This is a genomic window from Caulobacter sp. DWP3-1-3b2 (assembly GCF_049896325.1).
Taxonomy (GTDB): domain Bacteria; phylum Pseudomonadota; class Alphaproteobacteria; order Caulobacterales; family Caulobacteraceae; genus Caulobacter.
Genome location: NZ_JAFCUB010000007.1, coordinates 1 through 51889 on the forward strand (window position 1 = coordinate 1; position 51889 = coordinate 51889).

Annotated in this window: 61 protein-coding genes and 1 pseudogene (1 of these 62 cut by a window edge); 36 read left to right on the forward strand and 26 right to left on the reverse strand. The window is 67.4% G+C overall.

What is annotated here, in order from left to right; translation table 11 throughout:
- Positions 1 to 322: 322 nt before the first annotated feature.
- Both ACP7AG_RS06985 and ACP7AG_RS06990 read right to left on the reverse strand, forming a co-directional pair.
- Entirely contained in the window at positions 323 to 1222 is a 900-nt protein-coding gene (locus ACP7AG_RS06985) for a hydroxymethylglutaryl-CoA lyase (RefSeq protein WP_426030293.1), read from the reverse strand.
- Positions 1219 to 2931: a phospholipid carrier-dependent glycosyltransferase gene (locus ACP7AG_RS06990; protein ID WP_426030294.1), complete on the reverse strand. Its 1713-nt coding sequence runs from the start codon at positions 2929 to 2931 to the stop codon at positions 1219 to 1221. Before ACP7AG_RS06990 ends, ACP7AG_RS06985 begins: the two co-directional genes overlap by 4 nt.
- Positions 2932 to 2986: 55 nt before the next feature.
- Here ACP7AG_RS06990 and ACP7AG_RS06995 point away from each other — a divergent pair, with 55 nt between their 5' ends.
- The 3 genes from ACP7AG_RS06995 to ACP7AG_RS07005 all read left to right on the forward strand — a co-directional run bounded on the left by ACP7AG_RS06995 (position 2987) and on the right by ACP7AG_RS07005 (position 4918).
- A complete protein-coding gene (locus tag ACP7AG_RS06995; protein ID WP_426030295.1) occupies positions 2987 to 3727 on the forward strand; it encodes a glycosyltransferase family 2 protein in 741 nt (246 codons plus the stop codon).
- 203 nt (positions 3728 to 3930) lie between these two features.
- The gene (locus tag ACP7AG_RS07000) at positions 3931 to 4356 is read left to right on the forward strand and encodes a hypothetical protein (RefSeq protein WP_426011171.1); all 426 of its coding nucleotides are present in this window, start codon (positions 3931 to 3933) and stop codon (positions 4354 to 4356) included.
- 241 nt (positions 4357 to 4597) lie between these two features.
- Positions 4598 to 4918: a DNA-binding protein gene (locus ACP7AG_RS07005; RefSeq protein ID WP_426030296.1), complete on the forward strand. Its 321-nt coding sequence runs from the start codon at positions 4598 to 4600 to the stop codon at positions 4916 to 4918.
- Here ACP7AG_RS07005 and ACP7AG_RS07010 read toward each other — a convergent pair.
- From ACP7AG_RS07010 to ACP7AG_RS07025, 4 genes and pseudogenes are all read right to left on the reverse strand, one after another.
- A complete protein-coding gene (locus ACP7AG_RS07010) occupies positions 4915 to 5256 on the reverse strand; it encodes a hypothetical protein (RefSeq protein WP_426030297.1) in 342 nt (113 codons plus the stop codon). The genes ACP7AG_RS07005 and ACP7AG_RS07010 overlap by 4 nt on opposite strands.
- Before the next feature lie 35 nt (positions 5257 to 5291).
- Positions 5292 to 5432, reverse strand: a pseudogene (locus tag ACP7AG_RS07015) (hypothetical protein); the annotation flags it as partial.
- A gap of 4 nt (positions 5433 to 5436) precedes the next feature.
- A complete protein-coding gene (gene phaR / locus ACP7AG_RS07020) occupies positions 5437 to 6120 on the reverse strand; it encodes a polyhydroxyalkanoate synthesis repressor PhaR (RefSeq protein WP_426011174.1) in 684 nt (227 codons plus the stop codon).
- An 8-nt stretch (positions 6121 to 6128) separates the two neighbouring features.
- A complete protein-coding gene (locus ACP7AG_RS07025; protein WP_426030298.1) occupies positions 6129 to 6341 on the reverse strand; it encodes a hypothetical protein in 213 nt (70 codons plus the stop codon).
- On the opposite strand from ACP7AG_RS07025, the gene ACP7AG_RS07030 reads away from it, so the two are divergent.
- The 3 genes from ACP7AG_RS07030 (at position 6340) to ACP7AG_RS07040 (ending at position 9478) form a co-directional block, all read left to right on the forward strand.
- Positions 6340 to 7515, forward strand: coding sequence for an acetyl-CoA C-acetyltransferase (locus ACP7AG_RS07030; protein ID WP_426011176.1), 1176 nt, complete (start codon positions 6340 to 6342; stop codon positions 7513 to 7515). The genes ACP7AG_RS07025 and ACP7AG_RS07030 overlap by 2 nt on opposite strands.
- 114 nt (positions 7516 to 7629) lie before the next feature.
- Positions 7630 to 8355 (forward strand): beta-ketoacyl-ACP reductase, encoded by a 726-nt coding sequence (locus tag ACP7AG_RS07035; RefSeq protein WP_426011177.1) that lies wholly within the window; start codon positions 7630 to 7632, stop codon positions 8353 to 8355.
- A gap of 394 nt (positions 8356 to 8749) precedes the next feature.
- Positions 8750 to 9478 carry a DUF4908 domain-containing protein gene (locus ACP7AG_RS07040; protein ID WP_426011178.1) on the forward strand — a complete coding sequence of 243 codons (729 nt, stop codon included), beginning with the start codon at positions 8750 to 8752 and terminating at the stop codon, positions 9476 to 9478.
- Between the two features lie 125 nt (positions 9479 to 9603).
- On the opposite strand, the gene ACP7AG_RS07045 is transcribed toward ACP7AG_RS07040, so the two are convergent.
- The 5 genes from ACP7AG_RS07045 to ACP7AG_RS07065 all read right to left on the reverse strand — a co-directional run bounded on the left by ACP7AG_RS07045 (position 9604) and on the right by ACP7AG_RS07065 (position 13482).
- Entirely contained in the window at positions 9604 to 10197 is a 594-nt protein-coding gene (locus ACP7AG_RS07045; RefSeq protein WP_426030299.1) for a cation transporter, read from the reverse strand.
- Positions 10198 to 10225: 28 nt separating this feature from the next.
- A complete protein-coding gene (gene tldD / locus ACP7AG_RS07050; RefSeq protein ID WP_426030301.1) occupies positions 10226 to 11656 on the reverse strand; it encodes a metalloprotease TldD in 1431 nt (476 codons plus the stop codon).
- A 119-nt stretch (positions 11657 to 11775) separates the two neighbouring features.
- Complete coding sequence (locus ACP7AG_RS07055; protein WP_426030302.1) at positions 11776 to 12582, reverse strand: GIN domain-containing protein; 807 nt, start codon at positions 12580 to 12582, stop codon at positions 11776 to 11778.
- Positions 12583 to 12592: 10 nt separating this feature from the next.
- The gene (locus ACP7AG_RS07060) at positions 12593 to 13159 is read right to left on the reverse strand and encodes a DUF1700 domain-containing protein (protein WP_426011182.1); all 567 of its coding nucleotides are present in this window, start codon (positions 13157 to 13159) and stop codon (positions 12593 to 12595) included.
- Positions 13156 to 13482, reverse strand: a complete 327-nt coding sequence (locus ACP7AG_RS07065) for a PadR family transcriptional regulator (RefSeq protein ID WP_426011183.1) — start codon at positions 13480 to 13482, stop codon at positions 13156 to 13158. Before ACP7AG_RS07065 ends, ACP7AG_RS07060 begins: the two co-directional genes overlap by 4 nt.
- Before the next feature lie 351 nt (positions 13483 to 13833).
- Here ACP7AG_RS07065 and coxB point away from each other — a divergent pair, with 351 nt between their 5' ends.
- From coxB to ACP7AG_RS07115, 10 genes are all read left to right on the forward strand, one after another.
- The gene (gene coxB, locus ACP7AG_RS07070; RefSeq protein WP_426030303.1) at positions 13834 to 14772 is read left to right on the forward strand and encodes a cytochrome c oxidase subunit II; all 939 of its coding nucleotides are present in this window, start codon (positions 13834 to 13836) and stop codon (positions 14770 to 14772) included.
- 24 nt (positions 14773 to 14796) lie between these two features.
- Positions 14797 to 16470, forward strand: a complete 1674-nt coding sequence (gene ctaD / locus ACP7AG_RS07075; RefSeq protein ID WP_426030305.1) for a cytochrome c oxidase subunit I — start codon at positions 14797 to 14799, stop codon at positions 16468 to 16470.
- Positions 16471 to 16585: 115 nt separating this feature from the next.
- Complete coding sequence (gene cyoE, locus ACP7AG_RS07080) at positions 16586 to 17623, forward strand: heme o synthase (protein WP_426030306.1); 1038 nt, start codon at positions 16586 to 16588, stop codon at positions 17621 to 17623.
- Positions 17620 to 17763, forward strand: a complete 144-nt coding sequence (locus ACP7AG_RS07085) for a hypothetical protein (RefSeq protein WP_426011187.1) — start codon at positions 17620 to 17622, stop codon at positions 17761 to 17763. The genes cyoE and ACP7AG_RS07085 overlap by 4 nt, the downstream gene beginning before the upstream one ends.
- Before the next feature lie 31 nt (positions 17764 to 17794).
- A complete protein-coding gene (locus ACP7AG_RS07090; protein WP_426011305.1) occupies positions 17795 to 18433 on the forward strand; it encodes a cytochrome c oxidase assembly protein in 639 nt (212 codons plus the stop codon).
- Between the two features lie 74 nt (positions 18434 to 18507).
- Entirely contained in the window at positions 18508 to 19380 is an 873-nt protein-coding gene (locus ACP7AG_RS07095) for a cytochrome c oxidase subunit 3 (protein WP_426030307.1), read from the forward strand.
- A gap of 121 nt (positions 19381 to 19501) precedes the next feature.
- A complete protein-coding gene (locus tag ACP7AG_RS07100) occupies positions 19502 to 19879 on the forward strand; it encodes a DUF983 domain-containing protein (protein WP_426011189.1) in 378 nt (125 codons plus the stop codon).
- A complete protein-coding gene (locus ACP7AG_RS07105) occupies positions 19872 to 20567 on the forward strand; it encodes an SURF1 family protein (RefSeq protein ID WP_426030308.1) in 696 nt (231 codons plus the stop codon). The genes ACP7AG_RS07100 and ACP7AG_RS07105 overlap by 8 nt, the downstream gene beginning before the upstream one ends.
- The gene (gene thrC / locus ACP7AG_RS07110; protein ID WP_426030309.1) at positions 20567 to 21964 is read left to right on the forward strand and encodes a threonine synthase; all 1398 of its coding nucleotides are present in this window, start codon (positions 20567 to 20569) and stop codon (positions 21962 to 21964) included. The genes ACP7AG_RS07105 and thrC overlap by 1 nt, the downstream gene beginning before the upstream one ends.
- A 73-nt stretch (positions 21965 to 22037) precedes the next feature.
- A complete protein-coding gene (locus tag ACP7AG_RS07115) occupies positions 22038 to 23306 on the forward strand; it encodes a M16 family metallopeptidase (protein ID WP_426030310.1) in 1269 nt (422 codons plus the stop codon).
- A gap of 181 nt (positions 23307 to 23487) precedes the next feature.
- Here ACP7AG_RS07115 and ACP7AG_RS07120 read toward each other — a convergent pair whose 3' ends face one another.
- Positions 23488 to 23817, reverse strand: a complete 330-nt coding sequence (locus tag ACP7AG_RS07120; protein ID WP_426030311.1) for a hypothetical protein — start codon at positions 23815 to 23817, stop codon at positions 23488 to 23490.
- A 314-nt stretch (positions 23818 to 24131) separates the two neighbouring features.
- On the opposite strand from ACP7AG_RS07120, the gene ACP7AG_RS07125 reads away from it, so the two are divergent.
- Positions 24132 to 24719, forward strand: coding sequence for a GNAT family N-acetyltransferase (locus ACP7AG_RS07125; protein ID WP_426030312.1), 588 nt, complete (start codon positions 24132 to 24134; stop codon positions 24717 to 24719).
- Between the two features lie 56 nt (positions 24720 to 24775).
- Positions 24776 to 26443, forward strand: coding sequence for a putative bifunctional diguanylate cyclase/phosphodiesterase (locus ACP7AG_RS07130; RefSeq protein WP_426011195.1), 1668 nt, complete (start codon positions 24776 to 24778; stop codon positions 26441 to 26443).
- A gap of 144 nt (positions 26444 to 26587) precedes the next feature.
- Here ACP7AG_RS07130 and ACP7AG_RS07135 read toward each other — a convergent pair whose 3' ends face one another.
- Positions 26588 to 27184, reverse strand: a complete 597-nt coding sequence (locus ACP7AG_RS07135) for a YqgE/AlgH family protein (RefSeq protein WP_426030313.1) — start codon at positions 27182 to 27184, stop codon at positions 26588 to 26590.
- A gap of 111 nt (positions 27185 to 27295) precedes the next feature.
- Between ACP7AG_RS07135 and ACP7AG_RS07140 the strand changes: the two genes are divergently transcribed.
- Entirely contained in the window at positions 27296 to 27778 is a 483-nt protein-coding gene (locus tag ACP7AG_RS07140) for a peroxiredoxin (protein WP_426011197.1), read from the forward strand.
- Positions 27779 to 27904: 126 nt separating this feature from the next.
- On the opposite strand, the gene ACP7AG_RS07145 is transcribed toward ACP7AG_RS07140, so the two are convergent.
- Entirely contained in the window at positions 27905 to 29644 is a 1740-nt protein-coding gene (locus tag ACP7AG_RS07145) for an acyl-CoA dehydrogenase (RefSeq protein WP_426030314.1), read from the reverse strand.
- Between the two features lie 170 nt (positions 29645 to 29814).
- Between ACP7AG_RS07145 and ACP7AG_RS07150 the strand changes: the two genes are divergently transcribed.
- From ACP7AG_RS07150 to ACP7AG_RS07165, 4 genes are read left to right on the forward strand one after another with little or no spacing between them, the layout of a single operon-like run.
- Positions 29815 to 30432 carry a YceI family protein gene (locus ACP7AG_RS07150; RefSeq protein WP_426011199.1) on the forward strand — a complete coding sequence of 206 codons (618 nt, stop codon included), beginning with the start codon at positions 29815 to 29817 and terminating at the stop codon, positions 30430 to 30432.
- Between the two features lie 39 nt (positions 30433 to 30471).
- Positions 30472 to 31827 carry a YceI family protein gene (locus ACP7AG_RS07155; protein ID WP_426030315.1) on the forward strand — a complete coding sequence of 452 codons (1356 nt, stop codon included), beginning with the start codon at positions 30472 to 30474 and terminating at the stop codon, positions 31825 to 31827.
- Positions 31758 to 32747, forward strand: a complete 990-nt coding sequence (locus ACP7AG_RS07160; protein ID WP_426030316.1) for an L-threonylcarbamoyladenylate synthase — start codon at positions 31758 to 31760, stop codon at positions 32745 to 32747. Before ACP7AG_RS07155 ends, ACP7AG_RS07160 begins: the two co-directional genes overlap by 70 nt.
- A gap of 5 nt (positions 32748 to 32752) precedes the next feature.
- Entirely contained in the window at positions 32753 to 33073 is a 321-nt protein-coding gene (locus ACP7AG_RS07165; RefSeq protein ID WP_426011202.1) for a 1-deoxy-D-xylulose-5-phosphate synthase, read from the forward strand.
- On the opposite strand, the gene ACP7AG_RS07170 is transcribed toward ACP7AG_RS07165, so the two are convergent.
- Complete coding sequence (locus ACP7AG_RS07170) at positions 33070 to 33465, reverse strand: type II toxin-antitoxin system VapC family toxin (protein ID WP_426030317.1); 396 nt, start codon at positions 33463 to 33465, stop codon at positions 33070 to 33072. The two genes, ACP7AG_RS07165 and ACP7AG_RS07170, sit on opposite strands and share 4 nt — an antisense overlap.
- Entirely contained in the window at positions 33462 to 33746 is a 285-nt protein-coding gene (locus tag ACP7AG_RS07175) for a type II toxin-antitoxin system VapB family antitoxin (protein WP_426011204.1), read from the reverse strand. The genes ACP7AG_RS07170 and ACP7AG_RS07175 overlap by 4 nt, the downstream gene beginning before the upstream one ends.
- A gap of 67 nt (positions 33747 to 33813) precedes the next feature.
- Between ACP7AG_RS07175 and ACP7AG_RS07180 the strand changes: the two genes are divergently transcribed.
- Positions 33814 to 35238, forward strand: a complete 1425-nt coding sequence (locus tag ACP7AG_RS07180) for an FAD-binding oxidoreductase (protein ID WP_426030318.1) — start codon at positions 33814 to 33816, stop codon at positions 35236 to 35238.
- On the opposite strand, the gene ACP7AG_RS07185 is transcribed toward ACP7AG_RS07180, so the two are convergent.
- Positions 35235 to 35552: a hypothetical protein gene (locus ACP7AG_RS07185; protein WP_426011206.1), complete on the reverse strand. Its 318-nt coding sequence runs from the start codon at positions 35550 to 35552 to the stop codon at positions 35235 to 35237. The genes ACP7AG_RS07180 and ACP7AG_RS07185 overlap by 4 nt on opposite strands.
- Before the next feature lie 14 nt (positions 35553 to 35566).
- Positions 35567 to 36370, reverse strand: a complete 804-nt coding sequence (locus ACP7AG_RS07190; protein WP_426030319.1) for a hypothetical protein — start codon at positions 36368 to 36370, stop codon at positions 35567 to 35569.
- A 94-nt stretch (positions 36371 to 36464) separates the two neighbouring features.
- Between ACP7AG_RS07190 and yaaA the strand changes: the two genes are divergently transcribed.
- From yaaA to ACP7AG_RS07210, 4 genes are all read left to right on the forward strand, one after another.
- Positions 36465 to 37232: a peroxide stress protein YaaA gene (gene yaaA / locus ACP7AG_RS07195; RefSeq protein ID WP_426011208.1), complete on the forward strand. Its 768-nt coding sequence runs from the start codon at positions 36465 to 36467 to the stop codon at positions 37230 to 37232.
- 93 nt (positions 37233 to 37325) lie between these two features.
- On the forward strand, positions 37326 to 38123 hold the full coding sequence (locus ACP7AG_RS07200) for a 3-hydroxybutyrate dehydrogenase (RefSeq protein ID WP_426011209.1): 798 nt from the start codon (positions 37326 to 37328) through the stop codon (positions 38121 to 38123).
- Between the two features lie 87 nt (positions 38124 to 38210).
- Positions 38211 to 39284, forward strand: a complete 1074-nt coding sequence (locus ACP7AG_RS07205; RefSeq protein ID WP_426011210.1) for a patatin-like phospholipase family protein — start codon at positions 38211 to 38213, stop codon at positions 39282 to 39284.
- Between the two features lie 65 nt (positions 39285 to 39349).
- Complete coding sequence (locus tag ACP7AG_RS07210; RefSeq protein ID WP_426030320.1) at positions 39350 to 39775, forward strand: NUDIX hydrolase; 426 nt, start codon at positions 39350 to 39352, stop codon at positions 39773 to 39775.
- Between the two features lie 129 nt (positions 39776 to 39904).
- Here ACP7AG_RS07210 and ACP7AG_RS07215 read toward each other — a convergent pair whose 3' ends face one another.
- Both ACP7AG_RS07215 and ACP7AG_RS07220 read right to left on the reverse strand, forming a co-directional pair.
- On the reverse strand, positions 39905 to 40138 hold the full coding sequence (locus ACP7AG_RS07215) for a hypothetical protein (RefSeq protein ID WP_426030321.1): 234 nt from the start codon (positions 40136 to 40138) through the stop codon (positions 39905 to 39907).
- A gap of 90 nt (positions 40139 to 40228) precedes the next feature.
- A complete protein-coding gene (locus ACP7AG_RS07220; RefSeq protein WP_426030322.1) occupies positions 40229 to 41689 on the reverse strand; it encodes a catalase in 1461 nt (486 codons plus the stop codon).
- Between the two features lie 125 nt (positions 41690 to 41814).
- Between ACP7AG_RS07220 and ubiA the strand changes: the two genes are divergently transcribed.
- Positions 41815 to 42759: a 4-hydroxybenzoate octaprenyltransferase gene (gene ubiA, locus ACP7AG_RS07225; protein ID WP_426011214.1), complete on the forward strand. Its 945-nt coding sequence runs from the start codon at positions 41815 to 41817 to the stop codon at positions 42757 to 42759.
- Positions 42760 to 42887: 128 nt separating this feature from the next.
- Here the strand turns inward: ubiA and ACP7AG_RS07230 are convergent, their stop codons facing one another.
- A complete protein-coding gene (locus tag ACP7AG_RS07230; RefSeq protein WP_426011215.1) occupies positions 42888 to 43241 on the reverse strand; it encodes a lysozyme inhibitor LprI family protein in 354 nt (117 codons plus the stop codon).
- A 67-nt stretch (positions 43242 to 43308) separates the two neighbouring features.
- On the opposite strand from ACP7AG_RS07230, the gene ACP7AG_RS07235 reads away from it, so the two are divergent.
- The gene (locus tag ACP7AG_RS07235) at positions 43309 to 44259 is read left to right on the forward strand and encodes a fatty acid desaturase family protein (RefSeq protein WP_426030323.1); all 951 of its coding nucleotides are present in this window, start codon (positions 43309 to 43311) and stop codon (positions 44257 to 44259) included.
- 49 nt (positions 44260 to 44308) lie between these two features.
- Here the strand turns inward: ACP7AG_RS07235 and ACP7AG_RS07240 are convergent, their stop codons facing one another.
- Positions 44309 to 44644 (reverse strand): hypothetical protein, encoded by a 336-nt coding sequence (locus ACP7AG_RS07240; RefSeq protein ID WP_426011217.1) that lies wholly within the window; start codon positions 44642 to 44644, stop codon positions 44309 to 44311.
- 121 nt (positions 44645 to 44765) lie between these two features.
- Between ACP7AG_RS07240 and ACP7AG_RS07245 the strand changes: the two genes are divergently transcribed.
- From ACP7AG_RS07245 to ACP7AG_RS07260, 4 genes are all read left to right on the forward strand, one after another.
- A complete protein-coding gene (locus ACP7AG_RS07245; RefSeq protein WP_426030324.1) occupies positions 44766 to 45437 on the forward strand; it encodes a class I SAM-dependent methyltransferase in 672 nt (223 codons plus the stop codon).
- A 41-nt stretch (positions 45438 to 45478) separates the two neighbouring features.
- The gene (locus tag ACP7AG_RS07250; protein ID WP_426011219.1) at positions 45479 to 45823 is read left to right on the forward strand and encodes a VOC family protein; all 345 of its coding nucleotides are present in this window, start codon (positions 45479 to 45481) and stop codon (positions 45821 to 45823) included.
- 205 nt (positions 45824 to 46028) lie between these two features.
- On the forward strand, positions 46029 to 46487 hold the full coding sequence (locus ACP7AG_RS07255; protein ID WP_426030325.1) for a YkgJ family cysteine cluster protein: 459 nt from the start codon (positions 46029 to 46031) through the stop codon (positions 46485 to 46487).
- Positions 46484 to 47011: a YkgJ family cysteine cluster protein gene (locus ACP7AG_RS07260; protein ID WP_426030326.1), complete on the forward strand. Its 528-nt coding sequence runs from the start codon at positions 46484 to 46486 to the stop codon at positions 47009 to 47011. The genes ACP7AG_RS07255 and ACP7AG_RS07260 overlap by 4 nt, the downstream gene beginning before the upstream one ends.
- Before the next feature lie 85 nt (positions 47012 to 47096).
- Here the strand turns inward: ACP7AG_RS07260 and ACP7AG_RS07265 are convergent, their stop codons facing one another.
- The 4 genes from ACP7AG_RS07265 to ppk2 form a co-directional block, all read right to left on the reverse strand.
- Entirely contained in the window at positions 47097 to 47984 is an 888-nt protein-coding gene (locus ACP7AG_RS07265; RefSeq protein ID WP_426030327.1) for an SDR family oxidoreductase, read from the reverse strand.
- 27 nt (positions 47985 to 48011) lie between these two features.
- Entirely contained in the window at positions 48012 to 48242 is a 231-nt protein-coding gene (locus ACP7AG_RS07270; protein WP_426030328.1) for a hypothetical protein, read from the reverse strand.
- Positions 48243 to 48250: 8 nt separating this feature from the next.
- Complete coding sequence (locus tag ACP7AG_RS07275) at positions 48251 to 49090, reverse strand: alpha/beta hydrolase family protein (protein ID WP_426030329.1); 840 nt, start codon at positions 49088 to 49090, stop codon at positions 48251 to 48253.
- 62 nt (positions 49091 to 49152) lie between these two features.
- Positions 49153 to 49914 carry a polyphosphate kinase 2 gene (ppk2, locus tag ACP7AG_RS07280; RefSeq protein WP_426030330.1) on the reverse strand — a complete coding sequence of 254 codons (762 nt, stop codon included), beginning with the start codon at positions 49912 to 49914 and terminating at the stop codon, positions 49153 to 49155.
- Between the two features lie 111 nt (positions 49915 to 50025).
- On the opposite strand from ppk2, the gene ACP7AG_RS07285 reads away from it, so the two are divergent.
- Both ACP7AG_RS07285 and ACP7AG_RS07290 read left to right on the forward strand, forming a co-directional pair.
- Positions 50026 to 50742 carry a 16S rRNA (uracil(1498)-N(3))-methyltransferase gene (locus ACP7AG_RS07285; RefSeq protein WP_426011226.1) on the forward strand — a complete coding sequence of 239 codons (717 nt, stop codon included), beginning with the start codon at positions 50026 to 50028 and terminating at the stop codon, positions 50740 to 50742.
- 137 nt (positions 50743 to 50879) lie between these two features.
- Positions 50880 to 51889, forward strand: partial view of a glutamate--cysteine ligase gene (locus ACP7AG_RS07290; protein WP_426030331.1) — the 5' portion only. Its footprint extends 349 nt past the window's final position; 1010 of the gene's 1359 nt are visible here — the first part of the coding sequence; the start codon lies at positions 50880 to 50882; the stop codon falls past the right edge of the window.

Below are 51889 nucleotides of genomic sequence, written 5' to 3' on the forward strand. Positions count from 1 at the left end.
GCGCCCGACTGGGCGGCTGGACCGGCTACTACGGCAAGCCCGGCCCCATCGTCATGCTACGCGGTTGGCGCAGCCTCCAGGACCGCAAATGCGGCTGGACCCTGGCTAACTTACAGGCCACCCTCAGACATGTGTGAATCTGCTAGCCCTGTGGGAGAGGGTGGCCCCAAGGAGTGGGGTCGGGTGAGGGGTCGAAAGACCTGTCCGCCGCGATCAGCCGGAAGGCCGGTCGCGCTGGTCATCGTTTGGCTGGTCATCGTTTGAGAGACCCCTCATCCGACGCCCTTCGGCCGCCACCTTCTCCCGCAAGGGGAGAAGGATCTTAGCTCGGAAATCCGCCCGCCCGCGCAAGCGAAGACGCCGGGGCCTTGCCCAGGCGCTCGCTGATGTCGCGGCCAATCCCGATCAGGGCCGAGAGGTCGTACCCGGTCTCGAATCCGGCCCGCTCGAGCATGTAGACCAGATCCTCCGTCCCGATATTGCCGGTGGCGTTGGGCGCGAAGGGGCAGCCGCCCAAGCCGCCGACCGAGGCGTCAAGCACGTCGACCCCGGCTTCGACGCTGGCGAAGGCGTTGGCCAGGCCGGTGTTGCGGGTGTCGTGGAAGTGCATCCGCAGGCGCACGTCGGGCGCGGCGGCGCGCACGGCCTCGATGCGGGCGCGGACGGTCCAGGGGTCGGCGACGCCGATGGTGTCGGCGATGGCGATCTCGGCCACGCCCAGGGACGCGGCCTCGCGGGCGATGGCCACGACCTGGTCCTCAGGCACCTCGCCGTCGAACGGGCAGCCGAAGGCCACCGAGATGGTCGCGGTGATCGGCGGGCCGCCCTCGACCGCCTGGCGCTCGACGATGGCGGCCAGGGCGTCCATCTGCTGGGCGCAGGTGGCGCCTTGGTTGGCGACGCCGAAGCCGTCGGTGGCGCAGACCACCACATTGGCCTCGTCGCACTGGGCGGCCACGCAGCGCTCCCAGCCGCGCATGTTCAGCACCAGGCCGATGCGTGAATGGACGAGGTCGGCCGGTAGGGCGGCCATGATCTCCTCCGCGCCGGCCATCTGCGGCACGCGGTTGGGATTGACGAAGGACACCGTCTCGATCCGCTTGGCGCCCGCCGCCTCAAGCCGACGGATCATCGCCAGCTTGTCATCGACGGTCAGCGACAGTTTCTCGTTCTGTAGCCCGTCGCGCGGACCGACCTCGACGATCTGAATGAAGCGGCTCATGGGGCGCTCTCCGGTTCGGGAAGCGGGACGCCGCCGTCGATCTCGGTCTCGGGCTGGGGCGCGCCGCGATAGAGGGTCAAGCGCTCCTTGTCGCCGTCGGAATAGTCGAAGCCCTCGACCACGCCCGCTGGTCGCGCGACCTCTCCCAGCGCCATCAGGGCTGCGCGGAAAGCGGCCTCCTGCCGGCCCTCGACCACGGCCGGACGGCCCTGGGCCACGGCCTTGGCGGCGCCGGCCGGGTCGGTCAGTTCGGTGGTGGTGCCCAGCAGAAAGATCATGCTGGGCTCGGCATAGCCGGTGACAGCCACCGGGCCGGGCGCGCCGGCGCGCGGGGCCATGTCGGCCTTCTCCAGCGCCGCCTCCAGGCGCGGGGCCAGCAGCAGCGGCTCCAGGCGCGGCACGAGCCCGGCGACCAGGGCGGCATGGGCCAGAATGCCCAAGGCCCCGGCCGTGAACAGGGCGATGGCGGCGGTCTTGCGCATCAGCAACACGCCCCCGACGATCCCGGCGGCGGCGAACAGCAGGGCGGTGACCGCCGTCCAGGCGATGTCGGACCGGTCGCCATATTCGGCCTGCAGATAGATCGCCACCGCCGCGAAGACCAGGCCAGCGAGCGCGCTCAGCACCGCGCCGATCAGCCGCGAAATGCCCCCCGAGGGCGCGCGCAAGGTCGCCGCCATCAGCATGGCCAGGGCCGGTACGGCGGGCAGGGTGTAGTGGGCGAGCTTGGTGGGCAGCAGTTCGAACACCAGCCAGGTCGGGATCAGCCAGCACAAAGCGAAGCGCACCCCGGCCTCCTTGCGCCCCGTCCAGCCCAGGGCCACGCCCGAGGGCAGCAGCAGGGTGGCGGGGAACATCAGCAGGAAGGCGGCCAGGGCGTAGCTGCCGAACGGCGCGCCGTGGCTCTCCTGACCGCCCGCCAGCTTGGGCGCCAGGTCGCTGGCCACCGCGGTGGACCAGAACGCCCCGTCGGTGGCGATGGTGATCATGGTCGCCCAGGGCAGAACGATGGCGGCCAGCAGGATCAGTCCCCAGCCCCAGCCGAGGTCCTTCAGCCACGGGGCCTTGCGGTCCCAGGCCCACAGTGCCGCGATGCTCAGCATCACCACCATTAACCCGACCGGACCCTTGATCAGAACGCCCATCGCCAAGCCGATCCAGAAGGCCAGCTTGGTCCAGCGGTTGACGCGCTCACCGTTCAGATGGGCGGCGTAGATCTGCGCCACGGCGGCCATGGCCAGGGTGGTGAAGCCGCACAGGGCCGCGTCGGTCTTGGCGATGAAGGCCTCGGTCGACAGCAGGATCGTCGCGCCGAGGATCGCGCCCGACAGCAGGCCGGTCTTGGGGCCCAGCAGCGCCGCCGCTCCCCAGGCGCAGGCCGCCGCCGCCAGCATGGCCCCCAGCAGCGAGGGAAGGCGATAGGCCCAGACGCCCCGGTCCTCGGGCGCGGAAAAGGCGGCGACGCTGGCGGCCTGCAGCCAGTGGATGCCCACCGGCTTCTTGAAGCGCGGCTGGTCCTGGAACCTGATGACCACCAGGTCGTCGGTTTCCAGCATCTGGGCGGTGGCCTGGGCGAAGCGTGATTCGTCTCGGTCGAGCGGCGGCATGGCGAAGACGCCAGGCAGGCCGGCGATCAGCGCCACCAGGGCCGCCAGCAGCGGTCCCCGCCACCCGCGGCTCCAGTCATCCAGGCGAGATTCGAGTGTCATGGTTCTGGAATAGCACGATCCTTTATCCTGGCGACTTTTGCGGTATTAGAGGGCGATGACCGCCTCGACCGCCGCCGCAGCGCCCGACTATTCCATCGTTGTCCCCGTCTTCGACGAGGGCGGCGCGGCGCCGGCCCTGGCCCGCGAGATCGCGGCGGCCTTCGCGGGAGAAAGCCACGAGATCATCTTCATTGACGACGCCAGCCGCGACGACACCCGCGCGCTGCTGGTCGCCCTGAAGACCGAGATCCCGCAGCTGCGGGTGCTGAGCCACCGCAAGAATTCCGGCCAAAGCCGCGCCGTGCGCAGCGGCGTGCTGGCGGCCCGCGCGCCGATCATCGTCACCCTGGACGGCGACGGCCAGAACGATCCCGCCGACGCGCCTCGTCTCGCGAAAGCCTTGAAGGCGGCGCCGGACGACCTGGCCCTGGTCGGCGGCGAGCGGGTCAAGCGCCAGGACAGCTCGGCCAAGCGCTTCGCCTCGAAGTTTGGCAACGGGGTGCGCAAGCGCCTGCTGAAGGACACCGCCAACGACACCGGCTGCGGGCTCAAGGCGTTCCGCCGCGAGGCCTTCCTGCGGCTCCCCTATTTCGACCACATCCACCGCTACATCCCGGCCCTGATGCTGCGCGAGGGCTACCGCGTCGATTTCCAGCCCGTGAACCATCGCCATCGCGAGAGCGGGGTGTCGAAATACACCAATTTCGGCCGGCTCAAGGCCTCGGTGTCCGACCTGCTGGGCGTGATGTGGCTGCAGACGCGGCTGCGCAACCCGCAGGGCGTGGACGAAGCCTAGAGAAAGCCGCGCGATATAGGAATCGCACGGCTTGCTCTAGACTTTTGTTTTCGCATCGCTTTTGCGGAAAACCGGTGGCCACTTTTCCGCGCGATGCTCTAGGCGCTTCGCGCCTAGCGCTCGCCTTCCAAGCGGTCGCAGCTTCACCGCGCGCCCGAAACCGGTTAACCTTGAAGTCGCGCCATCCTGGGGGAGAGCCAAACATGTTCGCCGCGTTTCCGCTGCTGGCCTTGCCGGTGTTGATCTACAACCTGATCGTCCTGACCTTCGCGGGCGGCTTCGGCTCGAACGCCGCTCAATACCGCCTGGCCGAGCAGCTGTTCACCATCCACATGACCTCCAAGGCCGACTGGGTGGTCAGCCTGGGCGACCTGTTGCTGGCGGCATCCTTGGTGGTGCTGTTCGTCGAGCTGCTGAAGTCGACGACCAGCCGCAAGATCGCGATCATCAACCACTCGCTGTCGATGGTGCTGTTCATCCTCTGCCTGGTCGAGTTCCTGCTGGCGCCCGCCTTCGGAACCTCGGTCTTCTTCCTGCTGACAGTGATGGTGCTGCTGGACGTGCTGGCCGGCTTCATCGTCACCATCGTCTCGGCCCGCCGCGACGTGGACTTCAGCGACGCGCATTAGTTTCACGGTCGGGGACATGCCCTTGCGGCATGTACCCATGTTCAAGCGACACACCCGCCGGTAGGGACACGCCGCAAGGGCATGTCCCCAGCTCTAGGTCAGCGCCGTGAAGATCAGCGTCACGACGGCGATGTCGAAGAAGCGGGTGGCCAGGGTGAGCAGCATGGGAAACTCGCGAGACGGTTACCCACGAGTTAAGCAAGACTGGCGCCAACCCGTTCCGGCGCGCTAGCTTCCGCCCATGGCGCTCTTCTTCGATCAGGCCTGGTACGATGAACGGCTGGCCGAGCGCGGCCTCGCCCGCGCGGTGCTGGCCGCCGTGGCCGGCATGAGCGGCGAGGAGCTGGCCCTGGCCTACAAGGACCAGCGCGAGCTGACCGCCGCCCAGATCGCCGCCTTCGCCGAGGTTCTGGGTGTTTCGCTGGCCGAGGCGGCGCGCCGGGCGGGCGTAGGCGCGCATGCGGCCTCGCCGCCGGCGGGGCTGTCGCTGGACCAGAAGGTGGCGTCGCTGGAGCAACGGGTCGCGGCTTTGGAAGCCGAACTGGCTCGGCTAAAGTCCTAGATCTCGGTCTTCTTGATCAGGCCGGCCCGGGGGCGACGGTCGGCCGGGCCGGAATATTCCGTGCCGAGATAGGTCGAACGCGCCGCGTCGAGCACTTCCTGCCCACCGCGCAGCCCGCGCTTCTGGCCGCTCTGGCCCATCACGTGGGCGGCGAAGGTGGCGAAGGCGCCTCGGCCCCTATTGGTATTTTTGGGAGGGGGCGGGTGGGGAGCGGGCGCCTCGTCACGCACGAACGTCACGTCCTCACCGTCCGCTTCGGGGCGGTCGGTGTCGCGAGGCGCGGGCAACGCCCGGCGCGCGGCTTGGACGCGGCGGATAGGGTCGATCGGACCGTTCATGGTGAAGAGATAACGCCGCGAGCGTTAAGAACGGATCAGTCGGCGTGGTTAAGGGATCGTGGCAAGGCTGCGTCCTTCGAGGCCCGCTTCGCGGGCGCCTCAGGATGAGGATCTTTTGCTCTGAATTCCTCATCCTGAGGTGCGAGGCGAAGCCGAGCCTCGAAGGACGCAACACGCCCCCTAGGGCTTGGTCGCCAGCTTCTCGATCTGCTGCTGCATGGCCTCAAGCTGGCGCTTGAGGTCGGCCAGCGAGTCCTCGCTGGGCGCCGAGGCCGGCGTGGCGGGCGGCGGCGGTTCGGCCGGCGTGGCGGCGGGCGCATCCTCGGGGCGGGCATAGGCGAAGGGCGAGAACATCTTCATGGCCCGGTCGAACAGCGCCATGTTCTGACGAATCTGGTCTTCGTAGACGCCGATCGTGGGCATGCCGACGGCGGGGATGCCCTTGACGGGCGTCAGGCCGGCGAATTGGGTGCGCATCCGCTCCTGCTGCTTGGTGAAGCTCTCCAGCGACATTTCCAGATAGCTGGGCACGAAGGCCTGCATGGAATTGCCGTAGAAACCGATCAACTGGCGGAGGAACTGGATCGGCAGCAGGTTCTGGCCGCCGCCGCGATTTTCCTCTTCGAAGATGATCTGGGTCAGCACCGAGCGGGTGATGTCGTCATTGGTCTTGGCGTCATAGACCACGAAATCCACGCCCTCCTTCACCATGTCCGACAGGTGTTCCAGCGTGACGTAAGAGGAAGACGCTGTATTGTAGAGGCGACGGTTGGCGTATTTCTTGATGACGACCTTGGGGCCGGCGGCTTTTTCGCCGGGCGCGCGGGCCGATGGCGTTTCGCCGTTTTCGTTGTTCTCGGACATTTCGTTCCCTAGGACAGCGTTGTCTCCGCCTTTTCGCACCGCACTATCGCGAATGCAAAGGCATGACGCCAGTGCCGCTGACGCTTGGCGCGCGCAACATCCCGTGAAAATGTGACGGTGACGAACCGTGCCGGTTTAGGCATGGTGGCGCCGCACTGCAAAATCATGGGCGCCGCAACTGCGAGAAGCGCCCGGAAATACGTTGGGAGCTTCTTCGCCATGAGCGACATCGTCATCGTTTCCGCCGCCCGCACGCCGGTCGGCTCGTTCCTCGGCGCCCTGTCCAGCCTGCCGGCCCACGAACTGGGCAAGATCGCCATCCAGGCCGCCGTTGAGCGCGCGGGCATCAGCGCCGCCGATGTCGACGAAGTGATCCTGGGCCAGGTGCTGCAGGCCGCCGCCGGCCAGGGTCCGGCCCGCCAGGCCTCGGTCAATGCCGGTATCCCGGTCGAAAGCCCGGCCTGGAGCCTCAACCAGCTATGCGGCTCGGGCCTGCGCGCCGTGGCTCTGGGCGCCCAGCAGATTGCCGCCGGCGACGCCAATATCGTGGTCGTGGGCGGCCAGGAGAGCATGAGCCAGGCGCCGCACGCGCAAGGCTTACGAAACGGCCAGAAGATGGGCGACCTCAGCTTCGTCGACACCATGATCAAGGACGGCCTGTGGGACGCCTTCCACGGCTACCACATGGGCCAGACCGCCGAGAACATCGCCTCGCGCTGGCAGATCACCCGCGAAGCCCAGGACCGCTTCGCCGTCGCCAGCCAGAACAAGGCCGAGGCCGCCCAGAAGGCCGGCAAGTTCGACTGCGAGATCGTCCCGGTGACCATCAAGGGTCGCAAGGGCGACACGGTGGTCAAGGACGACGAGTTCATCCGCCACGGCGCGACCTATGAAGGCATTTCCGGGCTCAAGCCGGCCTTCACCAAGGACGGCTCGGTCACCGCCGCCAACGCCTCGGGCCTCAATGACGGCGCCGCCGCCCTGGTGCTGATGAGCGCCGACGAGGCCAAGAAGCGCGGCCTGACCCCCTTGGCGCGGATCGCCTCGTGGGCCAATGCCGGCGTCGAGCCCGAGATCATGGGCACCGGCCCGATCCCGGCGTCCAAGAAGGCTCTGGAAAAGGCCGGCTGGACCGTCGCCGATCTCGACCTGATCGAGAGCAACGAGGCCTTCGCCGCCCAGTCGCTGTGCGTGGTGCAGGAGCTGGGCCTCGATCCGGCCAAGGTCAATGTTAACGGCGGGGCCATCGCCATCGGCCACCCGATCGGCGCCTCGGGCGCGCGCATCCTCACCACCCTGGTCCACGAGATGAAGCGTTCCGGAGCCAAGAAGGGCCTGGCCACGTTGTGCATTGGCGGCGGCATGGGCGTGGCCATGTGCGTCGAGGCGGTCTGACGATCCCGAACCGACAAACGTCGCTGCGATGAATTTCCATGACGGCCGGCGGCAAGGGCTTGTCCCGCGCCGCCGGCCGCGTGCAACCATAAGAAACTTCAGGGAGAGAATTTGATGGCGAGAGTGGCTTTCGTGACCGGCGGCACCCGGGGCATTGGTCGGGCGATCTGCGAGCGGCTGGTGGCCGACGGAATGAAGGTGGCGGCCGGTTATTCCGGCAATGAGGAGGCCGCCGCAGCCTGCGCCAAGGACCTGGGCGTGATGGTGGTGAAGGGCAATGTCGGCTCGTTCGACGACTGCGCCGCCGCCGTCAAAAAGGTCGAGGCCGAACTGGGCCCGATCGACGTGCTGGTCAACAACGCCGGCATCACCCGCGATGGCATGCTGCACAAGATGACCTATGAGCAGTGGTCCGAAGTCATCCGCGTCAACATGGACAGCGCCTTTAACATGACCCGTCCGGTCATTGAAGGGATGCGCGAACGCAACTGGGGCCGGATCGTCAATATCAGCTCGATCAACGGCCAGAAGGGCCAGATGGGCCAGACCAACTATTCGGCCGCCAAGGCCGGGCTGATCGGCTTCACCAAGGCCCTGGCCCTGGAGAACGCCAAGAAGGGCGTGACCGTCAACGTCATCTGCCCGGGCTATATCGACACCGAGATGGTCGCCGCCGTGCCGGAAGCCGTGCTGGCCTCGATCATCGCCGGCATCCCCGTTGGCCGCCTGGGCAAGGGCGAGGAGATCGCCGACATGGTTTCGTTCCTGGCCGGCGAGCGCGCCGGTTTCGTCACCGGCGCGACGCTGACCCTGAACGGCGGGCAGTACATGGCGGCTTAAGCCAGCGATTCTAGAGCTGAAAAAGGCGTGTCATCCCGGAGAAGGCCCGCAGGGCCGCAGATCCGGGACCGCCGGAAGCGCGGCGTTCACGCTTCGGTCCCGGATCGGCGTGCTACGCGCTTGTCCGGGATGGCAGCGTTTGTTTTGGCGATGAGGCCAAGGCGACACCACCCTTGACGAGCGTCCTCCCGCCCGCTCGACTGACCGACCGACGGAGGTGTTGCTCGCAAGCGACACTGGGGGCTCCGGGGTAAGGCGTGGCGGGAACAAGGTCTTTGGCGTCCAAGATTCGCCCCAGTCGACGATCATGACCATGGGCATGAAGAGTCTATCGGCGGCGACGACGAGGCCAGGGGGGAGGCCAGGGGGGAGGCCAGGGGGGAGGGCGATCCTGTTGGCGCTCGCCCTGGTGGCCAGCGCCGGCGCCGCGCACGCACAGAACGGGCACAGCCTTCGCGACGCGCTGTTTGGCAGTCGCGGGGCGTCGGACACCCGTAGGGCGGCCCCGCCCGCCGTCGCCCGCTACGTCTCCGAAACCGGCAGCGCCTTTATTCTGGATCGCGGCGCGTCCCAGCCGCTGATGAAGTTCGAAAACAGCTCCGAGGTCTGGGTGCTGTCCGCCCAGCCCGCGCCGCGCGGCGACACCATCTACAAGAACGAGATGGGCGAGCCCGTCCTGCGAGCCAGCAAGCTGGGCGGGATGACGCTGTTCACCGCCGAGCGGCCGGCCGGCGACGCCGCCGCCCTGACCGGCAAGGCCACCTCGATCCAACCGCCGACCGTGATCTCCGTCAACCTGCTGTTCCAGCGCCTGCTGCAGGCCAGCGCCCGCGCCAGCCGCGCCGCCCAGCACCGCATCGCCTTCGAAACCGTCGATGACGCCACTCCCGCCACCTCGGTGCTGGTGGCCGACACCGCCACGGTCACCGCCGAGGCCTTCGAGAAGATGGCCCGCAACGGCGACCGCAACCTGCTGGCCCGCGTCGTCCGCGTGCTACTGGCCGAAGGTCGCAAGCCCGGCGTCAACCTGAAGGGCAGCGACCTGATCGTCACCTACGCGCCGGACAAGGGGCTGTCGGGCCGGCCGTCGTCCAAGCGGATCATCAAGATCGTCAACCGGTAGCGGCCGCCGTCGTGGACCCCGCCGCCGCGCGCCGGATGGACGGATCGGGCTTCAGCGGCGAGCGGTGCTTCCCGGTTGCGCCCGGTCATCGGTGTCGGCCCGGCCCCGATGGGACTGAGCGAGGATCAGGGCACGGGTCGCGCCGCCTGATGTTCGGCGCGCGCGGCGATCCACACGGCCTTGGCCGCGTCGATGTTCATGCAGGCGATGACGAGGCCCACGACCACATCCGGCCAGAACGAGCGCGTGAACAGGGTGATGACTGCGGCGAGGATGATCGCCACATTAGCCAGCGCATCGTTGCGCGCGGACAGGAAGGCCGCCTTGGTCAGGCTGCCGGCGTGACGGCGAAAACGCGCCAGGGTGAAGGCGCAGAACAGGTTGACCACCAGGGCTCCGGCCCCGGTGATGGCCAAGGGCAGCGCCTCGGGCGGAACCGGGTCCGCGTACTTTCGCCACACGGCCCAGAAGAAGGCCGCCGCAGGGATCAACAAAACGCCCGCCAGGGCTGATCCGACCCATGCGCGTCGCTGGAGGCTCCAGCCAAGCGCCACGAAGATCAGAAAATTGACGGCGGCGTCCTCGAGGAAATCGACGCTGTCGGCCAGTAGCGACACCGAACCGATGTGCAGCGCGACGGCGAGCTCAACGCCGAAATAGGCAAGGTTCAGCGCCGCGACGAGCAGGACGGCGCGGCGAAGGCCGCTTTCGAGGGCCATTTACGCCATTCCTATTCGGACGCCGCGCCTAAACTGCGGTGCCCCCAACCGTCAGTCCCGTGATCTTCAGCGACGGCTGGCCGACGCCGACCGGCACGCCCTGGCCGGACTTGCCGCAGACGCCGATGCCGGGGTCGAAGTCGAAGTCGTGGCCGATCATCGTCACCTTGGTCAGGGCGTTGGGGCCATCACCGATCAGGGTGGCGCCCTTGACGGGCGCGGTGATCTTGCCGTCCTCGACCAGATAGGCCTCGGTGCACTGGAAAACGAACTTTCCGTTGGTGATGTCGACCTGGCCGCCGCCGAAATTGGCGCAGTAGAGCCCGCGCTTCATCGAGGCGATCATCTCGGCCGGGTCGTCGTTACCGGCCAGCATGCCGGTATTGGTCATGCGCGGCATGGGCATGTGGGCGTAGGACTGGCGACGTCCGTTGCCGGTCGGGGCCATGCCCATCAGCCGGGCGCTCATCCGGTCGTGCATGTAGCCCACGAGGATGCCGTCCTCGATCAGCACGGTGCGCTCGGTGGGGGTGCCCTCGTCGTCGATGGTCAGCGAGCCGCGACGGCCGGGCAGGGAGCCGTCGTCGAACACCGTGACGCCCTTGGCGGCGACGCGCTCGCCGATCCGGCCCGAGAAGGCGCTGATGCCCTTGCGGTTGAAATCGCCTTCCAGGCCATGGCCGACGGCCTCGTGCAGCAGCACGCCGTTCCAGCCTGGGCCGAGCACCACGTCCATCTCGCCGGCCGGGCAGGCCACGGCGTCGAGATTGACCAAGGCCTGGCGCAGGGCCTCGTCGACCTGCTCCTGCCACTTGTCGGGGCTGATCCAGGCGGCGAAGCCGGCGCGGCCACCGGCCCCCGAGGAGCCGGCCTCGCGCTTGCCGTCCTTCTCGACCGTGACCTGCACATTGACGCGGACCAGGGGCCGCACGTCGCGCAGCAGGCGGCCGTCGGCGCGCAGGATCTCGACGACGCGGCGCTCGCCGGCCATCGAGGCCATCACCTGGACCACGCGCGGATCGCGGGCCCGGGCGAAGGCGTCGATCTCCTGCAGCAGGGCGACCTTGTCGGAAAAGGCTGGCGCCGAGACGGGGTCGTCGTCGCCATAGAGTTTTTCATTGGTGGCGCGCGGGGCGTCGGCGTGGATCCCGGCATAGCCGCGGCGGGCCAGCTTGGCCGAATCGGCGGCGCGGCCGAGCGAGGCTTCGGAAATCTCGGTGGAGTGGGCGTAGCCAGCGGTCTCGCCCGCCACCACGCGCAGGCCGAAACCTTCGCCCGAATCATAGGAGGCGCTCTTTAGCCGCCCGTCGTCGAACACGAAGGACTCGCTTTCGGAGCGTTCGACGAACAGTTCCCCGTCATCGGCGCCGGCCAGGGCTTCGCCGAGAATCTGGCGGGCCCGTTCGGGATCGACGCCGGCGGCGGCCAGCAGGGACGGGGCGGTCATGAGAGCTGTCATGCCCCTAGAGGTAGGGGTTTCTTCCGCCCACGTCATCACCCGGGCGACGATTCGACGCCGGGGGCTCGTGGCGGATGCGATCGGGGACATGCCCAGGGGCATGTCCCCGTCCGTGAGTCCTACCAGTTCTGGTGCACTTCGCCGGAGCCGGCGACGTTGGAGACCAGGCTGGTCGGCTTGGTGATCACCTCGACCTCGCCGCTGCCGGCCACCTCGACCTCCGTCGCGCCGTGCGGGGCGATCTTGGCCTCGCCGCTGCCGGCCACGGCGACCTTGGTGTCGCCGGCGTCCAGGCCCCCGAGGTCGGCTTCGCCCGAGCCGGAGACCTGCAGGTCGAGCTTGGCGGTCTTGCCGTGGGCGCTGATGGCGCCGCTGCCGTTGATCTCCAGGTCCAGGGTGGGCTGGTCATAGGCCCGTACGTCCAGGTCGCCGCTGCCGTTCAGGGTGAAGCTGCGGACGGCCGGGGCGGTCACCTCGATGACCAGCGCGTCGCGGCCGCGCGAGATATGGATGCCGTGGCCGGTGACATTGATGTCGCCGGAGTCGTCGTCGCCCTTCAGGCGGATGCGGCCGTTCTCGACCTCCACCCGATCGACCAGGAACCTGGGCCCGGAGACCTTGATCGACGCGCCGGCGCCCGGGGCCGCCTGGGTGTAGGTGACGTCGGCGGGCAGGTCGATCTGCAGGGCCTCGGCGCCGGCCCAGGCGATCTGGCGCGTGGTTTCCTCGCGGTCGCCGGCGTTCACGCCGCCCGGCGTGATCGAGACATGGTCGTCGTCGTCGCTGACGTCGATGTGCCAGTCGTTCATCGGAATGGTCCAGCCGCGGGTCAGCAGCTCGCGGCCGCCCAGTGCCGCCGCGCCGCCGAAGCAGCCGAGGGCGAGGACGAAGCTGGCGACGGCGACGATGGTCAGGTTACGGATCATGGCGGTCCCCTCAGACCTGGGTTTCGATGGCCGGCTTCAGCAGCCGGTAGTGAAGACGCCCGTACCAGACCAGGCCGTTGACGAGCCAGATGGTCAGCAGGGTGGTGACGGCGGCCAGGGCGGTGGCGACGGCCATCAGTCCGATGCCCATCAGGAAGGCGACGGCGGGGCCGCCGGGCGGTCCGGCGAACGGCCCGACCGTGGCGACGAAGCCGCCGCCCACGAACACGCCGATCGCCGCCATGAAGAAGGCGAACAACGTCCCCAACACGCCCATCAGCAAGGGCAGCAGGAACAGAATGTCGATCGCGCCCAGACCCAACACCGCGAAGACGGCGCCGGCGGCGGCCGAGGGGTTCTTGACCTCTTCCCAGCGCTTGACGCCCTGCTCGGCGCGCTGTTCGCGAGCCAGCCGTTCTGGGTCGCCCAGGGCGGCGGCCACCTCGGCCTCGCTGCGTCCGGCCGCCTGGGCGTCGGCGAAGTGCGCCTCGTAATCGGCGACGATGTCGGCGATCGCGGAGGCGGGCATGCCGGCCAGGCCGCGCTTGAGGCGGGTGAGGAATTCGGCGCGCGTCATGCGGCGGCTCCCAAGATGTCTTCGACGGCCGTGGTGAACGCCGCCCATTCGGCCTTCTGGGCCGTGAAGCTGTTTCGCCCGGCATCGGTCAGGCGATAATATTTGCGCGGCGGGCCGCTCTGGCTCTCGACCAAATAGGTCTCGACCAGGCCGTCCGACTGCATGCGGCGCATGAGCGGGTAGATTGTCCCTTCCCCCATATCGATGTCCTTGGCGAGCTTGCTGGCGATTTCGTAGGCGTAGCTGTCGGCGCGTGACAGCAGGGCCAGCACGCACAGCGCCAGCACGCCCTTTTTCAGTTGAATTTCGATGGCTTCCGTCACGGCGTTGGTTTCCCGTTGCTGCATCCTTGTGACGCAAGGTAGTGCCTAATGCAAGGTAGCTGTCATTACATGTTAGTAATGACACGTAGGTCACCGATTGGCCGCTGTTGATAGCGGTTCTCAGCTAACGCGCCCGCCTTTACAGCACGGTGTTCGGCGAACACCTCTGGCGCTTGGCAAGGGGGATTTGAGCGCGTATGCACGCCGACGACCGGCTAGAGACGCCGGGGCAGGGCCGTCGATTCCACAAAGTCGATTGCCATTGTTCCATGTCACTGGTCGTATTGTGCATGTCGGCGCGGCGTGGGTTCGATGGACGCCAAATCGCCGCCGAAACGGGCCGTGAGGGATATGAAGGCAATTTTGGGGATGCGGCGGATGTTGGCGGGCGTAGCAGCCGTCGCCGCCACGACGATGGCGCTTTCGGGCGTATTCGCGGGGCAGGCGCTGGCCAAGAGCACCGAACTGCTGGGACAGCCGACGCCTGGCGCGATCGATCTGCAGCGCGCCGCGTCGCCGCTGAAGTTCGAGGCGATCTGGTTCCACAATGTCATCTTGATGCCGATCATCACGGCCATCACCTTGCTGGTGCTGGGCCTGATCATCTGGGTCTGCATCCGCTACAACAAGAAGGCGAACCCGGTTCCGGCCAAGTTCAGCCACAACACCACGGTCGAGATCATCTGGACGATCGTCCCGGTGGTCATCCTGATGGTGATCGCGATCTTCTCGTTCCGGCTGCTGTTCGCCTATAACGACATGCCCAAGCCGTACATGACGGTGAAGGCCACTGGCTACCAGTGGTACTGGGGCTACGAATATCCCGACCAGAAGATCAGCGAGATCACCTCGGTGCCGCTGAAGAAGGAAGAGGCCGCCGCCAAGGGCGTGCCTTACCTGCTGGCCGCCGACAAGCCGCTGGTCGTTCCGGTAAACCAGGTCATCCGCGTTCAGGTCACCGGCGCCGACGTGATCCACGCCTTCGCCCTGCCGGCCTTCGGCCTGAAGACCGACGCCATCCCCGGCCGCCTGAACGAAACCTGGTTCAAGGCAGACACCATCGGCGTCTATTACGGTCAGTGCTCGGAACTCTGCGGCGTCGAACACTCGAACATGCCGATCGAGATTCATGTCGTCAGCCAGGCCGACTTCGACGCCTGGGTGAAGTCCAAGACCGCGCCGCCCGCCGCACCCGCCACCGCAGCCGCTCCGGCGACCGCCACGGTGACCCCGGTCGCGACCGCCCCCGCATCCGCTCCGGCCGCGGCTCCCGCCGCGCCGGCGGTCTAAGATACGATTGCAGGATTAAGTCCGATGGCTCACGCCGCTGACATCGATCATCACGACGCGCACGATGCGCACGACGACGCTGATCACAAGCCGCCCTTCATCGCCCGCTGGTTCGGGTCGACGAACCACAAGGACATCGGCACGCTTTACATCATTTTCGCCATCATGGCGGGCCTGGTGGGCGGTCTGCTGTCGGGCCTGATCCGCTGGGAGCTGGCCGAGCCGGGCATCCAGATCTTCGGGCCCAACTCGTCGATCAGCCTGATGGGTCTCGTCGAGCAGTCCAAGCACGGCTACAACGCGGTCGTCACCGCCCACGCCCTGATCATGATCTTCTTCATGGTCATGCCGGCGATGATCGGCGGTTTCGGCAACTGGTTCGTGCCGATCATGATCGGCGCGCCGGACATGGCCTTCCCGCGGATGAACAACGTGTCGTTCTGGCTGCTGGTCGCCGCCTGGTGCCTGCTGCTGACCTCGATGTTCGTCGACGGCGGCCCGGGCAAGGGCTTTGGCGGCGGCTGGACGATCTATCCGCCACTGTCGACCACCGGCCACACCGGCCCGTCGATGGACCTGGCGATCCTGGCGCTCCACCTGGCCGGCGCCTCGTCGATCCTCGGCGCGATCAACTTCATCACCACGATCTTCAACATGCGGGCCCCGGGCATGACCCTGCACCGCATGCCGCTGTTCGCCTGGTCGGTGCTGATTACCGCCTTCCTGCTGCTGCTGTCGCTGCCCGTGCTGGCTGGCGCCATCACCATGCTGCTGACCGACCGCAACTTCGGCACCCACTTCTTCGACCCGGCCGCCGGCGGCGACCCCGTCATGTTCCAGCACCTGTTCTGGTTCTTCGGTCACCCGGAAGTGTACATTCTGATCCTGCCAGGCTTCGGCATCATCAGCCACATCGTCTCGACCTTCTCCAAGAAGCCGATCTTCGGCTATCTGGCGATGGCCTACGCCATGGTCGCCATCGGCTTCGTCGGCTTCATCGTGTGGGCTCACCACATGTACACCGTCGGCATGAGCATCAACCTGCGGGCCTATTTCGTCGCCGCCACCATGGTCATCGCGGTGCCCACCGGCGTGAAGATTTTCTCGTGGATCGCCACGATGTGGGGCGGCTCGATCAGCTTCAAGACCCCCATGCTGTGGGCGATCGGCTTTATCTTCTTGTTCACCGTCGGCGGCGTGACCGGCGTCGTGCTGTCCAACGCCGGCATCGACTACAGCCTGCACGACACCTATTACGTGGTCGCCCACTTCCACTACGTGCTGTCGCTGGGCGCGGTGTTCGCCATCTTCGCCGGCTTCTTCTACTGGTTCGAGAAGATGTGGGGCGTGAAGTACAACGAGTTCTTGGGCTGCCTTCAGTTCTGGATCATGTTCGTCGGCGTCAACGTGATCTTCTTCCCACAACACTTCCTGGGCCTGCAGGGCATGCCGCGCCGCTATGTGGACTATCCGGTCGCCTTCGCGCACTGGAACTACGTCTCGTCGGTGGGCTACGCGATCACCGCGGTGGGCGTGCTGGTGTTCCTGGTCATCCTGATCGAGGCCGCCATCCGTCGTCGCCCGGCCGAGGCCAATCCGTGGGGCGAAGGCGCCACCACCCTGGAATGGACCCTGTCGTCGCCGCCGCCCTTCCACCAGTTCAGCGACCCACCGGTGATCAAGGCCGACAGCCACTGAACCTGATAGACTAGAGACGCAAACGCGGGGGCGCGGGCCGGATGAAAATCCAGCCCGCGCCCTTCGCCCATCCAGAACCCGCGACCCTTAAGTAGACAAGCGACCCTTTCGTAAAATGGCCCAGCCCACTGTCCTGATCCCCGACGACGAGGCGACCGATACGGTCCGCCACGCCCGTTGGCAGGACTATTTCCAGCTGATGAAGCCGCGGGTGATGTCGCTGGTGGTGTTTACCGCCCTGACCGGGTTGCTGGCCGCCCGAACGCCGATCCACCCGTTATTGGGCGCCGTGGCGGTGCTGTGCATCGCCATCGGGGCGGGCGCCTCGGGCGCGCTGAACATGTGGTACGACGCCGACATCGACGCCAAGATGCGCCGCACGCGCGGCCGGCCGGTGCCCATGGGCCTGGTCAAGGGCGAGGAAGCCGCCACGCTTGGCGTGGTGCTCAGCCTGCTCTCGGTGATGCTGATGGGCATGGCGATCAACTGGCTGGCCGCCGGCCTGTTGGCCTTCACCATCGTCTTCTACGCCGTGGTCTACACCATGTGGCTCAAGCGCTGGACGGCCCAGAACATCGTCATCGGCGGTCTGGCCGGGGCCCTGCCGCCGGTGATCGGCTGGGCGGCGGCGACCGGTCACGCGCCGCTGAACGCCTGGCTGATGGTGCTGATCATCTTCCTGTGGACCCCGCCGCACTTCTGGGCCCTGTCGCTCTATATCAGCACCGACTACGCCAAGGCCGGCGTGCCGATGCTGCCCGTCGTCAAGGGCGCACGCGAAACCCGCAAGCAGATCCTGCTCTATACGCTGGTGCTGATCCCGGTGTGCCTGGCCCCGGTGTTCACGGGCCTGGGCGGGTGGCTGTACCTGGCGGTCTCGGGCCTGGGCGGCCTGGTGTTCCTGACCCTGGCCCTGCGCGTCTTCCGCAGCACGGCCGGCGACGCCGCTGATCCGCGTCCCGCCGACCGCGACCTCTATGAGGTCGGCGAGGCCGAGGCCAAGCGCGGCAAACCTGGCCAACGCGTGGTGGTCGGCGACGCCAAGCACGCCCGGAACCTGTTCGCCTTCTCGATCCTCTATCTGTTCGCCCTGTTCGCCGCCCTGCTGGCCGAGGCCGTGCTGGGCCTCAAAGCTCTGGAGCTGCTGTCATGACACGCAAGCCCGTCGATCCCGCCACCAAGGCGCGCAGCGGCCGTAACATCGCCCTGGGCCTGGGCCTGGTTGCCTTCGTGATCCTGGTCTTCGTCGTCACCCTCGTGAAGCTGGGAGGCAATGTTGGGCCCCACTTCTGACGACGGCCTCAAGCCCGAAGACCGACGCAAGATCGAGCAGGACAACAAGGTCGGCACGGCCGAGCGTCCGGCCAAGCGCAACCACCTCAAGGTCGCCGCGATCTGCGGCGTGGCCTTCTTCGGCATGGTCGGCGCGGCCTATGCCGCCGTGCCGCTGTACAAGCTGTTCTGCCAGGCCACGGGCTTTGACGGCACGGTGCGCAAGGCGGTGGCCAAGCCGACCAAGGTGCTCGACCGCAAGATCGAGATTCGCTTCGACGCCAATGTCCGCAATCTGCCTTGGGACTTCACCGCCCTGCAGACCAGCCAGACCGTCCGGATCGGCGATACGGGCCTGGCCTTCTTCAAGGTGACCAACCGCGGCGACAAGCCCATGACCGGTCGGGCGATCTACAATGTCGTGCCAGAGCAGGCCGGCCCCTATTTCCAGAAGCTGGAATGCTTCTGCTTTTCGAATCAAACCATCGCGCCCGGCCAGACGGTCGAGTTCCCGGTGGTCTATTTCGTCGATCCCGGTTTCGTCGATGACGTCGACACCAAGGGAAAGTCGGAAATCACGCTCTCCTATACCTTCTTCCCGGCCGTGCCTGACGCGGCGGGGGCGAAACAGGCGGCGGCGACGCCGCGCATCGTCGAACCCCTTGGCGGCAGGCCGCCGACAGGGCTATAGCGTTTCACACATGGCGTTTCGGCAGGGGGAAAACCGGCCGGCGCGCTTATAGGGATTATAGGGTTAGCACGCACATGGCCCAAGGCGCCGTCAAACACGACTATCACATCCTGCCCCCCAGCGCCTGGCCGTTCGTCGGTTCGCTGTCGGCCACCATGATGGCTATCGGCCTGATCGCCTGGATCAAGGGCGGGGTCTTCGGCATTGACAAGGGCCAGTGGTGGCTGTTCGCCCTAGGCATTTCGGGCGTGCTCTACACCTTCTTCGGCTGGTGGAGCGACGTCATCAAGGAAGCCAACGCCGGCGACCACACCCCCGTCGTCTCGATTGGCCTGCGCTACGGCATGGTGTTGTTCATCGCCTCGGAAGTGATGTTCTTCGTCGCCTGGTTCTGGATCTTCTTCGAGATGGCGCTCTTCCATCACCACCGCACCCTGTCGGGCATCGAGGAAGTCCGCGCCGCCTGGGCCACCTGGCCGCCGACGGGCGTCGAGGCCGTCTCGCCCTGGCAGCTGCCGCTGGTCAACACGCTCACCTTGCTTCTGTCAGGCACCACCATCACCTGGTCGCACCACGCCCTGCAGCAAGGCGACCGCAACGGCGCCAAGTGGGGCCTGATCCTGACCATCCTGCTGGGCGCGCTGTTCACCACCATCCAGATCTATGAATACAGCCATATCAATGGCGAGCACCTGTTCTACTCGGAAGCCGCCGCCAATGCCGGCCTTTACGGCTCGACCTTCTTCCTGGCCACCGGCTTCCACGGCTTCCACGTGTTCGTCGGCACCCTGTTCCTGATCGTCTGCCTGATCCGTCTGATGAACGGCGCCTTCACGCCCAAGCAGCACTTCGGTTTCGAAGCCGCCGCCTGGTACTGGCACTTCGTGGACGTGGTCTGGCTGTTCCTGTTCGCCTTCGTCTATGTGATCTTCGGCGCCCAGCACTAGCGCTCGCGCCTCCAAAGGGCCCGGACCGTCGCAAGGCGTTCCGGGCCTTTTTGGTTTCTGGGGTCTGATTGGGGACAAGCCCATGTGCCTGTCCGCGCGTTGCGGTGTAAGGAGTAGTCCCATGACCGCCCCCCACCCCAACCGCGTGAACCCCTACCTCGCCGGCGCGACCGGCCGCTGTCCGCACTGCGGCGAGGGGATGCTGTTCGACGGGTTCCTGAAGGTGGCCAAGACCTGCGACGCCTGCGGCTTCGACCTTGGGGCCCACGAGCCGGGGGACGGAGCCTCGACCTTCGTGATCCTGATCGCCGGCTTCCTGTGCGCGTTCGGGGCGCTGTTTTCGATGTTCGCCTGGCACTGGCCGACCTGGCTGCTGCTGGTGTTCTGGCTGCCGGTCACGGTGATCGCCAGCCTGGCCCTGATGCGCCCCGCCAAGGGCCTGATCGTCGCCGCCCAGATCGCCAACAAGGCCTCGGAGGCCGGCCGCCACGATGTCTGAGACCGCTCCCGCCGTTGCGCCCGACCGCCGCTTCCCGATCGGCCTGACGATCGCCACCCTGATCGCCTTCGCCATCCTCTGCGCCCTGGGCGGCTGGCAGATCAAGCGCCTGGCCTGGAAGGAAGACCTGCTGGCCCGGATTGAGGTGCTGAAGACCGCGCCCGCCCAGCCCCTGGCGACGGTGCTGGCTCGGGCCGATAGAGGCGAGGACGTCGCCTGGACCCGCGTCTCGGTCGATTGCGCCGCCGGCCGCTCTGAGACCCTGCCCCCCGTCTATGGCGTCCGCGACGGCGACATCGTCTGGCGCGCCACCGTCCCGTGCCCGACCACGACCCGTTCCTACGGCCTTATCCTGCTGGACCTGGGGGTGATCAAGGCCATGACCGGCCAGACGGCGCCGGGCCCCGTCACCCTGGCCGCTCCGGCCCACGCCGTCGGGGTGCTGATGGCCCCCAAGACCCTGGGCGGTGACCGCCAAGCAACTTTGCAGCGCTTCGCCGCCGACAAGCCCGCACCTTTCATCCTGATGGTCGAGACCGCCACGCCCGCGCCGCCCGGAATCACCCCCGCGCCCTTGCCGGCAGAAATTTCCAATCGGCACCTGGAATACGCCCTGACGTGGTTCGGTCTTGCCGTGACCCTGCTGTTTATCTATGCCGCCATGCTCTGGCGGAAGATGAGATCCTGATGCGTTACGTCTCCACACGGGGCCAGGCCCCGTCGATCGGCTTCCTCGAAGCGGTGCTGGCCGGCCTGGCCCCGGACGGCGGCCTCTATGTGCCAGAGCGCTGGCCCACCTTTACGCCTGACGAGATCGCCGCCTTCGCCGGCCAGCCCTACGCCCAGGTCGCCGCCACGGTGATCGGCAAGTTCGTCGGCGACGACCTGCCGGCCCAGGACCTGCGCGATCTGTGCGACGAGGCCTATGCCAGCTTCGCCCACACCGCCGTCGCGCCGCTGAAACAGCTGACCCCCGGCCGCCACCTGCTGGAGCTGTTCCATGGCCCGACCCTGGCCTTCAAGGACGTGGCGATGCAGCTGCTGGGGCGGCTCTATGACCATGTGCTGTCGCGCCAGTCGCGGACCATGACCATCATCTGCGCCACCTCCGGGGATACCGGCGGCGCGGCGGTCGAGGCCTTCCGCGGCCGCAGCCATGCCCGCATCGTGGCCCTGTTCCCCGAGGGCCGGATCAGCGAGGTCCAGCGCCGGTTCATGACCACGGCGACCGACAGCAATGTGGCCTGCGTCTCGATCCTCGGCTCGTTCGATGACTGCCAGGCCATCGTCAAGCAGGCCTTCCAGGACGACCAGTTCCGCCACGCAGTGGACCTGTCGGGCGTCAACTCGATCAACTGGGCGCGGATCGCCGCCCAGACCGTCTATTTCTTCACCGCCGCCGTCGCCCTGGGGGCCCCTGCCCGCAAGGTGGCCTTCGTGGTGCCGACGGGGAATTTCGGCGACGCCTACGCAGCCTATGTCGCCAGCCGCATGGGCCTGCCGATCGCCCGGATCATCGCCGCCACCAACTCCAATGACATTCTCGCAAGAGCCTTCGAGGAAGGCCGCTACGCCAGCGGCGGCGTCCACGCCACCCAGAGCCCGGCCATGGACATCCAGGTGGCCAGCAATTTCGAGCGGCTGTATTTCGAGGCCGTGGGCCGCGACGGGGTCGAGACCGGCCGCGCCTTCCGCGCCTTCGCCGGCGCGGGCGCGCTCGATATCCCGCCCAGCGCCCATGCCAAGATGCGCGACTTGTTCCAGGGCGCGTCGGTCAGCGAGGCCGACACCGCCAAGACCATCCTCTCCACCCTCAACGAGACCGGCGAGCTTCTGGACCCCCACACCGCCGTCGCCGTGGCCGCCGCCAATGTCCTGCGCCTGGCCGACCCGGCGACCCCGGTGGTGATCCTCGCCACCGCCCACCCGGCCAAGTTCCCGCAAGCCGTGCTGGCCGCCGCCGGCGTCAGCCCGGTGACCCCGCGCGCCACGCCGGACCACTCGAAGAAGCCGGAAAAGTTTGAGCGGCTGCCGGCTGATGCGGAGACGGTGAAGGCGTTCGTGCGGGTGTTCGCGAACGCCTGATCCTTCCTTCTCCCCTTGCGGCAGAAGGGATCATCCTGGCGTCCTGGCCGCTGGGTCGCTATGCGAGGGGGACATGACAACCTCCGCCACCCTGCACACCCTCGAAAACGGCGTCCGCGTCGTCTGTGATCCCATGCCCGGTCTCGAGACCGTGGCCCTGTCGGTCGTCGCCGGGCGCGGCGCGGCCTATGAGGACCCGGCACGGTCGGGCTGGTCGCACCTGCTTGAGCACATGGTGTTCAAGGGCGCGGGCGGTCGCAGCGCGCGCGACATCGTCGAGGTGATCGAGGCCCAGGGCGGGTCGATCAACGCCGCCACCGGCTATGAGCGCACCAGTTTCCAGGTCCGCGCCCTGAAGGGCGGGCTGGACCTGGGCATGAGCGTGCTCAGCGACCTCGTCCTGCGCCCCACGCTCGACGAGGCCGACCTGACCCGCGAGAAGCAGGTGGTGGCCCAGGAGATCGCCGAGGCCGCCGACGCGCCCGACGACTATGTGTTCGACCTGGTCCAGGCCGCCGCCTGGGGCGACCATCCCCTGGCCCGGCCGATCCTGGGCACGGTCGACAGCGTCAACGCGGCCACGGTCGAGGGCCTGTCGGACTGGCGCGGACGGCTTTACGCCGCCGACCGGCTGATCGTCAGCGCCACCGGCGCGGTCGAGGTTGACGAGGTGCTGGACCTGGCCCGCCGCCAGTTCGGCGCCCTGCCGTCGGCCAAGGGCGCCGCCGACTTCGCCGCCGCCCCCTTCATCGGCGGCCGCAAGAGCCAGGCCCGCAAGCTGGAGCAGGCCCACCTGGTGTTCATGCTGCCCGCCGTCAGCGCCCGCCAGGACGACTATTTCGCCCTGCGGATCTTCGCCGAGGCCCTGGGCGGCGGCATGTCGTCGCGGCTGTTCCAGGAGGCCCGCGAGAAGCGCGGCCTGGCCTATAATATCGACGCCTATGCCGACACCTATGCCGACTGCGGGGCGCTGGGCGTTTACGCCGGCTGCTCGGCCGGCGACGCGGCCGAGACCGCCAAGGTCTGCGCCGAACAGATCGTGGCCCTGGCCGACAAGATCGAGGACGCCGAACTGGCCCGCGCCAAGGCCCAGCTTAAGGCCCACATGTTCATGGCCCGCGAACAGCCTTTGTCACGGGCGGAGCAGGCGGCCGGCCAGGCGCTGATGTTCGACCGGTTGTATGCGCCGGCCGAACTGGCGCAGGCGGTAGACGCGGTGACGGTGGCGGACCTGACGCGGCTGGCGGGGATGATCCTCGGGCCGCGCAAGACGGCCAGCGCGATCCTGGGGGCGAAGGGGGCGCTGAAGGCGGGGGACGTGTTCGAGCGGGCGCTGGGGTAGGGGGCTGGCCGCTTTAGGTGGATGTCCGCTAGTCGGGACGAATCTGTCTGTTTTCCACCCTTCTCGGCCCTGCGGAATGGCGGATTCCGGCGCAAGCTCGCCATCAAGGTTTTAAGGCGCGGCCTCGCCGTGGCGGGCTTTCTCCTCCCCCGCGACGCGGGGGAGGAGAAAGGGTTTAGGCTTACAACCGCCCGCGCCGTCCACCCTTGAGCTTGTCCAGCGCCCGGCGGGCGATCTCGGCCTGGGCCGCGACCGGGGCGAGGGCGGTTTGCGCCTCTTCCCAGACGGGTCCCAGGCTCGCCGCGACCGGCTTGGCGCGGGGTATCGGCACGATCAGCGCCACCTTGCGGGCCAGGGTGGCCAGGTCGCTCAGGGCCTTGGCTCTTTCGCGGACCCGGCGGATTTCCGCCGGGTCGTCGCTGGAGTCGAGGATCGCCCAGGCCGCGTCGAGGGCGGCCATGAGCTTGAATTGCAGGGCGTCGCGCCAGGCGGAGAGGGTGGTTTGGGTCATGCCCCAGGATGCGACCGCCCCGGAGGGGTGAGCATCGGAAACCTGCATTTTTCCGCAAGGCGTTGTATTTCCATAACTCCACTTCGCCAACTACGGGGATAGAGCTCAAATTCTCCCCCGCTGGGGGAGGTGGCCCGGAGGGCCGGAGGGGTTAGCGCGGCGCTGGCCGGAAGACCCCCTCAGTCGCTTTGCGACAGCGCCCCCGGAGGGGGAGCATCTGGCGCCGCCCTGTGGATAACTTTCGCGCCACAGCGCCCCTCTTGCCTCCAGCGCGTTGAGCCTCGAAACTGCGCTGCTCAACGAGAACCGACCGCTTGTCCGCCTTTCTTCGCCTTTTCCAGACCGATCCCGGCCCGCGCCTTGAGGGCGGCAAGGTGGTGCTGCGCCTGCCGCGCCTGTCGGACTATAAGGCCTGGTCGGCGCTGCGGACCCAGTCGGCGGCCTTCCTCGAGCCGTGGGAGCCGACCTGGCCGAAGGACGACCTGACCCGCGCCGCCTTTCGCAACCGGCTAGGGGCCTATGCCCGCGAACTAGAGACCGGCGAGGCCTTTCCGTTCTTCCTGTTCCGCCGCGACGATGCGACGCTGATCGGCGGGGTGCGGCTGTTCCATATCCGTCGCGGCGTCGCCCAGAGCGCCGTGCTGGGCTATTGGATCGGCCAGCCCTACGCCCGACGTGGCTACATGCTGGACGGCGTCAGGGCCGCCGTGGACTTCGCGTTCGGCGAGATGGGCCTTCACCGCCTGGAAGCGGCCTGCATGCCGGAGAACGCCGCCTCGGCCTCGGTGCTGCTGAAATCCGGTTTCCTGGAAGAGGGATATGCGCCTGCTTATCTGAAAATTAACGGCGAATGGCGAGATCATCGTCTGTTCGGGATGGTCGCGCCCCCTCCGGCCGGTTAGGCCGGTCTACCTTTCGGGGAGGGATTCCTAGCGAGCCCCGGACGCTGGGATAGGGCATGTCTTTCAAGATCAGTCAGCGCCGCGTTTGGGACGCCACGGCCATGCTCGAGGCGCTTGGCGCCGCCGAGGTCGCCCTATGGCTCTGGGAGCCCGAGCTTGACCGGCTGCGCGTCAATGGCGCGGCGCGCGCCTTGGGCCTGGGGCCGCTGGCTCCGGATTGCTCCTCCGTCGCCTTCCGCGCCCTGACCTTGCCTCAAGACCGCGCCCAGGCCGAAGACATCCTCAAGGTTCGCGAGCCGGGCAGCGAGATCGTGGCCCGCCTGCGCATGCGGGGCGGCGAGGTCTGCATCTGGCGTGGCCAGTGGTTGGAGGACGGGGTGCGCGCCGCCGGCGTCATCGCCCCGGAGGTCAAGTTCGCCGCCTCCGAACGCGACAGCCTGACCGGCCTGCTGGACCGCAAGAGCTTCATCGTCCAGGCCCGCGAGCGCCTGTCCAAGCCGGGCGCCTACGAGCTGGTGGTGGCCGACGTCGATCGCCTGCGCCGTCTGAACGAGGCTTTGGGCCACGAGCGCGCCGACCTTGTCTTGGCCGCCCTGGGCTCACGCCTGGCCGCCGCCTTCCCGACCTGTTCGATCCTGGGCCGGATCGGCGAGGACGAGTTCGCGGTGCTATGCGATCCAACCGGCTTCGAGCCCGCCGAGTTGCTGCGCACCGCCCTGGAGCAGCCTTTGCGGGTGGCCGGCTTCGACATCCACCCCACCCTGTCGATCGGGGCCGTGTCGGCCGAGGGCGGCGAGGACGCCCCCGAAGCGGCCGAACTGCTGCGCCGCGCCGAGCTGGCCGTCGAGGCCGCCGCTTCGGGCGGACGTGGCGGGGCCGCCGCCTATGGTCGCTCTATGGAGACCGACGGCCTGTCGCGACTGGCCCTGGAGGCCGACCTGCGCGGCGCCATCGCCCGTGGCGAGATTCGTCCCTATTTCCAGCCCGTGGTGCGCCTCTCGACCGGCGCCCTGTCGGGCTTCGAGGCCCTGGCCCGCTGGATCCATCCGCGCCGGGGCATGCTGCCGCCCGACGAGTTCCTCCCGCTGGTGGAGGAGATGGGCCTGATGAGCGAGCTGGGCGAGCACATGATGCGCACCTCGGCCAAGCAGTTGGCCGCCTGGCGCGACACCCATCCGGCGGTCGGCGCCCTAACCGTCAGCGTCAACCTATCAACCGGCGAGATCGACCGTCCGGGCCTGGTGCACGACGTCCGCCAGGTGCTGAAGGAACACAACCTGCCGCGCGGCGCGCTGAAGCTGGAAGTCACCGAGAGCGACATCATGCGCGATCCCGAGCGGGCCGCCGTGATCCTGCGCAGCCTGCGCGAGGCGGGCGCCGGCCTGGCCCTGGACGATTTCGGCACCGGCTTCTCGTCGCTGCAGTACCTGACCCGCCTGCCGTTCGACACGCTCAAGGTCGATCGCTATTTCGTCCGCACCATGGGCAGCAACGCCGGCTCGGCCAAGATCGTCCGCTCGGTGATCAAGCTGGGCCAGGACCTGGAGCTGGAAGTCGTGGCCGAAGGCGTCGAGAACGCCGAGATGGCGCGCGCGCTTCAGGCCCTGGGCTGCGACTACGGCCAGGGCTTCGGCTACGCCCCGGCCCTGTCGCCGCAGGAGGCCGAGGTCTATCTGAACGAGGCCTATGTGGACGGCGCGGCGCCGGTGAAGGCGCGGGGTTAAGTGCTCCCCTCCGTGGGGGAGGTGTCGGCGTAGCCGGCGGAGGGGGGGAGCGACAGGTCCCTCTTCTTGCAGGATGAAGGGCCCTAAAACGCCCCCCACCGATCGCTTTGCGATCGCCTCCCCCACAGGGGGAGGACCTTGGACTTACGCCCGTCCCGCCTGGGCTGACAGCTGGTCGGCGGTTATGCCGATCTTGGCCAGGGCCATGGTCCATTTGTTATCGTAATCGTCGCCAAACAGCAGCGCTTCGTCGGCCTCGCAGATCAGCCAGACATTGTCGCGCAGCTCCTGCTCCAGCTGGCCGGGGCCCCAGCCGGAATAGCCAAGGGCCAGTATGGCCTGGCGCGGTCGGTGGTCGCGGCTGCCCAGGGCGTCCAGCACGTCACGGGTGACGGTCAGGGCCAGGCCATCGGCCACGGACACCGTCGAATCGGGTGAGACGAAGTCGTCGGTGTGCAGGACAAAGCCCCGCTCGCGCTCCACGGGCCCGCCCAGCATCACCAGATGCGACAGGGCGTGAGCCTCGGGCTCGACGCCGAGATTGTTGAGCAGTTCGTACAGGGTCAGCCCCTCGGCCGGGCGATTGACCGCCAGCCCCATGGCCTGTTCGGCGTCGTGGGCGCACAGGTACAGCACCGCGCGCTCGAAGCGTGGATCCTCGATGCCAGGCATGGCGACCAGCATCTGGCCGGCGAGAAACGCGGGCTCGGATTTGCCGAGATCGATGTGCGGGTGGTCCATGATCAGAGGATCGGGGCGGACGGCGGCAGTTTCAAGTCCAACCTTTCCTTGGCGATCGGCCTTGGCGGCTTTATCTCCGATCCGCTACCTCAACGAACAGGAACTCCGCACATGGCGATCAAGGTTGGCGACACGCTTCCTTCGGCGACTTTCATGACTTTCACCGCCGAGGGCCCGGCCCCGGTGACCACCGACGAACTGTTCAAGGGCAAGACCGTCGCCCTGTTCGCCGTACCCGGCGCCTTCACCCCCACCTGCTCGGCCAAGCACCTGCCGGGCTTCAAGGACCATGTCGCTGACTTCAAGGCCAAGGGCGTCGACACGATCGCCTGCGTCTCGGTCAACGACGTCTTCGTGATGAAGGCCTGGGCCGCAGACCAGGGCATCACCGACGAGGTCCTGCTGCTGGCCGACGGCAATGGCGCCTTCACCCAGGCGGTCGGCCTGGACTTTGACGGCAGCAAGTTCGGCATGGGCCTGCGCTCGCAGCGCTACTCGCTGATCGCCAAGGACGGCGTGGTCGAGACGCTGAACGTGGAAGAGGGCGGGGACTTCAAGGTCTCGTCGGCGGACTACATGCTGGGTCAGCTGTAGGGTTTTCGATCGGGGACATGCACTTGTGCGTGTCCCCAACCGGAAGTGCGGGCGGTCTTGACCTCAAGGTCCGACTTCTGTGCGTTTGATGGGGACACGCACAAGTGCATGTGCCCGGTCAGATCATTAAACGCCCAGCATCTCCGCCGTCACGCCTTCCAGATCCGCAGCCCCCGCCGTCACCCCCGCCACCTGGCCCGGCACGCTCGCCAAAACGTTCTCCCCATAGACACGCGCCAGCGCCAGCCGCACGCCGTGCGGCTCGGCCAGCGCGCCTTTGATCAGCATCCAGCCGCCCACCACGTCGCCTAGCAGCTTCAGATAGGCCGTGGCCCCCGACAACGCGTCCGGCATGGCCCGGGCCCGGCGTTCGATCAGCCAGGCCGTGGCCGAACTGGCCGCGTTGAGGGCGGCGTCAAAGCGCAGGGCCACGCCGGCCAAGGCCTCGATCGCGGCTATTGCCTCCAGCGTATCGCGCATGTCGTCCATCAGGTCGCCAATCGCCTGGCCCTCGCCCAGCACCAGCTTGCGGCCGATCAGGTCGATGGCCTGGATGCCGTTGGCGCCCTCGTAGATCGGGTTGATCCGGGCGTCGCGATAGTGCTGGGCCGCGCCGGTCTCCTCGATGAAGCCCATGCCGCCGTGGATCTGCACGCCCTGGGAGGCCACCTCGACGCCCATGTCGGTGGACCAGGCCTTGGCGATCGGGGTCAGCAGCTCCTCGCGCAGCTTGGCGCTCGCGCGAGCCTCTTCCGTTTCGGCGTGGCGCGAAAGGTCGGCGGCCACGGCCGTGGAGAGGCAGATCCCGCGCGCCGCCTCGATACGGGCCTTCATCAGCAGCAAGGTGCGGCGGATGTCGGGATGGTCGAACAGCCGGGCGGGATAGGCGCCCGTCCAGGCCGAGCGGCCTTGCGTGCGTTCCAGCGAGAAGGCCAGGGCCTGCTGATAGGCCCGCTCGGCGATGGCCACGCCCTGGGTTCCGACCTGCAGCCGCGCGGCGTTCATCATCGTGAACATGTGGGCCAGGCCCTTGCCCAACTCGCCCACCAGGGTGGCCTTGGCCCCCTCGTACAGCATCACGCAGGTGGGCGAGCCGTGGATGCCCAGCTTGTGCTCCAGCCCGCCCACCCGAAGGGCGTTGGCCACGCCCAGCACGCCATCCTCGCCGACCAGAACCTTCGGCGCCAGGAACAGCGAGATGCCCTTGACGCCGGGCGGCGCGTCGGGCGTGCGGGCCAAAACGAGGTGGCAGACATTGTCGGCCACGTCGTGGTCGCCCCAGGTGATGTAGATCTTCTGGCCGACCAAGGCGTAGCCGCCCTCGCCATCGGGCGTGGCCATCGTCGTCAGGGCCGCCAGGTCCGAGCCGGCCTGGGGCTCGGTGAGGTTCATGGTGCCGGTCCATTCGCCGGAGACCAGCCGGGGCAGATAGAGCCGCCGCTGGCTTTCCGAACCATGGCTGGCCAGGGCCTCGATCGCCGCGAGGGTCAGCATCGGGCACAGGCCGAACGCCATGTTGGCGGCGTGGACCATCTCGAAGACGGCGATTTCCAGCGTCTTGGGCAAGCCCTGGCCGCCGTGCTTCGGATCGGCCGCCAGGCTGTTCCAGCCGGCCTGGGCGAAGGCCTTGTAGGCGGCGGGGAAGCCTGGCGAGGTGCGGACCACGCCATTGTCCAGCCGCGCGGGCGTCAGGTCGCCGGCCCGGTTGATCGGGGCCAGAATCTCGCTGGCGAAGACGCCGGCCGCGTCGAGAACCGCGTCCACCGTGTCGGCGTCGGCCTCGGGAAAGGCCGCGGCCAGGCGGTCGAAGCCGGCCACATGGCGCAGGGCGAAGGCGAGGTCGCGAACGGGCGCGCGGTAGGTCATGAGGGAGGTCCGATCCAGGGGACGGCGAGGTGAACCCTGTTTAGAGACGGCCGCCGCGTGTGCAAAGCCGAAGGGATCACGGCTTCGTGAAGCGCTGACCCTTTATCGCTGGGCCAAGCTTCCCAAGTTGGGGTTCAGCAACTATTTCTATTACAGTTTGGAGACTGCCCATGAACCGCCGTTTCGCCTCCGCCCTCCTGGCCGGCGCTCTTCTGCTCGCTCCGGCGGCCCTTCCCGCCGTCGCCTCGGCGCAGGCCGTCGCCACCGACCCGGCCCAGGCTCCGGCCGGCAATTGGACGATCGACAAGAAGCACGCCAGCCTCGAGATGAAGGTCTCGCACTTCGGCACGTCGCACTACACCTTCCGCTTCGCGCGCGAAGCCATCGACGGTTCTTACGTCTATGACCCGGCCAAGCCGCTGGCCACCAAGGTGTCGATCACCATCGACGCCGCCGCCGTCGATACTGGCCTGCCGGACTTCAACAAGGAAATCGGCACGGACCCCAAGTTCTTCAACGCCGGCCAATATCCCAAGATCACCTTCGTCTCGACCAAGGTCGAACCCGGCAAGCTGACGGGCGACCTGACCTTTCGCGGCGTGACCAAGCCGGTGACCCTGGACGTCAAATATAACGGCTACGCCAAGACCCCGTTCGGCTCGCAGATCATGGGCTTCTCGGCCACCGGCACGATCAAGCGCTCGGACTTCGGCTTCACCCACCTGAAGGGCCTGGTCGGCGACGACGTCGATCTGGAAATCGAAGCCGAGTTCAATCCGAAGAAGTAGGGTTGGATTCGAAACCCGCGATTTCTGACGAGGTACGCCATGACCACCGAGTCGACCGTTGAGACCGCCTCGGTGGCGGGACGCACGCGATACACGCCCCCTTCTCGCTACACGACGGTGGCGATCATCCTGCACTGGCTGATCGCCGCCGCCATCATCTTCCAGATCATCCTGGGCTGGCGGATGGGGGACGGTCCCAAGGGGCCGACCACCTACGCGATCTTTCAACTGCACAAGTCGATCGGCATCACCATCCTGCTGCTCAGCCTGGGCCGGCTGGCCTGGCGGCTGACCCACAGGCCGCCGCCGCACCCGGTGGGGCAACCCCGCTGGGAGACGATCGCCTCGCAAGTGGTCCACGTGGCCTTCTACGTGATCATGATCGGACTGCCGATCACCGGCTGGATCATTGTCTCGACCAGCCGCCTGCCGATCCCGACCGTGCTGTTTGGCGCGATCCCCTGGCCGCACCTGCCGTTCCTGCCCGAGCTGGCGGCCGGTCCCAAACACCTGTGGAATCAGGTCGGCGAGCTGGGTCACGGCCTGCTGGTCAAGACCACCTATCTGCTGCTGGCCCTGCACCTGGGGGCGGTGGCCAAGCACCAGATTCTCGACCGCGACGCCGTGTTCGGTCACATGGCGGCTGGCGCCAAGCCGGGTTGGAAAGAGCCGCGCGCCTGGCTGGCCGCCGCGGGACTCATCGCGGTTGTCGCCGCCTGCTATCTCTACATGCCGTCGGTGAAGGCCAAGACGCCGGCGGCGCCCGTTCCTGCGCCTGAAGTGCAATGGCGAGGCAAGCCGGCCTTGGTTCAAAACGCCGCGCCCGCCGAGCAAACACCGTCCGCCGAAGCCGCCACCGCCCCCGCCGCGCCCGCCGAGTCGGACAAGGCGCTGAAGGACCCCGTCGCCTGGACCGTGGCCAAGAGCTCGACCCTGGGCTTCTCCGCCGCCTGGGAAGACAACACCATCCAGGGTCAGTTCAAGCGCTGGACCGCCGACATCCTGTTCTCGCCCGACGCCCTCGACCGCTCGAAGCTGACGGTCAGCATCGACATGGCGTCGGCCGCCACCGGCGACGACCAGCGCGACGCCAGCCTGCCCAGCGAGGACTTCTTCGCGGCGGCGACCCATCCCAAGGCTGTCTTCACGGCCAGCAAGTTCCGCAAGACCGGCGAGGGCCGGTTCGTCGCCGACGGCGTGCTGGATCTGCGCGGCGTCAAGAAGCCCGTCAGCCTGCCGTTCTCGCTGAAGATCGACGGCGACACGGCCACGGCGCGCGGTGTAACCACCCTGGACCGGACGGTGTTCGGGGTAGGACAGGGTGAATGGGCGTCGACGAGCGAGATCGGGGCGAAGGTGAAGGTCAGCTTCGCCATCGCGGCCAAGCGGAAATAGACCCGCAAGTTGTTGGGGCCGCGCGGGCGCTCGCCGCCGGCGGCCTGGTGCTCCTGCCGACCGAGACGGTCTATGGCCTGGGGGCCGACGCCTCGAACCCGGCGGCGGTGGCGGCGATTTTCGAGGCCAAGGGCCGCCCGCGCTTCAACCCGCTGATCGCCCATGTCGCCAGCATCGAAGCCGCCGCCCGCATTGCCACCTTCGACGATCGCGCCCTGGCTCTGGCGCGAGCCTTTTGGCCCGGCCCGCTGACGATCGTCGCCCCAATCCGCGACACCGCCGCCGTCTGCGATCTGGCCCGGGCGGGTCTCGACACCGTGGCCATCCGCGTGCCCGGCCACCCCCTGTCGCGCGCCGTGCTGGCGGCGTTCGGCGGTCCGGTGGTGGCCCCCTCGGCCAATCGCTCGGGCCGGCCGAGCCCCACCACCTTCGAAGACGCCTTCGCCGAGACCGGCGACAAGACCGCCGCCGCCCTGGACGGCGGGCCCTGCGACGTCGGGCTGGAAAGCACGGTTGTGGCGGTGCTCGACGGTCCGGTGAGACTGCTGCGCCCCGGCGCCGTGACTCGCGCCCAGCTGGAGGCCGTGGTCGGCCCGCTGGCCGAGGCGCAGAATGACGCCAAGCGCTCGCCCGGCAGGCTGGCCCTGCACTATGCCCCCGACGCGCCGGTGCGGGTCAATGCCGAGACCCCGGCGGCGGGCGAGGCGTTCCTGGCCTTTGGGCCATGGCCGCAAGGGGATAGGGTGTTCAATCTCAGCCCCTCGGGCGATCTGGCGGAGGCGGCGGCAAACCTGTTCGCGTTCCTTCGCGCCGCCGACCGCACCCAGCCGACAGCCATCGCCGTCGCGCCGATCCCGGGCGAGGGCCTGGGCGAAGCGATCAATGACCGGCTGCGGCGCGCGGCCGGTTTCATAGGATAGAGCCGATGAAATTCCGCATCATGTATATCGAGGACAAGTCCAAGGGGCTGAACGGTCCGGCGCGGATCGGGCGCGTCCGGCTGTCGAAGACCGGCGAGACGCTCTACTACGCCGGCCGGGCCTTTGAGGCGCTGCGCAATTCAGGCCTGAAGGCCAATTTCACCGACGTCGACACGGGCCACCCCTTCTGGATCGCCAAGGCGCGCAAGGATGGCGGCGACCGATTGTTCAAGGGCGCGGGCGATCCGCCGGTGATCGACGACGACGTGCGCGAGGACTATTGGCGCGACGTGCGCGGCCTGCCGGATCCGGACGTGGCGGGCTAGGCGTCCAGCGCCGAGCGGACGTCGGTCATCGGAAAGTCGTCGCCCTTGTAGAGCAGTGGCGCGCCGAGTTGCTTGGCCAAGGCGTAGGCGAAGCAGTCGGCGAGGTTCAGGCGGGCGGGGTGGTGTCCTTTACCGTAGGTGAGGTAGGCGTCTAGAGCCTTGGCGAAGTCCTCGGGGTCGGGGTGGACGGCGACTCCGAGTTGAGCAAGCCAAACGTCCAGTTCAGCCCGGTCTTCGAGATGGCCCCGACTGATCAAGACGACGCCGGTTTCAACATAGTTGAATGCGGAGATTACGGTCCGATCCGAGGATAACAAGGCTTGCATGATCAGAATGTGGTCAGGCTCGCTGGTGGCGACGGCGACCAACGCCGAGGTATCGACGACAATCATTCAGGATCGGTTGTGTCGAGGCCGGGGATTTCGTTAAGCTCATCGAAGTCGGCCTTGGTGACGTTCAGCTTGACCTTGTCCAGGCCGACGGCGCGCCTGAAGCGATCGGTCGCTTCGCGCATTTCCTCGATCGTCCGCGCTCGATGCGGTCGGGCTTCGTGTTGCTTGGCCAAGCGTTCGCGCACCGCGACCTCTACGGCGGTTGTCAAGCTTTCGCCCGTCAGTCCGGCGAGTTCGCGTACGGCGCGCTCGGCCTCTGGATTCTTGATCAGGATGCCCATGGCGATCTCCGTATAGACCGCAGTATATACTGACAGCCTCGCTCCCGGAAGCGTATCCTCCGCCACCATGACCAAGCCCCTCCCCGCCGACACCCTGTCCCGCCTGAAGGCCGTGCTCGGCGAGGGCGGGTGGAGCCAGGACCCTGATCGTCTGGCCCCCAAACTGGTCGAATGGCGCGGGCGGTGGTCCGGCCAGACCCCCCTGCTGGCCTTGCCACGCTCCACGGCCGCTGTGGCCGCAGTGGTCGGCATCTGCGCGGCCGACGGCGTGGCCATCACCCCGCAGGGCGGCAATACCGGCCTGGTCGCTGGCCAGATCCCGCAGGGCGAAATCCTGCTCTCCACCGAGAAGCTGACGAGGGTGCGCGACATCGACGCCTTCGACGACGTCATGGTGCTGGAGGCCGGGGTCACCTTGGCGACGGCCCATGAGGCCGCGCTCTCGGTCAGCCGCCGCTTTCCCCTGAGCCTGGCCTCGGAAGGCTCTTGCACCATCGGCGGCCTGGCCTCGACCAATGCCGGCGGCACGGCGGTGCTGCGCTATGGCACGATGCGCGACCAGGTCCTGGGGATCGAGGCGGTGCTGCCCAATGGCGAGGTTTGGAACGGCCTGAAGCGGCTGCGCAAGGACAATACCGGCTATGACCTCAAGCACCTGCTGATCGGGGCCGAGGGCACGCTGGGGGTGATCACCGCCGCCAGCCTCAAGCTCTATCCGCTGCTGGCTTCACGCTGCGTGGCCATCGCCGCCGTCGCTACCCCCCACGCCGCCATCGCCCTGCTGGCCAGGGCCAAGGACGAGACCGGGGGCGCGATCGAGGCCTTCGAGCTGATGAGCCGGCTGGGCGTGGCGTTCGCGATCAAGAACATCCCCGGCCTGCGCGAGCCGCTGGAGGCCGTCCATCCCTGGTACGTGCTGATCGAGACCGCCTCGGGCGAACCGGGCGCCGCCGAAGCGGCCATGCAGCGGTTGCTGTCGGACGCGCTGGAGACCGGCCTGATCCAGGACGCGGCCGTCGCACAATCCCAGACCCAGGCCCACGCCTTCTGGGCCGTGCGCGAGAACCAGTCCGGCGGCCAGAAGCCCGAAGGCGCGGCCTGGAAGCATGACGTCTCCGTGCCGGTCTCCAAGGTCGCCGCCTTCATCGACCAGGCCACGGCGGCGGTGGAAAAGCTGTCGCCCGGCGTCCGGGTGGTCGCCTTCGGCCATGTTGGCGACGGCAATGTCCATTACGACGTCCTGCGGGCCGACGGCGCGCCCATGACCGAGAAGGGCGACGACCCGCACGACGCCCTGCGCGATACGGGCGCCCGCATCGTCCATGACATCGTGGCGTCGATGGACGGCTCGATCAGCGCCGAGCACGGCCTGGGGGCGATGAAGTCGGCCGAGGCCCTGCGCTACAAGAGCGCCGTAGAGGTCGAGGCCCTGCGCGCCATCCGCGCCGCGCTGGACCCCCAGCGGATCATGAACCCGCGCGTGCTGTTCTAGGCTGTCCTGTCCGCCGCCTTCGCCAGGGCGTTGGCGCGGGCTCTCCGGACGCCCAGACAGACGAACATCGACGCCAGGGCGCCGAGCGGAACCGTCGCCTTGTAATAGCCGGCCTGCTGGCCCGGCCCGAGGATGTTGATGGCCGCCGGCACGAAGCCCCACACGCCGTCCGAAGCGCGCATCCAGAACGCCCCGATCCCGACGAAACACAGCACCGCCCACAGGATGCGGTACTTCAGGCCCTGGGTGCGCAGCACCAGGAACAGGGCGCCGAACATCACCAGCGGGCAGGTCAGGGCGGCCAGCAGGCCCAAGGTCTGGGGTACGATCAGAACGCCTCCTCCACTACGGGCTCAGCCTTCGGCTTGGCCCATACCCCGGTTAGGATCAAGACCGCGCCCAGCGGAACGATGAAGGTCAGGATCCAGGGGTCGAACCGTGAGCCCCCGCGGACCACACCGGCGCCGAGCAGGGCGATGTTCACCAGCTTCCAGCTGAACACGGCGTTGAACCAGTTCATCTGCAGGCTGCCGACCCCCGCGAACGCGGCGATCCCCCATAGCCATTTGCGCTTCAGGCCCTTGATTCGGATTACCTTTATCAAGGCGGCCAGCATCAGGCCAAGGCTGGCCGCCAGACCGGCTAGAAAAACGTATTGGGTGTAATGCTTGCCAGCCAGGGAGAATTTCAGCGCCTTGAGTTCCTCCATGGTGGCGACCTGGGCATTGAACCCGGTCATCAGCCAAGCCTTTGCGCCCTCCGGCCGCGCTAGCGCCACCCGGGCAAGAACCACCTTGCCGGGATAGTCGTATTCGTGGGCGAGCGTCGCCGTCTTGCCCTTGCCGACCATGGAGAGATAATTCCAGCCCACGGCCTTGCCCAGGCTCGGTTCGCCGGCGGGAATATAGGCCCGGACCTTGACCAATTCCTCGGCGGTCTGCGGCGTGCGAATTTCCGGCGACAGGCGGGCTTGCAGGCTCGGTGACTGAGTGCGGATCTCCGAATAGACCGCACGCGCCACGGCGTCGGCCTCGGGATCCAGGGCCGGCGCCTGACAGCTGGCAAGTCCAGCGAACCCGGCGCAGACGAACAGCGCCGCGACCCTTCTCAAAGTCGGTCCGAAATCAATCATGCTGTCCCCACCCTACGCGCAACATCGCGGCGCGCCGGCCCATTGTCCAGCCTCGCACTAGCCGTGGCCCTCCGGAGCCTCTATCTCCCCGCCCATGTTGATGGTCATCTCCCCCGCCAAATCGCTGGACTTCACCGCCCCTGACCAGGTGCTGCCGCTCACCACGCCCGAGTTGAAACCGCAGATCGCCGAACTGGCCAAGCTGACTCATAAGCTGAAGGCGACCGACCTGCGCCGGCTGATGCACATCTCCGAAAAGCTGGCCGAACTGAACTACGAGCGCTTTCAAGTCTTCGACCCGCAGGTCGAGGAGGGGCTCCAGGCGGTGATCGCCTTCAACGGCGACGTCTATGCGGGTCTCGCCGCGCGCGAGCTGGACCGCCCGGCCCTGGAGTGGGCCCAGGACCACCTGCGCATCCTGTCGGGCCTGTATGGCGTGCTGCGACCGCTCGACGCCCTGCAGGCCTATCGCCTGGAGATGGGCGTGCGGTTGAAGACCAAGAAGGGCTCCAACCTTTACGACTTCTGGGGCGAAACGATCTCCAAGACCCTGAACGCGGCGGCCCAGGACCAAGCCGATCCCACCCTGGTGAACCTGGCCAGCCAGGAATATTTCGGCGCCGTCGACGCCAAGGCGCTCAAGTTGCCCATCGTCAACTGCCACTTCAAGGAAGAGAAGGGCAACACGCTGCGCGTGCTGGGCTTCTTCGCCAAGAAGGCCCGCGGCCGCATGGCCCGCTTCGCCATCGACAACCGCGTCGAGCGGGCGGAAGATCTCAAGGGCTTCGACCTGGACGGCTACAGGTACCGCAAGGACCTCTCGACACAGGCCGACTGGGTTTTCGCTCGGCTCCAGCCCTGAATTTATCCACCGGTGAGTTATAAACGCTCGCTGATCGCAACAGCGAGCTATATGTTGCGTTGCAGCATGAGCGGGATGCGCAAGGAGTTGCCGATGGCCGTGGATTTCGGTTTGCAAGGTCAGGTCGCGATTGTGACCGGTTCGACCAGCGGCATCGGCCATGCCATGGCCGACGCGCTCGCGGCCCAGGGCGTCAATATCGTCCTGAATGGCTTGGGCGAGATGACCGCCATCGAGAAAACCCGCGCCGACCTGGCCGAAAAGCACGGCGTCGAGGTGCTCTACAACGGCGCCGACATGACCAAGCCCGGCCAGATCGCCGAGATGATCGCCGCCGCCAAGGCCGAGTTCGGCGAGCTGGACATCCTGATCAACAACGCCGGCGTCCAGCACGTGGCGCCAATCGAGGACTTCCCCGCCGACCAGTGGGACCTGATCATCGCCATCAACCTGTCGTCGGCCTTCCACGCCACCAAGGCGGCGATCCCGATCATGAAGGAGCAGGGGCGCGGACGGATCGTCAACATCGCCTCGGCCCACGGCCTGGTCGCCTCGCCGTTCAAGAGCGCCTATGTGGCCGCCAAGCACGGCATCCTCGGCCTGACCAAGACCGCCGCCCTGGAACTGGCCACTTTCGGTATCACCTGCAACGCCATCTGCCCGGGCTTCGTGAAGACCTCGCTGGTCGAGGCCCAGATCGTCGATCAGGCCAAGGCGCGCGGGATCTCGGAGGAGGCGGTGATGAAGGACGTGATCCTGGCCGCCCAGCCGACCAAGCAGTTTGTCACCTTCGACCAATTGAACGGTCTGCTGCTGTATCTGGTGTCCGACGCCGGGGCCTCGGCCAACGGCGCGGCCTTCAGCATCGATGGCGGCTGGACGGCGGCGTAGGTCCAGACTTTTCTTCCGTCTTCCCGGCCTTCGCCGGGAAGACGGAGTGGGGGGAGCGTCGGGACCGTCTGAACTCGGAGCTTCTCCATGCCCATCGGTCCGTTCAAGAAAAAGCCCTCGGGCCCCAAGCCCATCAGCCTCGCCCTGCAGGGCGGGGGCTCGCACGGGGCTTTCGAGTGGGGGGTGATCGACCGCCTGCTCGAGGAGGAAGACATCGAGATCCATGCGGTGACGGCCGCCTCGGCCGGCGCGATGAACGCCGTCTGCCTAGCCCAGGGCCTGATCGACGGAGGCCGCGCCAATGGACGAGAAGCCGCCAAGACCCGGCTCGAACGCTTCTGGAAACAGGTCAACCGCAACGGCGGGCGCAACGTGTTTGGCGACACCAGCATCTGGACCAACGCCTTTTCCGGCGGGACCGACTGGCTGAAAAACACCCCCGGCTGGCGGATGGCCGAGACCTTCGCCCTGTCGATGAGCCCCTACGAGTTCAACCCGTTCAACCTCAATCCGCTGCACGACGCCCTGGAAGGCGAGATCGACTTCAAGGCGCTGCGCGAGCGCTCGCCGATCAAGCTCTACATCGCCGCCACGGCCGTGCGCACCAGCAAGTTGAAGGTCTTCCGCGAGACCGAGTTGACCGCCCGCCACATCATGGCCAGCGCCTGCCTGCCCCAGGTGTTCCAGGCGGTCGAGATCGACGGCGAGCCCTATTGGGACGGCGGCTTTCTGGCCAATCCGCCGCTATGGCCGCTGTTCTACGACGACACGCCCGATGATATCCTGCTGGTCAGCCTCAACCCCTTCGTCCGCGACGAGACGCCCAAGACGCCGGGCGAGATCATGGATCGGCTGAACGAGATCACTTTCAACGCGGCGCTCGCCAGCGAGCTGAGGGCCATCGGCTTCGTGCAGAAGCTTCTCGACGAGGGGCTGCTCAAGGACACCGCCCGCGGCCGCTACCGCAGGATGCTGATGCACGCCATCACCGCCGACAAGGCCTTGGCCGACCTGTCGCTGGGCAGCAAGTTCGACACCGAGTGGAGCTTCCTGACCGACCTGCGCGACCGGGGCCGCAAGGCGGCCGACGCCTGGTTGGGGAACCACCTGACCAAGGTGGGGGTGAGTTCGAGCCTGGACCTGAAGAACGGGTTTCCGTAACAGCCTGGCCAGGGATGACAGCGACGAGCACGGAGCCTATCAGGCCCGCCATGGCTTCTACCCCTATGTCCGAACTCCTCCCCGTACCCACCGTCGGCGTCATCTGCCTGCGTGATGACCAGGTCCTGCTGATCAAGCGCGGCACCGCGCCCCGACTGGGCCAGTGGAGCCTACCAGGCGGCCGGCTGGAACGGGGTGAGACCACTCGCGCCGGGGCCTTGCGCGAACTGGCCGAGGAGACGGGCGTCGAGGCCGTGCTGCTGGGGCTTGTCGACGTGGTGGACGGGCTGTTCACGTCGCGGACGACCGGCGAGACGACGCGGCATTACCTGATGATCGACTATGCCGCGCGGTGGGTGGCGGGCGATCCTGTAGCTGGCGACGATGCGGCCGAGGCGCGGTTCTTCACGCTGGCCGAGGCGCTGGCGGCGGTGGAGTGGGATGTGACGCGGGCGGTGATTGAGCAGACGTTTGAGCGGTTTGGGGGATAGGGCCTGGCTTGCGCGGTAGCCCTGAAGCGCGGCGGATCAGCTGGGGACACACGCCCATCCCGCTGCCCGCGCCAAGTGTGCAAGGGCCGTGGAATGAGTGTGTGTCCCCGCCCGTGAGTGGATTCGCCGTCAGGCAAAGCGCAGGTGCGGCGATGTGTTTCCCAGCAGCGCCGCCCGGATCCGCGAGCCAAACTTCGTGCCGGAGGTCAGGCGCGTGACCATCCCGGCGTCGCCGGCGCGGTCAAAGGCTCGCGCGGCGGCGGTCCACAGGGCGGTGGTCACGGGATGGGGCAGGACGATCCCGGCGGCGAGGCCCAGAGCCAGCAAGGTCCAGGCTTCGAAACGATTGACGGCGGAAGACATCAAATGGAACTTTCAAGACTGTGGAGGCGGGCCGCCACGCTGGGTGAATGCGTGACGGCCCGTCTCGGGCCTGTGAAACAGCGGCGATCGCTATTGCGCGGCGACGAGGCTCTCGATCGTCAGCCCCAGGCGGTGGGCGACGCCGGCCGCGTAGGCCGGATCGGCGCGGTGGAAGTGGACCAGTTGGCGCTGCTGGATCTCGACCGGCACGCCGTGCATGGCCGCCGCGATATTGTCGAACAACTGGCGCTGCTGGTCGGCGTTCATCAGGCGGAACAGGTCGCCAGGCTGGGTATAGTCGTCACTGATCCGCCGATGGTCGAAACGGTCGGCGTCGCCCTCCAGCGGCAGGGCTGGTTCGACGAAGGCCTTGTCCTCGACCGGTCCGCCGAAGCTGTTGGGCTCGTACCAGGCGTTGGTGCGCGGCGGACTGTCCAGGCGCATCGCGCCGTCGGCGTGCTGGGTGTGAACCGGGGCGATCGGACGGTTGACCGGCAGGGCCTCGTAGTGGGTCCCGATCCGATAGCGGTGGGCGTCGGCATAGGCGAAGATCCGCGCCTGCAGCACCTTGTCGGGCGAGAAGCCGATGCCGGGCACCACGTTCGAGGGGCTGAACGAGGCCTGTTCGATCTCGGCAAAATAGTTGTCCGGATTGCGGTTCAGCTCGACGATCCCGACCTCGATCAGCGGATATTCGGCGTGCGGCCAGACCTTGGTCAGGTCGAAGGGGTTCCAGCGGAAGGTTTCGGCCTGGGCCTGGGTCATCACCTGGATGCAGAAGCGCCAGCGGGGGAAGTCGCCGGTCTCGACGGCCTCGAACAGGTCGCGCTGGGCGCTTTCCCGGTCGTTGGCGATGATGGCGTTACCCTCGGCGTTGGTCCAGTTCTTGATGCCCTGCATCGACTTGAAGTGAAACTTCACCCAAACCCGCTCATTGGCCTCGTTGAGGAAGCTGTAGGTGTGGCTGCCGAAGCCGTGGATGAACCGGTAGCCCTGAGGAAGGCCACGATCGCTGAACAGCGTCGTCACCTGGTGCAGGCTCTCGGGGCTCAGCGACCAATAGTCCCACATCGCCGTCGGCGAGCGCAGATTGGTCACCGGGTGGCGCTTCTGGGTGCGGATGAAGTCCGGGAACTTCAGCGGGTCGCGGACGAAGAACACCGGGGTGTTGTTGCCCACCATGTCCCAGTTGCCCTGCTCGGTGTAGGCCTTGATCGAGAAGCCGCGAACGTCGCGCTCGGCGTCGGCGGCGCCGCGCTCGCCGGCCACGGTGGAGAAGCGCATCAGGACCTGTGTCTGCTTACCCACCTCCGACAGGAAGGCGGCCTTGGTGTAGCGGGTGACGTCCTGCGTCACGGTCAGGGTCCCGTAGGCGCCCGAGCCCTTGGCGTGGACCACCCGCTCGGGGATCCGCTCGCGGTTCTGGTGGGCCAGCTTTTCCATCAGCTGATAGTCCTGCATCAGCAGGGGACCGCGCGGACCGGCGCTGATCGAATTCTGGTTATCGGCGATCGGTGCGCCGGCCGTGGTGGTCAAGGTGGTCTTGGTCATGGTCGCCTCGCCGTGTTTGATGGTTCACCTTGACCGCGGCGCAGAGATTAATCCAATTGATCGTTTCTTGCGAAGTCATCGGAAAATTCTATGAGGTGGTCGGGCGGCGGGCGTCGCGCTAAGCCTTGCCCATGAGCGAACCCGACACCGCCATCCTGCCCGACGCCGCCGCCGGCAACTGGGTCGATCGCCATGCGCCGCCGGCCCTGCGGCCCTGGTTGAAGCTGGGACGGTTTGACCGTCCGGCGGGAATCTGGCTGCTGATGCTGCCCGGCTGGCAGGGCATCGCCCTGGCGGCGGCGGGCAAGGGGCAATGGCCCAATCCGTGGCTGCTGATCGCCTTCTTCCTCGGCGCGGCTTTGATGCGGGCGGCCGGCTGCGCCTTCAATGACATTATCGACCGCGACTTCGACGCCCAGGTCAGCCGCACGGCGATGCGGCCGATCCCGGCGGGACTGATCAGCGTCAAGCAGGCCTGGGCCTTCGTGATCGGCTGCTGCGCGGTCAGCTTCCTGATCCTGATCACACTCGGCTGGCTAGCGATCGGCCTGGGGATCGCTTCCCTGGCCTTGGTCGCGGCCTATCCCTTCATGAAGCGCATCACCTGGTGGCCGCAGGCTTGGCTGGGCCTGACCTTCAATTGGGGCGCGCTGCTGGGCTTCGCTGCGGCCACCCACAGCCTGACCTGGGCCGCCGCCCTGCTCTATGCCTCGGGCATCTTCTGGACCCTGGGCTACGACACGATCTACGCGGTGCAGGACCTCGAAGACGACGCCTTGGCCGGGGTGAAATCCTCGGCCCGCCGGCTGGGCGAGGCCGCGCCCCGCGGGGTGCTGGTCTTCTATATCGCCTGTTTCGTGCTGGTGATCGCCGCGGCCTGGGTCGGCGGGGTGGGACCCGTGTTCCTGCCGCTGGCGGCGCTGTTCGCTGTGCACCTGTCACGCCAGGCGGCGGCCCTGCGGATGGACGATCCGGTCGGGGCGCTGGCCCTGTTCAAGTCCAACACCCATGCCGGCTTCGTGCTGTTCCTGGCCCTGGTGGCGGGGGCGTGGAAGCCGGCGGGGTTTTAGGCGCCACACCCACTACGGTTGTCATCCCGGACAAGGCCCGTAGAGCCGCAGATCCCGGACCGCCGGAAGCGCCGGCGTCCACGCCTCGGTCCTGGATCTTCGCGCTGCGCGCTTGTCCGGGATGACAGCTAGAACGGGCCGTTGGTGTAAATGCGCTCCATGCTGCGATCCAAGTCGCTCAGGCGGCGGTCATAGGCCCGGTTCAGGCAGGCGCGGTTGGCGCCGCAGGTCCTGCGGTCGCGCAGCCACTGGCGTTGGGCGTCCTCCAGCGAACCGCGACCCCCCATGGCCAGGGTCTTGCGGTTGATGTCGTACAGCACCGACATCCGCACATCCTTGTCGTTCAGGGCCAGGTTGGCGCAGATCGCTTTTTCATCGGCGGTGCGAGCCTTGGCGCAGTTGAAACTGGCGGCCCCCGCTACAGAAGGGAGGGCGGTCCCCGCGACCAAGGTCAGGGCGAGGGCGGTGAGGACAAGGCGCATGAAGGTCTCCGAGCTGTGACGTAGCGTCATTCTGTAAGCCAGAAGCTGACTGTGGCATGGTCGTTCCATGGCCGTCGCGACCCGTATCAAGCCGCAGGAACTGTTCACCCCCGCCGAATGGGCGCCGCTGTCGGCGCGCTCGCGGTGGAAGGGCGTCGCGCTGGTCGCCCACGCCTGGGCGGTGATCGTCGCGGCCGGGGCGGTGTTCGTGCTCTGGCCCAACCCGCTGACCTACATCCTGGCGGTGATGCTGATCGGGGCGCGGCAGCTGGGCCTGGCGATCCTGATGCACGAGGCGGCGCATGGCGGTCTGCACCCCGACCTCAAGGTCAATGACTGGGTGGGCCAATGGCTGTGCGCGGCGCCGACCGGGGCCAGTCTCGCCAGCTACCGGCCCTATCACCTGACCCACCACAAGTTCGCCCAGCAGGCCGAGGATCCAGACCTGATCCTGTCAGCCCCATTCCCCACGACCCGGAAATCCCTGCGTCGCAAGATCGTCCGTGACCTGACCGGCCAGACCTTCTTCAAGCAGCGGTTCGGGCCGCTATTGGCCAAGCTCAAGGGCCGCGCCGATGGCCAGCCCGCCGGCAGCGTGTTCGCCGGCGAGGCGGCGCGGCAGAGGCCGTTCCTGCTGTGGAACCTGGGGCTGCTGGTCGTGCTCAGCGCGGCGGGCCTGTGGTGGGCGTGGCTGGCGCTATGGATCGTGCCGATGGCGACCTGGTTTCCGCTGGTCACCCGGCTGCGCAACATCGCCGAGCACGCCCTGGTGGCCAAGGACGAGCCCGACCCGTTCCGCCATGCGCGGACCACCCAGGCCAGCTGGATCGAGCGAGCCCTGATCGCGCCCTATTACGTCAATTTCCACGCCGAGCATCATCTGTTCATGCACATGCCGTGCTGGAACCTGCCCAAGGCGCATCGCCTGCTTGTGGCGAAGGGCCTGACGGGAAACATGCTCACCGCGCCAGGCTATCTGTCGGTGCTGAAGGCTGCGTCCGGCAAGGCGCCGGCCTAGGAGCTCATTAATACCCGCCCGTTGGCGACGCCAACGGGCGGGCCTTTGCTTAGCTGCAGCTCTTGGCCTTGTGCAGCTCGGCCAAGATGGCCTTGCGCTTCACGACCAGTTCCTCGGCCTTGTCGGCGTCCATGTAGTTGCCCACGGCGGCGGGCCAAAACAGCAGCACGGCGGCGACATTGGCCCCGCTCACACCCTTGTTGTGCTTGGCCTTTTCCAGAATGACGTCGAGCTCCTTGTCCTGCGACGCGATCTGGGCGCAGGTCAGGGAGCTGTCCGACAGCTGATTGGTCGAGATCTTCTGATTGGTGGCGCACGCGCTGAGGCCGAGCGACAGACATGCAAAAATGATCGCCGTAGAGGCGAGCGGGCTATTGAACTTCATGATATTCCCCCAGGAGCACTAACAACAGCCAGAAGCCTAGCCGTGATCAACCGCTAAACGGTTGCGGTGGTTCGTCAAGCACCTTTCGGTTGTCGCAAATTTCGGTTGTCGCAAAGTCGACATGAAAGTTCTCACCATCGACCAGACCCTCGCCGGCCGCCGGGCCTTTATCGTCGAGAACACCCGCCTCCAAGCCCCGCCTCACACGCCCGAGCTCCAGCTTTATCTGGCTGACGAGATCACGCCGATCTGGCAGCTGACCGAACAGGCCCTGGCCGAGCTCGGCCTGCCGCCGCCGTTCTGGGCGTTCGCCTGGGCGGGCGGTCAGGCCCTGGCGCGCTACATCCTCGACCATCCCGAGACCGTGGCGGGCAAACGCGTCATCGACTTCGCCAGCGGCTCGGGCCTGGTGGCCATCGCCGCCATGAAAGCCGGGGCGGTCAGCGTTTTGGCTGCCGATATCGACGTGTTCTGCGAGGCCGCCGTCGGCCTCAACGCCGAGGTCAACGGCGTCGCGGTGGCCTTCACCCAGGTCGATCTGTTGAACGCCCCGCCGCCGGCAGCTGACGTGCTGCTGGCCGGCGACATCTGCTACGAGCGCCCCATGGCCGAGGCGGTCATGGCCTGGCTGGCGCTAGGACGGGCGGCGGGCGCGATGGTGCTGATCGGCGATCCTGGCCGCACCTACTTCCCCAAGGAGGGCCTGGTGAAACTGGCCGAATATCAGGTGGCGACGACCCGAGAGCTGGAGGACACGGCGGTCAAGCGCACCAGCGTCTGGACTCTGCCTTGAGCCTGGACCAGAACAATCCAAGAACATCGTTAGGAGAAGTCATGCGCGAAGACGGCAAGATCGACTATATCGAATGGCTCGCCAGCGACCTGCCGGCCACCAAGGCCTTTTACACCGCCGCCTTCGGCTGGTCGTTCGTCGATTACGGTCCCGACTACGCGGCCTTCGAGGGCCAGGGCGCGGACGGCGGCTTCACGACGCCGCAAGAAGGCGCGACCGACCGGCCGCTGGTGGTGCTTTACGCCCACGACATCGAGGCCATGCTGGCCAAGGTGGCGGCGGCCGGCGCAACCATCACCAAGCCGATCTTCGCCTTTCCGGGCGGCCGGCGGTTCCATTTCACCGATCCGTCGGGAAACGAGCTGGGGGTCTGGAGCGAGACCTAGAGCATCGCGCGGAAAAGTGGCCACCGGTTTTCCGCAAAAGCGATGCCAAAACAAAAATCTAGAGCAAGCCGTGCGATTCCTATATCGCGCGGCTTGCTCTAGGCCTGCGCCGCTCGTCCCGGCGTTCGCCGGGGCGAGCGGTATTTGGTCCGACGGAAAAACCGTCATGAAACCGCGATAAATCCGTCTCCTGACGATCCAGGGGATGACGACAGTGGGCGAGGCGACGCCAGCCAGGACCTGCGGCGACTGCGGGATGTGCTGCAAGCTGATGGGCGTCAAGGCCATCGACAAGGCGCCGCACGCCTGGTGCGGCCACTACCGCAAAGGCGCCGGCTGCGCGATCTATGACACCCGGCCCACGGCCTGCGCCAGCTTCTCCTGCTACTGGCTGCGGGCGCCCAACCTCGATGACCGCTGGCGGCCGGACCGGGCCAGGTTCGTGGTGCATCGCGAGAACGCCGGTCAGGGCCTGATCGTCGAGGTCGATCCGGCCTCGCCCGAGGCCTGGCGAAGGGCCCCGTTCCACGGCACGTTCCGCGATTGGGCGGCACGCGGCGCGGCCAAGGGCGGGACCCTCTACGTCCTGGTGGGCCGCCGCGGCTTCGAGATCCTGGCCGATCGCGACATCGATCATGGCCTGGTGCGCGAGATGCCCGCATGACCGATGTGGCCCCCTCCAAGTCCTGCGGCGACTGCGGCATGTGCTGCAAGGTGCTGCACATCAGCGAGCTAGACAAACCGGCAGGCCGCTGGTGCGGCGTGTTCCGCAAGGGGTCGGGCTGCGGCGACTATCACGGCCGTCCGTCGGCCTGCCAAAGCTTCCATTGCCTGTGGCTGAGCTCGGAGCGATTGGACGCCGCCTGGCGACCCGACAAGGCGGGCTTCCTGATGTATTCGGACCGGGACGGCAAACGGCTGAACGTCGTGGTCGATCCGGGCAAGCCGGTCGCCTGGAAGCGCGAGCCCTACTATTCACGGCTGAAGGCCATGTCGCGCCGGGCCCATGACGGTTACGAGCTGCTGGTCTGCACCGGCGACCGGCGCGTGGTGATGTTCCCGACCGAGGACGTTGATCTGGGCGTCCTCAATCCCGACCACAAGCTGGTCAGCGGCTATGTCGAGCGCGACGGCGCCCAGGCGCCGTTCGCCATGGTGCTGAGCGACATGGAAGGGGCGGCGGTCTAGCCGGGGACACACACTCTCCCCGCCGCCCTGATCCCGCTACCTCTGACCGTGGGAGGAATGTGTGTCCCCATGCGGTATCCGCGCGTCAGAACCGTGGATGAAAATCTCGCGGCGACCACCCGAAGTCGGCCCGCGCCGGGCCGTCGTCGAAGGTCAAGTCCTGGGCCATGCGGTCGCCCATGGCCGCCGTCGCGCCGGGATAGAAGGGCTTCAGCAGGGTCAGCAGCCCGCGAAACAGCCACGGCGGCAGGGTCAGGATCGCCGGGCGACGGCCCAGCCCCTGGAAAACCCGCTCAGCCATGACCCGGTAGGTCAGGATCTCGCCGCCGGTCAGGTCATAGGCTCTGTTCGAGGCCGCCGGCGCCTGGGCCGCCTCCAAGGCGCCGATCGCCAGGTCCTCGGCGTGGACGGGTTGGCGCCGACCCGCCCCCGCTCCTGAAAGCGGCAGCACCTTGAACCGCCGGATCAGGCTGGCCAGCCGGCTGACATTGCCGTCGCGACCTTCGACATAGATCAGGGTCGGGCGAAGGATGGTCCAGCTGACGCCTTGGGCGGCGCAGAACGCCTCCACCTCAGCTTCCGCATCGGCCAGCGCCTTGGCGACCGCCCGTTCGGAGGCCTCGGGCGAGTCTTGCTTGGTGAAGCGGCTGGTCGAGGAAAAGGCCACCAGTCGGCTCAGGCCGCGCGCCTTCAGGGCCGGCAAGGCCCGGGGCAGCAGCCAGATCGGCGACAGCGAGAACACCGTGCCCACCTGTGGCAGCGCCTTGGCCAGGTCCGGATCGCCGAGATCCGCGTCCACCCAGCAGATATCGTCGCTGGGCGGCCGACGGCTCAGCGCCATGGGTTCGATCCCCGCCGCGCTCAGCCGCGCCAGCAGGAACCGCCCGATCAGGCTGGTGGCCCCCAGCACGAGCACAGGCGAGGCAAGGCCCGAGGGAGCGCCAGGCTGCAAGAGGGTGTTTTCAGCGTCCATCTTGTCCCTATAGTCTGCAGCGATACGTCAGCCCACGGGATCTTTGGCCATGACCTTCGACGCGGTGCGCGCCTTCGCCTTCAGCCTGCCCGGCGTCGCCGACGGCACGTCCTGCGGCCATGCCTGACTGAAGGCCCACGGGAAGTTCTGACCCGGCTGTGGGACGACGGCGACGCCCCGGTCTGTCCGGGGATCACCTTCGACCAGCGCGAGATGCTGATCGAGGCCGAGCCGGAGACCTTCTATGTCACCGACCATTCGCACAGTCAGGAGCCGAACGGCGTCAACTGAACCCCTGGCGGCAGCTGAACCTTCATCACGCCGCCGCCCTGGGTCTTGGCCGCGACGGCGCGCAGGATCATCGCCAGGACCGCGCCGTCGGGACCATGGCCCGCGCCACCGACGGTGAACAGCGCGCCGTTCTTGCGAGCCTTCGACCCGGCGGCGCGCAACGCTTGGCCATGGGCGTAGGGCACGACCTGATCCGCCGTGCCGTGCACGAGGTAACAAGGCTCGTCGAGCGTGACGATCGCGCCGGCGTTGTCATAGCGGTCGGAGATCATCCATCGGGCCGCCGCCGGGGCCATGGTTCGAAGATCGGTGAACGTGCCGATGGTCACCAGTGCGTCGAGCTTTTGCCGCCGAGCCAGACCAAAGGCGACGCCGCCACCCAGGCTGTGTCCCACCACGATCAGTTTTCCGCCCCCCGACACGACACGGGCTCGCGCGAAGAACGCGTCCGCGTCGGCGGCCAGTCCTGCCTCGCTGGCCCGACCCGGATTGCCGCTGTATTCGCGGTATTCCGCCGCCACCAAGCCATAGCCCTCGGTGAGCAACGGCGCGAGCCAGCGCATCGAGGTCGCCGCGCTCGAGCCGTTGCCGTGGAACATCAGCAAGGTCGGCTTGCCGTCTCGCGGCGCGATCTCCAGCCCCTTGAGGGTCAGTCCGTCGGCGGTCCGGACGGTGTTAATCACGGCGCCGGTCGGCAGACCCGCCAGGTCGAGCGGGGCCGTTGGGGCGGGATAGATGCGCTCGTGGATTTGGGCGCTGGCGGGCGCGGCCAGGAGCAGAGCCCCGATGACGGTGAGACAGGCCAGAGCTTTCATGACCGCGATGCTATGCGGCCCGGCCGGGAGGGCAAGCCCCGAAATGCGGGGTTGCCGAGCCCTCAGCGCGCCAGCCGCCCATCCGTCAGCGCCGCCGGCTCGAACTTGAAGACCACCTCGGAATCCGGCCGCTCTATCCCCTTCAGCAGCTTTTTCGGGGCCGAGGCGTGCAGCATGTAGCGCAGGATGTTCAGCCGGGCGGCCTTCTTGTGGTTGGCGCGCACGCAGACCCAGGGCGCCGGGGTCGAGTGGGTGCGCATCAGCATCTCGTCGCGGGCGGCGCTGTAGTCTTCCCACTTGGCCTGGGCCACGGCGTCCAGATCGCTGACCTTGAAGGCCTTCAGCGGCTCCTCGCGCCGCGCTTCCAGCCGTTCGGCCTGGGTCTCGCGGTCGATGTCGAGCCAGAACTTGGTCAGGCGCACGCCGTTCTGCACCAGCATCAGCTCGAAGGCCGGCACGTCACGCAAAAACTGCTCCTGCTCGTCGGGCTTGGAAAAGCCCATGACCCGCTCGACCCCGGCCCGGTTGTACCAGGAGCGGTTGAACACCACGGCCTCGCCGGCGCCGGGCAGGTGGGCGACATAGCGCTGGAAGTACCACTCGCTACGCTCGCGATCGCTGGGGGCGGGCAGGGAGATCACCTGGGTGGCGCGGCGGTGGGCGTGCTCGGTCAGCCGGGCGATGGCCCCGTCCTTGCCGGCGGCGTCGCGGCCTTCGAAGATCGCGACGGTTTTCCAGCCCTCTTTCATCGCCTGTCGCTGCAGGCCGACCAGGGCCAGTTGCAGGTCGCGAAGCTCGGCTTCGTAGTCGTCGGTCTTGCTCATGGCGCAGAGCCTACCCCCGGAACGTGCAGTTGCGCTAGAGTCGTTGTTTTTACGCGTTTTCTTCACGCGAACCGATATCCACTTCGCTCCAAAACGCTCTAGAAGAGCGCCATGATCCGTCTCTTCGTTCCCCATCCCCTGAAGCTCGGCGCGGGCGTCGCGCCCTCCGTCGATCAGTCGCGCTACCTGACCGCCGTGATGCGGCTGGAGGTCGGCGCCGAGATCCTGGTGTTCAACGGCCAAGATGGCGAGTGGCGCGCCAGCCTGACCGAGGCCGGCAAGCGCGGCTGCCTGTTGCGCTGCGAGGAACAGACCCGCGAGCAGGACCATGCGCCGGACCTCGACCTGGTGGTGGCCATGGTCAAGCGCGGCCGGGTCGAGACCATCGTCGAGAAGGCCGCGGAACTGGGCGCGCGCCGCGTGCGCCTGACCCAGACCCGGCGGACCAATGTGGATTTCCTGAAATTGGGGCGGCTGGACGCCATCGCCATCGAGGCCGCCGAGCAGACCGGACGGCTGGATGTGCCGGTGATCGACGACCCCATGAAGCTGGAAAAGATTCTCGATGACTGGGACCCGGCGCGCCGGCTGATCTTCTGCGACGAGGGCGGCGACGCCCGGCCGATGATCGAGGCCTTGGCCGCTACGGCCCCGCCGGCCGCCATCCTGATCGGCCCCGAAGGCGGCTTCGCGCCGGAGGAGCGCGAACGCTTGCGGTCGCTGCCCTTCGTCATCCCGGTGTCTCTGGGCCCCCGCATCCTGCGCGCGGATACGGCGGCGATCGCCGCCATGACCCTGTGGCAGGCGGCGGCAGGGGATTGGAGATAGCGCCGCCTGTCGCGAAACCCTGTGCGCGCCCTCTTGAGGTTCGCTAAGAAAACGCCCTACTGCGCTGCACGACAGTTCGCGGGCGGGTCGGAGGGTTTGCCCTCCCTTCTTGATGCGTGTTTTGGGAGGGATGACCGATGGCGCAAGCCGCGAGCCAGGAGCGTCCGCTGACGCTCGACGATCTGACCGCCTATTTCGCCTCGGGCTCCAAGCCCAAGGAGGCTTTCCGGGTCGGCGCCGAGCACGAGAAGTTCGGCTTCTACCTCAAGGACCATACGCCCGTGCCCTATGAGGGCGACAAGGGCGTGCACGCCCTGCTCACCGGCCTGCAGCGTTTTGGCTGGAAGCCGGTGATGGAAGGCGAGGTGATCATCGGGCTGGAGCGCAACGGCGCCAATGTCAGCCTGGAGCCCGGCGGCCAGTTCGAGCTGAGCGGCGCGCCGCTGCTGACCATGCACGACATCTGCGAGGAGACCGGCCAGCACCTGGACGAGGTCAAGACCGTGGCCGACGAGCTTGGCCTGGGCTTTCTCGGCTTGGGCTTCTCGCCGCTATGGAAGCGCGAGCAGGTGCCGATCATGCCCAAGGGCCGCTACGTGATCATGCGCAACTACATGCCCAAGGTCGGCGGCCTGGGCCTGGACATGATGCTGCGCACCTGCACGGTGCAGGCCAATCTCGACTTCTCCAGCGAAGCCGACATGGTCGCCAAGTTCCGGATGAGCCTGGCCCTGCAGCCGATCGTCACCGCCCTGTTCGCCAATTCGCCGTTCACCGAGGGCAAGCCCAACGGCTTTCTCTCGGCCCGCGCCGATGTCTGGAACGACACCGACCCCGACCGCACCGGCCTGCTGGACTTCGTGTTCGAGGACGGGTTCGACTTCGAGCGCTACGCCCGCTACGCCCTGGACGTGCCGATGTATTTCGCCAAGCGCGGCGACCGCTATATCGACCTGGCCGGCCGCAGCTTCAGCGACTTCATCGACGGCAAGATCGGCGAACTTCCGGGCGAGCGCGCCTCGATCAAGGACTGGGCCGACCACACCACCACCCTGTTTCCCGAGGTGCGGCTGAAGACCTATCTGGAGATGCGCGGCGCCGATGCCGGACCTTGGAGCCGCCTCTGCGCTCTGCCAGCCCTATGGAC

Bases quoted from the DNA above. Each gene is read 5' to 3' on its own strand.
- ACP7AG_RS07205 (WP_426011210.1), top strand. From the start codon at position 38,211: ATGCCCATCGGTCCGTTCAAGAAAAAGCCCTCGGGCCCCAAGCCCATC.
- ACP7AG_RS07120 (WP_426030311.1), bottom strand. From the start codon at position 23,817: ATGACCCAAACCACCCTCTCCGCCTGGCGCGACGCCCTGCAATTCAAG.
- ACP7AG_RS07010 (WP_426030297.1), bottom strand. From the start codon at position 5,256: ATGAACGGTCCGATCGACCCTATCCGCCGCGTCCAAGCCGCGCGCCGG.
- ACP7AG_RS07220 (WP_426030322.1), bottom strand. From the start codon at position 41,689: ATGACCAAGACCACCTTGACCACCACGGCCGGCGCACCGATCGCCGAT.
- yaaA (WP_426011208.1), top strand. From the start codon at position 36,465: ATGTTGATGGTCATCTCCCCCGCCAAATCGCTGGACTTCACCGCCCCT.
- ACP7AG_RS07025 (WP_426030298.1), bottom strand. From the start codon at position 6,341: ATGGCGAAGAAGCTCCCAACGTATTTCCGGGCGCTTCTCGCAGTTGCG.
- ACP7AG_RS07160 (WP_426030316.1), top strand. From the start codon at position 31,758: ATGGGCGTCGACGAGCGAGATCGGGGCGAAGGTGAAGGTCAGCTTCGC.
- tldD (WP_426030301.1), bottom strand. From the start codon at position 11,656: ATGACAGCTCTCATGACCGCCCCGTCCCTGCTGGCCGCCGCCGGCGTC.
- ACP7AG_RS07045 (WP_426030299.1), bottom strand. From the start codon at position 10,197: ATGGCCCTCGAAAGCGGCCTTCGCCGCGCCGTCCTGCTCGTCGCGGCG.
- ACP7AG_RS06995 (WP_426030295.1), top strand. From the start codon at position 2,987: ATGACCGCCTCGACCGCCGCCGCAGCGCCCGACTATTCCATCGTTGTC.
- ACP7AG_RS07180 (WP_426030318.1), top strand. From the start codon at position 33,814: ATGACCAAGCCCCTCCCCGCCGACACCCTGTCCCGCCTGAAGGCCGTG.
- phaR (WP_426011174.1), bottom strand. From the start codon at position 6,120: ATGTCCGAGAACAACGAAAACGGCGAAACGCCATCGGCCCGCGCGCCC.
- ACP7AG_RS07170 (WP_426030317.1), bottom strand. From the start codon at position 33,465: ATGATTGTCGTCGATACCTCGGCGTTGGTCGCCGTCGCCACCAGCGAG.
- ACP7AG_RS07210 (WP_426030320.1), top strand. From the start codon at position 39,350: ATGTCCGAACTCCTCCCCGTACCCACCGTCGGCGTCATCTGCCTGCGT.
- ACP7AG_RS07250 (WP_426011219.1), top strand. From the start codon at position 45,479: ATGCGCGAAGACGGCAAGATCGACTATATCGAATGGCTCGCCAGCGAC.
- ACP7AG_RS07255 (WP_426030325.1), top strand. From the start codon at position 46,029: ATGACGACAGTGGGCGAGGCGACGCCAGCCAGGACCTGCGGCGACTGC.
- ACP7AG_RS07105 (WP_426030308.1), top strand. From the start codon at position 19,872: ATGTCTGAGACCGCTCCCGCCGTTGCGCCCGACCGCCGCTTCCCGATC.
- ACP7AG_RS07260 (WP_426030326.1), top strand. From the start codon at position 46,484: ATGACCGATGTGGCCCCCTCCAAGTCCTGCGGCGACTGCGGCATGTGC.
- ACP7AG_RS07235 (WP_426030323.1), top strand. From the start codon at position 43,309: ATGGCCGTCGCGACCCGTATCAAGCCGCAGGAACTGTTCACCCCCGCC.
- ACP7AG_RS07135 (WP_426030313.1), bottom strand. From the start codon at position 27,184: ATGGACCACCCGCACATCGATCTCGGCAAATCCGAGCCCGCGTTTCTC.
- ACP7AG_RS07275 (WP_426030329.1), bottom strand. From the start codon at position 49,090: ATGAAAGCTCTGGCCTGTCTCACCGTCATCGGGGCTCTGCTCCTGGCC.
- ACP7AG_RS07240 (WP_426011217.1), bottom strand. From the start codon at position 44,644: ATGAAGTTCAATAGCCCGCTCGCCTCTACGGCGATCATTTTTGCATGT.
- ppk2 (WP_426030330.1), bottom strand. From the start codon at position 49,914: ATGAGCAAGACCGACGACTACGAAGCCGAGCTTCGCGACCTGCAACTG.
- ACP7AG_RS07145 (WP_426030314.1), bottom strand. From the start codon at position 29,644: ATGACCTACCGCGCGCCCGTTCGCGACCTCGCCTTCGCCCTGCGCCAT.
- ACP7AG_RS07150 (WP_426011199.1), top strand. From the start codon at position 29,815: ATGAACCGCCGTTTCGCCTCCGCCCTCCTGGCCGGCGCTCTTCTGCTC.
- coxB (WP_426030303.1), top strand. From the start codon at position 13,834: ATGAAGGCAATTTTGGGGATGCGGCGGATGTTGGCGGGCGTAGCAGCC.
- ACP7AG_RS07200 (WP_426011209.1), top strand. From the start codon at position 37,326: ATGGCCGTGGATTTCGGTTTGCAAGGTCAGGTCGCGATTGTGACCGGT.
- ctaD (WP_426030305.1), top strand. From the start codon at position 14,797: ATGGCTCACGCCGCTGACATCGATCATCACGACGCGCACGATGCGCAC.
- thrC (WP_426030309.1), top strand. From the start codon at position 20,567: ATGCGTTACGTCTCCACACGGGGCCAGGCCCCGTCGATCGGCTTCCTC.
- ACP7AG_RS07130 (WP_426011195.1), top strand. From the start codon at position 24,776: ATGTCTTTCAAGATCAGTCAGCGCCGCGTTTGGGACGCCACGGCCATG.
- ACP7AG_RS07030 (WP_426011176.1), top strand. From the start codon at position 6,340: ATGAGCGACATCGTCATCGTTTCCGCCGCCCGCACGCCGGTCGGCTCG.
- ACP7AG_RS07140 (WP_426011197.1), top strand. From the start codon at position 27,296: ATGGCGATCAAGGTTGGCGACACGCTTCCTTCGGCGACTTTCATGACT.
- ACP7AG_RS07085 (WP_426011187.1), top strand. From the start codon at position 17,620: ATGACACGCAAGCCCGTCGATCCCGCCACCAAGGCGCGCAGCGGCCGT.
- ACP7AG_RS07060 (WP_426011182.1), bottom strand. From the start codon at position 13,159: ATGACGCGCGCCGAATTCCTCACCCGCCTCAAGCGCGGCCTGGCCGGC.
- ACP7AG_RS07165 (WP_426011202.1), top strand. From the start codon at position 32,753: ATGAAATTCCGCATCATGTATATCGAGGACAAGTCCAAGGGGCTGAAC.
- cyoE (WP_426030306.1), top strand. From the start codon at position 16,586: ATGGCCCAGCCCACTGTCCTGATCCCCGACGACGAGGCGACCGATACG.
- ACP7AG_RS07265 (WP_426030327.1), bottom strand. From the start codon at position 47,984: ATGGACGCTGAAAACACCCTCTTGCAGCCTGGCGCTCCCTCGGGCCTT.
- ACP7AG_RS07095 (WP_426030307.1), top strand. From the start codon at position 18,508: ATGGCCCAAGGCGCCGTCAAACACGACTATCACATCCTGCCCCCCAGC.
- ACP7AG_RS07215 (WP_426030321.1), bottom strand. From the start codon at position 40,138: ATGTCTTCCGCCGTCAATCGTTTCGAAGCCTGGACCTTGCTGGCTCTG.
- ACP7AG_RS07270 (WP_426030328.1), bottom strand. From the start codon at position 48,242: ATGGTCGGTGACATAGAAGGTCTCCGGCTCGGCCTCGATCAGCATCTC.
- ACP7AG_RS07190 (WP_426030319.1), bottom strand. From the start codon at position 36,370: ATGATTGATTTCGGACCGACTTTGAGAAGGGTCGCGGCGCTGTTCGTC.
- ACP7AG_RS07230 (WP_426011215.1), bottom strand. From the start codon at position 43,241: ATGCGCCTTGTCCTCACCGCCCTCGCCCTGACCTTGGTCGCGGGGACC.
- ACP7AG_RS07285 (WP_426011226.1), top strand. From the start codon at position 50,026: ATGATCCGTCTCTTCGTTCCCCATCCCCTGAAGCTCGGCGCGGGCGTC.
- ACP7AG_RS07155 (WP_426030315.1), top strand. From the start codon at position 30,472: ATGACCACCGAGTCGACCGTTGAGACCGCCTCGGTGGCGGGACGCACG.
- ACP7AG_RS06990 (WP_426030294.1), bottom strand. From the start codon at position 2,931: ATGACACTCGAATCTCGCCTGGATGACTGGAGCCGCGGGTGGCGGGGA.
- ACP7AG_RS07055 (WP_426030302.1), bottom strand. From the start codon at position 12,582: ATGATCCGTAACCTGACCATCGTCGCCGTCGCCAGCTTCGTCCTCGCC.
- ACP7AG_RS06985 (WP_426030293.1), bottom strand. From the start codon at position 1,222: ATGAGCCGCTTCATTCAGATCGTCGAGGTCGGTCCGCGCGACGGGCTA.
- ACP7AG_RS07000 (WP_426011171.1), top strand. From the start codon at position 3,931: ATGTTCGCCGCGTTTCCGCTGCTGGCCTTGCCGGTGTTGATCTACAAC.
- ACP7AG_RS07100 (WP_426011189.1), top strand. From the start codon at position 19,502: ATGACCGCCCCCCACCCCAACCGCGTGAACCCCTACCTCGCCGGCGCG.
- ACP7AG_RS07035 (WP_426011177.1), top strand. From the start codon at position 7,630: ATGGCGAGAGTGGCTTTCGTGACCGGCGGCACCCGGGGCATTGGTCGG.
- ACP7AG_RS07245 (WP_426030324.1), top strand. From the start codon at position 44,766: ATGAAAGTTCTCACCATCGACCAGACCCTCGCCGGCCGCCGGGCCTTT.
- ACP7AG_RS07005 (WP_426030296.1), top strand. From the start codon at position 4,598: ATGGCGCTCTTCTTCGATCAGGCCTGGTACGATGAACGGCTGGCCGAG.
- ACP7AG_RS07115 (WP_426030310.1), top strand. From the start codon at position 22,038: ATGACAACCTCCGCCACCCTGCACACCCTCGAAAACGGCGTCCGCGTC.
- ACP7AG_RS07175 (WP_426011204.1), bottom strand. From the start codon at position 33,746: ATGGGCATCCTGATCAAGAATCCAGAGGCCGAGCGCGCCGTACGCGAA.